We start from the raw sequence: 57,365 nt of genomic DNA, 5'->3' as shown, positions 1-57,365 counted from the left end.
CAACTACGTACGCTGTACTTAGTGAGGGTCTGGAGAAGCGCTTCGGCGCCGTGCACGCCCTGCGCGGGCTGGATCTGGCCGTGGCCGGGGGCACCGTCTGCGGGCTGCTCGGCCCCAACGGCGCCGGCAAGACGACGGCCGTGCGGCTGCTCACCACGCTGCTGCGGCCGGACGCCGGCTCGGCGCGGGTCGCCGGGCACGACCTGGTGCGGGAGGCCGCCGCCGTGCGCGGCCGCATCGCCGTCACCGGGCAGTACGCCTCGGTCGACGGCGACCTCACCGGACGCGAGAACCTGCGGCTGTTCGCCCGGCTGCACCGGGTGCGCGGTCCGGCCGCCCGGGCCGACGCGCTGCTGGAGCGCTTCGGTCTGACCGAGGCCGCGGGCCGCAGGGCCTCGACCTACTCGGGCGGCATGCGGCGCCGGCTGGACCTCGCCGCCAGCCTCATCCGCCGCCCCGACGTGCTCTTCCTCGACGAACCGACCACCGGCCTCGACCCCGTCGGCCGCTCCCACGTCCGGCAGGCGGTGTGCGACCTGAAGGCGCAGGGCACGACCGTCCTGCTGACCACCCAGTACCTCGAGGAGGCCGACCAACTCGCGGACGACATCGCCCTGCTGGACCGGGGCCGGGTCGCGCACACCGGCTCGCCCGCCGAGCTCAAGGCGGTCGTCGGGTCCTACGTCCAGGCCGTGGTCGCGGACCGGGAGGCGCTGCCGAAGGCGGCGGCCGTCCTCGACCGGCTCACCGGGCGGCAGCCCGATCTGCACCACGAGCGCAACGCCGTCGGCGCCGTCACCACCGACCCGACCCTGACCCTGCCGCGCCTGGTGCGCGAACTCGACACGGCGGGCGTGCCGTTGCTGGACGCGAGCCTGCGCCCGCCCACCCTCGACGACGTCTTCCTGCGGCTCACCGGCGAGAGCGGTCCGGGGTCCGCCGACAGCGAGGAGCTCGCGGCATGACCACGTTGGCGTCGGCGTACGACGGACTGGCGATGACCGGACGGCAGCTGCGCCGGGTCCGCAACAACCCGGGCCTGGCGATCCTCACCCAGATGATGCCGATCAACATGCTGCTGTTCTTCGGCTACGTGTTCGGCAGCGCGTTGGCGATGCCCGGCCGCGAGTACCGGTCCTTCCTGGTGCCGGGGCTGCTCGTCGCGACCGCGGCCGGCGGGCTGATGACCGGCATGTTCCAGGCCGCCGCGGACACCCACCGGGGCGTGATGGACCGCTTCCGCACCATGCCGGTGAGCCGGGCCGCCGTACCCCTCGGGCAGGCGGTCGCCGACCTCGTCGTCACGACCGTGGGGACCGTTCCCCTGCTGCTGGTCGGGCTCGCGGTGGGCTGGCGGATCGAGGGGTCCGCGCCCGCCGCGGCCGGTGCGGTGGGCCTGCTGCTGCTCTTCCGTTTCGCCTGCACCTGCGCCGGGATCTTCCTCGGGCTGCTCACCCGCAGCGAGGACGCGGCCGGGCAGCTCGGCGCCTCCTCCTTCGTGCTGCCGTTGCTGTCCAACGCCTACATCCCGACGGACAACCTGCCGCGCTGGCTGCGCGCCCTCGCCGAGTGGAACCCGATCAGCGCGGTGACGACCGCCCTGCGGGACCTCTTCGGCAACGCACCGGTCCCGCCGGGCTCCGCCTGGCCGGTGGCGCACCCGGTCGCCGGGGCGCTCGGCTGGAGCCTGGTGCTCACCGCGGTGTTCCTGCCGCTCGCCGTGCGCCGCTACGCACACGGGGAGCGCTGACCGGGTACTGACAGATCCGCCGGTCACGGGCCATGATCCGGTCATGGAACAGCGCACGGATCAGCAGCCCCTGCCCCTGGAGGGCATCACCGTCGTCGCCGTCGAACAGGCCGTGTCCGCGCCCTTCGCGACCCGGCAGCTCGCCGACCTGGGCGCCCGGGTCATCAAGGTGGAGCGGGTGGACGGCGGCGACTTCGCGCGTGGCTACGACACGGCGGCCCGGGGTCTCGCCTCGCACTTCGTCTGGTGCAACCGCGGCAAGGAGTCCCTGGCACTGGACCTGAAGGACCCGCGCGGGCTGCACGCCGTACGGCGGCTGATCGCGGACGCGGACGTGTTCGTGCAGAACCTCGCCCACGGGGCGGCGGCCCGGCTCGGCCTCGACGCGGCCACGCTGTGCGCGGCGCACCCACGGCTGATCGCGGTGGACATCTCCGGATACGGCTCCTCGGGGCCGTACGCGGACAAGCGGGCGTACGACATGCTGGTGCAGTGCGAGGCGGGGCTCGTGTCGGTGACCGGGACGCCGGAGCAGCCGGTGAAGGCGGGGGTCCCGGCGGCGGACATCGCGGCGGCCATGTACGCGTTCTCGGGCGTCCTGGCGGCGCTCGTGCGGCGGGGGACGACCGGGCGGGGCGGTCCGGTGGAGGTGTCGATGCTGGAGGCGCTCGCCGAGTGGCTGGGACATCCGCTGCACCACACGATGCATGGGGGTGAGCCCCCGGCGCGCACCGGTCTGGCGCACGCCGTCATCGCGCCGTACGACGCCTATCCGACGGCCGACGGCGGGCGGGTGCTGCTGTCCGTGCAGAACGACCGGGAGTGGCGGCGGCTGGCCGAACAGGTCATAGGGCAGCCGGAATTGGGAACGGATCCGGTGTACGCGACGAACGCGTCACGGGTCGCGAACCGGGAGAAGACGGACGAACTGGTGGCGCGGGCGCTCGGCGCACTCGACGCCGATGAAGCGCTGGCCCGGCTGGAGAAGGCGGGCATCGCCTGCGCCCGGCTGCGGGACCTGCACGAACTGGCCGGGCATCCGCAGTTGGCGGCCCGGGAGCGGTGGCGTGTGGTGGGATCGCCGGCCGGGCCGCTGCAGGCGCTGCTGCCTCCCATCACACTGCCGGGCGGGGACGAGGCGCGGATGGGTGAGGTGCCCGCGCTCGGACAGCACACCGAGGCGCTGCTGCGTGCCGTGGGGATGACGGACGACGAGATCGCAGCGATGCGCCGGGACGGTGTGGCGGCCTGAGCACGGGCACCCGGAGCGCTCCCAGGGGGCCGCCTGACCTGCGGGCGGGCTCAGTGGCCGCTCAGTGGCCGCCGAACAGCGAGCGGCGCAGCCGACGCAGCGGCGCGAAGAGGGAGACGCGGCTGACCCGCCGACCCCGGTCGCTGCGCTGGTGTGCGGTGTCACGCGCCGTCAGCTCGCGCATCAGGGAGGTCGCCTCGACCGTCTCCCGCTGCGGTATGGCGGGACCCGCCAGCACCGACAGATGGCGGTCGAGCCGCGAACTGGTCGCGCTGCTCCCGCAGGTGATCGCAGGGACCCTGGCCCTGCTGCGCACTGTTATCTGCTCCATGTCACTCCCCACCCGTACGAGTCCACCCGGCCCGGGCAGGCTAACCCTATCGCCCCACCGGGGCACGCGTGTATCGCGGCCACAGGATTCACCTTCCCTGCAAGGCTGTTGACCATGCGACTTCGACTACTCTCCGAATCCGACCGATTTCAGGGTGAGTTGGACAATGGGCTGGCTGGTGGGCTGCGCTGAGCCGCCATCAGGCTCGACGGTTACGGCGAGTGACGTCGAGGACGTGTCGAGACCCTTCGCGACCAAGGGCGTGTCGCCCGCGAAGAGCCCGAGGGAGCGCGGTTGTGCGCGCGGGCGCATGAGCCAGAGCTGGCGGACGCGGCCGCCGGCCGGGGTGCCGTATCCGCTGAGCGTGACGACGGCCTCTCGCGCCGAGGCGGAAGCGATCACTCCGATACCGCGGCCCCGGGCGTCCTTGCTGCTCGTGGCGCGGGCGTCGGGCGCGGCCAGAACGTGGGCGATCTCACGTCCCCGGGCCTGCTCCGCGTCCAGCCGGTCCTGGGTGTGGTGCGCCTGGACGGCGAAGAGGGAGGCGACCACGAGGGCCGCCGCCGCGGTGGCCGTGGCGAACGGCACGAAGAGAGGGCGTGAGCGGGGCGCACGGGTGCGTCCCGGCGGGGGCTGGGTGCCCCAGACGTGCGGCGGCAGCTGCGGCGTGCGCTCCGGCACCCGGGCCTGGTCCTGCGGGGTGGTGCGTACGGCGGCCAGCACCCGCTCGCGCAGGGCGGGGGGCGCGTGGGCCGCCGTGGACCAGGCGAGGCGCACCGCGTCCTCGCCCAGCTCCCGCACCTCGGCGGCGCACCGGTCGCAGCCCTGCAGGTGTTTCTCGAACCGGCGCCGCTCGCCCGGTTCCAGGGCGTCCAGCGCGTAGGGCGCGGCGAGCGAGTGCAGGTCCTCGCGGCGCAGCAGCCTGCCCAGGATGCTCATGCGGCCCCTCCCAGGCACTCGCGGAGCCGGGTGAGTCCGTCACGCATCCGCGTTTTGACCGTGCCGAGCGGCAGCGAGAGCCGCTCGGCCACCTCACGGTACGTGTAGCCGTCGTAGTAGGCGAGGGTCACGGACTGGCGTTGCAGGTCCGTGAGCCGGCGCAGACAGCGGCGCACCCACTCGCGTTCCATGCCGGCCTCGACCTCCTCGGCGACCTGGTCGAAGGCGGGCTCCCCGGCGCGCAGGGCCTCCCGCTGCTCGCGTTCGCCGGCCGCGCGGGCGCTGCGCACCCGGTCCACGGCGCGGCGGTGGGCGAGGGTGAGGATCCAGGACAGCGCGCTGCCCCGGCCGGGGTCGTACCGGGCGGCCGAGCGCCAGGTCTCCAGCAGCACCTCCTGGGCGACCTCCTCGGACTGGGCGGGGTCGCGCACCACCCGCCGTACGAGTCCGAACACCGGCCCCGACACCAGCGCGTACAGCTCCTCGAACGCCCGCTGGTCGCCGCCCGCGACCAGCACCAGCAGTTCGTCCGCCTGCATGCGGGCCCCCTCTCCGTGGCCGCAGCCGGCCCTTCCGCGCACTCCACGCATCCGCACGAACGCACACCTCCCGCGGTTGATACGGATCGGCGGGCCGAAAACGCGGGCCGGACCGTGCCCAAAAGTTTTTCTCCGGCCGACCAATCCGATCGGCGCGCCGGCTCCGTATACCCGTCCGTCAAAGGCAAGTCGGCACTGAGGACGGACGGCATGACACCTCTCTTCTCCAGGAGCGGCACGGGACGCACGGGCCTGGTCTCGCTCCTCTGCGGCGCGCTGGCGGCCGGGGGGCTCACCGCCGCCGGCGTGGCCGCGCTGGCACCAGGGGCGGCCTCCGCCTCCTCCCACCGGGAGGCCCCGCTGATCTCGGGGACACCGCAGTACGACAACACCGACCTGTACGCGTTCGTCAGCCCGGACAAGCCCGACACGACGACGATCGTGGCCAACTGGATCCCGTTCGAGGAGCCGGCCGGCGGACCGAACTTCTACACGTTCGCCGACGACGCCCAGTACGACATCCACGTCGACAACAACGGTGACGCGCAGGGCGAGTTGGTGTTCCGCTACACCTTCAAGACGCACACGAGGAACGGGAACACGTTCCTCTACAACACCGGCCCCGTCACCAGCCTGGACGACCCCGACCTCAACATCACGCAGACGTACGACATCGATCTGATCCGGCTGAAGAACCAGCACGTGACGTCGGACACGAAGATCGCGGACGACGTGCCGGTGGCGCCGTCCGACGTGGGCAAGGCGTCCATGCCGGACTACGGCAAGCTGCGCGCGCAGGCCGTGTACAAGACCGCGGGCGGCGCCGCGACCTTCGCCGGGCAGGCGGACGACCCGTTCTTCGCCGACCTGCGCGTCTTCGACCTGCTGTACGGCGGGAACCTGAGCGAGGTCGGCCGGGACACCCTGAAGGGCTACAACGTCAACACCATCGCCCTGCAGGTGCCGAACGACCTGATCCGCGAGTCGTCCGGGCAGCCGGTCGTGGGCATCTGGTCCACCACCCAGCGCCGGAACGCGCAGGGCTACTACAGCCAGGTCTCGCGCCTGGGCAACCCGCTGGTCAACGAGGTCGTCAACCCGCAGAAGGACAAGGACAGGTTCAACGCGTCCCAGCCGTGGTACGACGCGCAGTTCCTGAAGAACGTCACCAACCCCGAACTGCCGAAGCTCATCGAGTCGATCTACAAGATCAAGGCGCCCGCTGAACCGCGCAACGACCTGGTCGACGTGTTCCTGAAGGGCGTGAAGGGCCTCAACCAGCCGCCGAACGTGCGGCCGGCGGAGGAGCTGCGCCTGAACACCTCCATCAAGCCGGCCATGCACCCCAAGCGTCTCGGCGTCCTGGACGGCGACAACGCGGGCTTCCCGAACGGACGCCGGCTCACCGACGACGTGATCGACGAGTCCTTGCAGGTCGTCGAGGGTGAACTGGTCGGCTCCAAGAACGACTTGGGCGACGCGGTGGACAAGAACGACAAGGGCTTCGAGAAGTACTTCCCGTACGTCGCCGAGCCCACCCCCGGTTCCCGCGGCCGGCTCGCCAAGGGCACGACCGCCGGCACGGACGTGCGCAGCCAGCTGGGCGACGCGCTCCAGCCGGCCGGGTCCTCCTCCGGCGGCTCCGGCAACACGGTGCTGATCGCCGCGTCGGCGGCCTCGGGCGCGGCGGGCATCCTGCTGCTCGGCACCGCGGTCGGCTGGTGGCGCCGCCGCATCCGCCGCCCTTACTGACCCCCCACCCCAGAGCGGCGCGGCCCGTATCCCCCTCCCCCACGGCGGGCCGCGCCTTTCCGTCCCGACCACCTTGGAGAGGCCATGTCTCCCCGTACGAACGACGACGCGGCCGACGAGGCCGGCGCGCGGCAGGCGGACCCGGAGCAGGACGCGGCGGCACCGGCCGCGGTTGCCGTGACCGCCTCCGGTGCCGAGAGCATGCCCCCCGGGACCGGGGAGACCCCGGCCTCCGGAGCCGCCCGGCGCCTGCCGTCCGACAGCGCCGAAGCCGCGGCCTCCGCCCACGAGGGGCCCTCCGCCCACGAAGAGCCCTCGGCCCGCGAAGACTCCTCCGCCCACGAAGAGCCCTCGGCCGGCGGAGCCGGGGCGGTGCCGCCCGGCACCGCCGAGGCCCCGGCCCCGGGCTTCGAGGAGCCCGGCTGCGAGGAGGTCTCCGGCTCCGAGCCGCGTGTCGCCGCCCTGCGTCGGTTCGCCGCCGCGGGACGGCGCTGGCGTGCCGTGCAACTCGCCGGGTGCGCGGCGCTGCTGGCGGTCGCGCTGACCGGCGGAGCGATCGCCGTGGGTGCGGGCCGGGCGCCCGCCACCGTCCCGGCCGCCTCGGCCGCCGTGGACCCCGGTGTCCTCGGTGGCGGCAACCTGGACGCGAGCATCGCCGCGCTCCAGACGCATCTGCGGACCCAGCCCAAGGACTCGGCCAGCTGGGCCACCCTGGGCCTGGCCTATGTCGAGCAGGCGCGGACCAAGGGCGACCCCTCCCGCTACCCCCAGGCGGAGCAGGCGCTGAAGCGGTCCCTCGCGCTGGCCCCGGACAACGACCCGGCGCTGGCCGGCCGCGCCGCCCTCGCCGCCGCCCGGCACGACTTCAAGGACGCCCTGACCTACGCGGACGCGGCGCTGCGGCAGAACCCCTACAGCGAACGCGCGCTCTCCTCCCGTATCGACGCCCTGGTCGAACTCGGCCGGTACGCCGAGGCGTCGAAGGCCGCCGAGACCGCCGACGCCCGCAAGCCCGGCGTGCCGGTCTTCACGCGGTACGCCTACGTGCACGAGCTGCGCGGGGACGTGACCACGGCACACCGGGTGCTCGAACAGGCGCTCGCGGGCGCCACTTCGCCGGGCGACGTCGCCTACGTGGCCGCCCAGCTCGGCCAACTCGCCTGGAACCAGGGCGACTACAGGACCGCCCTCGGCTACTACGCCCGTGCCCTCGCCGCCGACGACACCTATCTTCCGGCGCTGGAGGGCCGTGCGCGGGCGCAGGCGGCGAGCGGCGACCGCGCGGCGGCCGTCAAGGGGATGGAGACGGTGGTGTCCCGCTATCCGCTGCCGGGTCCGCTCGTCGAACTGGGCGAGCTGTACGAGGCGCGGGATGCCGCCGGCGACCGGGCCAGGGCGCGGCAGCAGTACGCCCTCGTGGACGCCTGGATCGCACTGGCCCGGGCCAACGGCGTCAACGCCGACCTCGACACCGCGCTGGCCGCCGCCGACCACGGCGACAAGGCGGCCGCCCTGCGCGCGGCCCGCGCCGAATGGGCCCGCCGGCACACCGTGCACACCGCGGACGCGCTGGCCTGGGCGCTGCACGTCAACGGCCATGACGCCGAGGCCCTGCCGTACGCCCGCCGGGCCACCGCCACCGGGTACCGCAACGCCGCCTTCCGCTACCACCGCGGCATCATCGAGCTGGCCACGGGCCACCGCGCGGCCGGCCGTGCCTCGCTCACCTCGGCCCTGCGCCTGAACCCCGGCTTCTCCCCGCTCGGCGCGGCCGAGGCCCGCAAGGCCCTGGAGGCCACGCGGTGAAGCGACGTCTCGCGTTCCTGCTGCTCGCCACCGGCGCCCTGACGCTCCTTCCCGTCGGCTCGGCGAGCGCCCACCCGCTCGGGAACTTCACCGTCAACCGGTACGACGGCCTGGTCGCCGCTCCCGGGCAGCTCCGCGTCGACCACGTCGAGGACCTCGCCGAGATCCCGGCGACCCAGGCCGGGCCCGACCTGAGGCGGCTGGGCACGACCGGCTGGGCCCGGCAGCGGTGTGCGCGGGCCGCCGCGGACAGCAGGCTGACGGTCGACGGCCGTACGGCCCCGCTGACCGCCGTCGGCGGCACGGCGCGACTGCGTCCGGGACAGGCCGGGCTGCACACCCTGCGGCTGGAGTGCCGGCTGACGGCCCCGCTCCCCCGCGGCACCACCGTGACCGTCGGATTCCACAGCGCGGACACGGCGAGCGGACCGGGGTGGCGGGAGATCACCGCGCGTGGCGACCGTATGACGCTCACCGCGACGGACGTGCCGAAGGCGTCGGTCTCGCGCGAACTGACCACGTATCCGAAGGACTTGCTGTCCTCCCCGGCCGACACCACCGCCGCCGCCCTGCGGCTGCGCCCCGGCGGTCCGGCCCTCGCCGAGGAGCGGCAGGCGGAGCCGGGCGCCGCCGTCCTGCCGCGGGGCGCCGACCGCTGGACCCGCGCCCTCGACGACCTCGTGGCCCGCCACGACCTCACCGTCGGCTTCGCCGCGCTCGCCCTGCTCGTCTCGGTCGTCCTCGGCGCGCTGCACGCGCTCGCTCCGGGCCACGGCAAGACCCTGATGGCCGCCGCGGCGGCGGCACGCGGGGGCCGGGCCCGGCTGCGGGACGTGCTGCCGCTGGCCGCGTCGGTCACCGTGACCCACACCCTCGGCGTGGTCGCCCTGGGCCTGCTCGTCACGGCCGGCTCCGCCGCCACGCCCGCGGTGATCGCCTGGCTGGGCATCGCCGGCGGGGTGCTGGTCCTGGCGGCGGGCGCCGGCCTCGTACGCAGGGTGTGGTCCGCCCACCGTCATCACCCCCCTCACCATGTCGAGCACACCCATGGGGTACACGACCACGGCGATCCCCACGCCCATGGGGAACATAGCCATGGGGAACACAGCCACAGCCACCCTGGCCATACCCACACGCACGCCCATGGGGGCCACACCCACACCCACGGCGGACACACCCACACGCACCCCACCGCACCCACCCTTCGCGGCACGATCCTGCTCGGCTTCGCCGGTGGGCTCGTGCCCAGTCCGTCCGCCGTGGTCGTGCTGGTCGGTGCCGCCGCGCTCGGCAAGGCCTGGTTCGGGCTGCTGCTGGTCGTGGCCTACGGTGCCGGACTCGCGCTGACGCTCACAGCGGCCGGGTTCGCCGTGGTCCGGCTCGGCTCGGGGATGACGCGCGCACTGGAGCGGCGTCCGCGCTGGACCGCCCACCCGGTGGCCGCGCTGGTGCGCCGGTCCGTGCCGCTCGTGTCCGCGCTGGTCGTCATGGCCCTGGGCGCGGGTCTGGTGCTCAAGGGGGCGGCAACCGCGCTTGGCTGAGCTACTTTGGGGAGACGTCGCACGACTTGCCTGGGGGCGCCCGTGACCGAAGAATCGGGCCGCGAACGTGTGATCGCGGGCCGCTACCGTCTGCTGTCCGCGCTGGGCGAGGGCGGCATGGGCACGGTATGGCGCGCCCGGGACGAGGTGCTGCACCGCGAGGTGGCCGTCAAGGAGGTGCGGGCCCCGGCCGGACTGCCGGCCTCCGACGTGGAGCGGATGTACGCGCGCCTGGAGCGCGAGGCGTGGGCGGCGGCCCGGGTCGCCAACCGCAACGTGGTCACCGTGTACGACGTGGCCGTGGAGGGCGGGCGGCCCTGGATCGTGATGGAACTGGTGCGCGGGCTGTCGCTCGCCGACCAGCTGGAGGCGGAGGGTCCGCTGTCGCCCCAGCGGGCGGCGCACATCGGTGCCGAGGTGCTGTCCGCGCTGCGCTCCGCGCACGACGCCGGGGTGCTGCACCGGGACGTGAAGCCGGCCAATGTGCTCCTCGCGAACGACGGCCGGGTGGTGCTGACCGACTTCGGGATCGCCTCGGTCGAGGGCAGCTCCGCGCTGACCATGACCGGCGAGGTGATCGGCTCGCCCGAATTCCTCGCCCCGGAGCGGGCGTTGGGGCGCACGCCGGGTCCGGAGTCGGATCTGTGGTCGCTGGGCGTGCTGCTGTACGCGGCCGTGGAGGGCTCGTCGCCGTTCCGGTACGACACCCCGATCAGCACCCTGCGTGCCGTGGTCGACGAGGAGTTGCCGCCGCCGCGCCGGGCCGGGCCGCTGGCCGGGGTCATCGAGGGGCTGCTGCGCAAGGACCCCGCTGAGCGGCTGGACGCCGAGCGGGCGGAGCAGGAGCTGCGGATCGTGGCGGCCGGGGGTGCCCCCTCCGGGGGAGGCGCTCCCCGGGCGGCCGCGCTGCCGGTGCCGCCCTACGCCACCCACGGGCAGCCGGTGCCGGGGCCGTTCCCGGAGCCGTCCCCCACTCCTCCCCTGCCCGTGACCGGCACGACCACGTCCGAGGCGCCGGAGCGCAGCCGGCGGGCGGGTGTGGTGCTGGTGGCGGGACTGCTCGCGCTCGTGCTCGCGCTGGCCGGACTGACGTACGCCCTGCTGAACCACGACCACGGCGACGGGCAGGGGAACGCGGACGGCAACCGGGCGGGCGGCGGTGTGCGGACGCCGAGCGCGCACCACAGCACCGATCCGGGGACGACAGCGCCTCCGACGGCGAGCAGCGGCGCGCCGTCGAGCTCGCGGCCGGCACAGTCCGTGCACGTCACGCTGGCCGGCGCGCACACGACGTACGCCGGGAACTGTCCGCCGCCGGCCGGGCAGACGCCCGCGTTCACGGCGACGTTCACGGTGGGGCGGCTGCCCGCGCAGGTGGAGTACCGGTGGGTGACGACGCGTGGGTCGGTGTCGGATCCCGGCTGGCGGACGCTGTCCTTCCCGGACGGGGGCGGCACGACCCGGCAGGTGCGGGTGACCCTGACGGTGTACTCCGGCGGCGGGACGACCGAGGACCAGATCGCTGTGAAGGTGCGCGCTCCCGTGCAGACCACGTCGAACGCCGTCCCGTTCGCGGTGAGCTGTACGCCTACGGCGACGGAGACCCCGTCGGACGGGGCCTCCGCTTCGCCGTCGGGCTCGCCGGAGAGTTCACCCTGAGGGGCGAGCCCGTTCGGGTCACGCGTTGTTCGTGAACACCGGCAGATAGCCGCCCGAGTGCCCGGCGGCGGTGGGGTGGTACGACTCGCCGATGTCGAGCCAGTTGACGCTGTGCAGCCAGGAGTCGCCGGAGCAGATCTCGTGGCTGGAGAACGCGGAACGGACGTCGCCGAAGACGAAGCCGTGGGCCTGGGCGCGCTTCTGGATGGCGGCGTCGATGTAGTCGGCCGCGCCGTTGATCGCCGATCGCTTGGTGTCGGAGAGGCCGAGGCAGGTCTGGCCGAGCAGGTAGAACCGGGGGTAGCTGAGCACGACCACCCGGGCGCCCGGAGCTTTGGCGCTGATCGCGTTGTAGACGGTGTCCAGCTTGCCGGGGAGCGTGGAGTCGACGTACGCCTTGGCCGTGTTGATGCGGGAGATGCAGGCGCTGTCGGACTGGACCACACAGGTCGTCATGACGTCGGAGAAGCCGGCGTCGTTGCCGCCGATGGTGATGGACACCAGTGAGGTGGAGGAGTTCAGCGAGCCGAGCTGATTGGCCATCACGTCGTCCGTCGTGGCGCCCGAGCAGGCGTTGAAGGCGAACGAGGACGGGCTGTGGGCGGCGTTCCACAGGTACGGGTACGCCTTCGTGCTGCGGTCGCAGCTGCCGCTGGAGCTGGTGTAGCTGCCCGCGCCGACTCCGGAGGAGTAGGAGTCGCCGAGTGCCACGTAGCCGCCGGTCGCGGCCGTCGCGTGCCCGGCTCCGGTGAGTCCGAGGCCGGCGGCGAGGAGGAGCGAGGTAACGAATCCGGTAAGTCGGGAACGTCTCATGGAACCTCCCTTTAGCAGGATCTCTGCCGCAACCGTCGTAGCAACTACGCGTGTTGACGGGAAGTGTCCATGCCAAGACTTTTAGGGTCTCAACAGGATCAACGCGAAACGTTCACCGCCCACCTATTGCGTGGACATGTCATCGCTGTTGACGGTTCGACAACCACCGTCTTGACGACCCCACATGGACTGCGCCACATTGAAGCCCGGCATCCGGCGCGTCGGGGGGCAAAGTCGCCAATGCAGGCCATACGCATCAAGACATCTTCATTGCCGCTGCTCGCAGGGGCGGCGACCGCCGTCGCACTGGTCGGCGCGCTGCTCGCTCTCATCGACTCCGCTTCTTCGCTGCGCGGCCCGTCCACCCTGTTCTTCCTGCTCGCGGCGCCGGCCGTGGCGTTCGCCGCGGCGCTGCGCGGGCTGGATCCGTTCGGCCGCACGCTCTGCGCGCTTGCGGGCTCGGTCGTCGTCAACATGCTGGTTGCCCAGGGGATGCTCGCGGTCCACCGCTGGTCGGTCCGCGGCGGGGTGGTCGCGGTGACCGTGCTGAGCCTGTCGCTTCTACTCCTGGCCCTGCTCCGGGAACGAATTTCCGGAAAACGCATACAAGACCGAGCAACACCGGCCAAAGTAGAGTAACGGTCAAACCAACAAAAAGGTGAGGCAGCCTTCCAGGGCTTGCCTTTCGGGTTCAATCATCAATACCGTCATACATCTCACCCGCACCGGCACGTCGGCACACGGCTCCAGGGGAGGGCTCAGGGGCCACGGCGCCACCGGCGCGGGGCGCGGTAGGGGGGTGCCGTGCTCGGTGACCGCAACTGTGACCGAGTCGTGCCGCGCGACCGGCTGCCGTATTTCTCCGGCAGACCGGCCAGCTTTGCCAGCTCATCCGCCTGCACGGAGATCGATTCGCAGATCGATCTCCCGTGCCGAAGATGAGAACCCCCCTTTCGAACCGGACACAGAGCCGGGCTGCCCGGGGGTGGGCGGTCCACCGGACGAGAGGGAAAAAACTCATGAGTTCCGTCCTGCGCCCGCCTAGTTCAGGGCAAGATCCGTTAATCGCCACCCACTACCGGCCGATCTCCTCCCACCTGGCGATCACACCGCCGGTGAGCGTGGTGATTCCCGCCATGAATGAGGCGGAGAATCTGCCCTACGTCTTCAAGACCCTTCCGGACTGGATACACGAAGTCGTGCTGGTGGACGGCAATTCCACCGACGACACGGTCGACGTGGCCCGTTCCCTGTGGCCGGACGTCAAGGTCGTCGAACAGCACGGCAAGGGCAAGGGGGATGCCCTGATCACCGGGTTCGAGGCGTGCAGCGGCGACATCATCGTGATGGTCGACGCCGACGGCTCGGCCGACGGCGGCGAGATCGTCAGCTATGTCTCCGCGCTGGTCTCCGGCGCCGACTTCGCCAAGGGCTCCCGCTTCGCCAACGGCGGCGGCACCGACGACATGACCTTCATCCGCAAGCTCGGCAACTGGGCGCTGTGCACCGTCGTCAACCGCAAGTTCGGCGCCCGCTACACCGACCTGTGCTACGGCTACAACGCGTTCTGGCGCCACTGCCTCGACAAGATCGACCTCGACTGCACCGGCTTCGAGGTCGAGACGCTGATGAACATCAGAGTGGTCAAGGCCGGCCTGAAGGTCCAGGAGATCCCCAGCCACGAGTACCTCCGCATCCACGGCACCAGCAACCTGCGGGCCGTGCGCGACGGGCTGCGAGTGCTGAAGGTCATCCTCAAGGAGCGCTCCAACCGGCGCGAGCTGCGCCGCCAGGAACACCACTCGCCGATGCTCGACACGGTCCGGGGAGAGGTGTCTTGAGAGATCCCGGCATCTCCGTCGTGATCTGCGTGTACACCGAGGACCGCTGGGAGGACATCCTCGCGGCGGTCTCCTCGGTACGCGCGCAGTCGTACCCGGCGCTGGAGACGCTCCTGGTCGTGGACCACAACCCGGTCCTGAAGGACCGGCTGGAGCGCGAGTACAAGGAGAACGAGGGCGTCCGGGTGCTGCCCAACGCGGGCCCGCGCGGCCTGTCCGCGGGCCGCAACACCGGCATCGCCGCCTCCCACGGCGAGGTGATCGCCTTCCTGGACGACGACGCCGTGGCCGAACGCGACTGGCTGCGCCGCTTCGCCGAGGGCTACGCCGACCCGCGCGTCATGGCGGTCGGCGGCCGTACCGAGCCCGTCTGGGCGTCGGGCCGGCGGCCGGCCTGGTTCCCGGAGGAGTTCGACTGGGTGGTCGGCTGCACCTACAAGGGGCTGCCGCCGGGCCGGGTCCAAGTCCGCAATGTGCTGGGAGGAAACGCTTCCTTCCGGCGTACGGCGTTCGAGGCCGCGGGCGGCTTCGCCACCGGCATCGGCCGTGACGGCGACCGCCGCCCGCTGGGCTGCGAGGAGACGGAGTTGTGCATCCGTCTCACCCGGGCCCGCCCCGACGCCGTCCTGCTCATCGACGACCGCGCGGTGATCCACCACCGGGTGCCCGAACCGCGCGAGCACTTCGCCTACTTCCGCACCCGCACCTACGCCGAGGGGCTGTCCAAGGCACTGGTCGCCCGCAGCGTCGGCGCGGACAAGGGACTGGAGTCCGAACGCCGGTACACCACACGGGTGTTGCCCGCCGGGGTCGCTCGTGGCCTGCGGGACGCCCTGCTGGCCCGGCCGGGCGGCGCGGGACGCGCGGGCGCGATCGTCGCCGGGGTGCTGAGCGCCGCCGGCGGTTACGCGCTGGGCAGCCTGCGCGCCCGGCGGGGCGGTCCGAGGTTCTCGGTCGCGCCGGTCCAGTGGGGCGGCGAACGGCCTGCGGGCGGCGCCGCGCCGGCCGCGGCCGGCGGTGAACCGGTCCACGGCCGGGCCGAGCGGGCCGGCGGCGCCGGCCCCGCCCAGGAGGGCCGCGCACCCGGCACGGGACCGAGCGGGCGGGACCAAGGGGGCACCGATGACTGACACGCCCGTGCCGATCCTCATGTACCACTCCGTCGCCTCCGCCCCGAACGACGCCACGCGTGCCCTGTCGGTCGCGCCGGAGGCGTTCGCGGAGCAGATGGCGGTCATCGGCGACCTGGGCCTGACCCCGGTCACCACCGCCGACCTCGCGACCCGCTGGCGCACCGGCCGCCCGCTGCCCGCGCGGCCGGTGCTGATCACCTTCGACGACGGCTACGAGGGCGTGCACCGGCACGCGCTGCCCGTCCTCGCCAAGCACGGCTACCCGGCCACGCTGTTCGTCTCCACCGGCTGGATCAGGGGCGCGTACGACACCGGGGGCGGTCTCGACACCATGCTCGACTGGCCGCAGGTGTGCGAACTGGCCGCCGCCGGGGTGGAGATCGGCGGGCACAGCCACACCCATCCGCAGCTCGACCAGCTCGACGACGGCGCGCTGCGCACGGAGCTGGCCCGCTGCACGGAGATCGTCGCGGACGAACTCGGCACCCGGCCGGTGTCGTTCGCCTACCCCTACGGCTACTCCAGCCGCCGGGTCCGCCAGGCCGTGCGCGCGGACGGGTACGCCCAGGCGCTCGCCGTCGGCAACGCCCTCGCCCGCCGCCGCCAGGGACCGTACGCGCTGCAGCGGGTCACGGTCCGGCGCGGCACCGGCGCGGAGGAGTTCGAGCGGCTGCTGCACGGCCGCGCCATCGCCCGCACCTTCGCCCGGGACCGCGCCCTGACCAAGGGGTACGCCCTCGTCCGCAGAGCCCGCCAGGTCCGCCGGAAGGCCATCCGTTCCCGTGTCTGACACGACCACCACGACCGAGTCCGCGACGACCGGCGCCGAGGCGCCCGAGAGGCCCGTGCGCCGCTTCCGGCTGCCCGGCACGGGCCGGTCCGGCGACGGCAGCCCGCTGTTCCGCAACGCCTATGCGCTGATGCTCAACACGGGCATCTCCGCCGTCCTCGGACTCGGCTTCTGGCTGGCCGCGGCGCGCTACTACTCCGAGTCGGCGGTCGGACAGGGTTCGGCCGCCATCGCCGCGATGAAGTTCCTCGCCGGGCTGACCGCGGTGACCCTGACCGGCGCCCTGGCCCGCTTCATCCCGGTCGCCGGCAAACGCACCGGCATCCTCATCTTCCGTACTTACGCGGGCAGTTCCATGCTGGTGGCGCTCGCCGCCGGCGTGTTCCTGCTGAGCCTGGACAGCTGGGGGCCGTCGTACCGGTTCCTGCACGGGACGGTCAACGGCCTCGGTTTCATCCTGGCCGTCATCGCCTGGAACGTGCTCACCCTGCAGGACGGCGTGCTGACCGGACTGCGCACCGCGACCTGGGTCCCGGTCGGCAACACCGTGTTCTCGGCCGTGAAGCTGGCCCTGCTCGTCGCCTTCGCCGTCGCCATCCCGACCACCGGCGTCTTCGTCTCCTGGGTGGCCGCGATCGCCACCTCGGTCGTGCCGCTGGGCTGGCTGGTGTTCCGGCGGCTGGTGCCCCGGCACGTGAAGGCGACCGAGGGACGGGCCGACCCGCCGACGCTGAAGCAGGTCGGCAGGTTCCTGGCCGGGGACTACACCGGCTCGCTGTTCTCGCTCGCCGTGATCTACCTCGTCCCGGTGATCGTCGCCGCGCAGGTCAGCTCGGCGGAGAACGCCTACTTCTACATCGCCACCACGATCGGCGGCACGACGGACCTGCTCGCCATCAACATGGGCGCGTCGCTCACGGTCGAGGGTTCGCACGACCCGGCGCGGCTGGCCGCCAACACCCGCGCCGCGCTGAAGCGGATGGCCAGGATCATGCTGCCGATCGCGGCCCTGTGGATCATTGGGGCCCCGTGGATCCTCGGCGTGTTCGGCGAGGGCTACGCCGCCGCGGCGACCCCCCTGCTGCGCTGGCTCGCGCTCGGCTCGGTGCTGCGGGTCGTGATCGAGACGTACTTCGCGGTGCTGCGCGCCCGCAGCCGTACCGCCGGACTCGCCTGGCTCCAGGGCCTGTTGTGTCTGCTGGTGCTGAGCCTGACCCTGCTGCTCCTGCCCCGGATGGGGCTGACCGGCGCGGGTGTGGCCGAGGCCGCCAGCCTCGCGGTGATCGCGGCGATCGCCGCGCCGAAGCTCTGGAAGACCATCCGGACCGCGCCCGCCACCGTGCCCGACACCGCGGCACCCGACGGGGACCTCGCCGACCTGGGCACCGTCCCCCACTCCCGGCTCCGCTCGGGTGGGGGGACCTCCACCGTCATGGCCGGCTCCCCGGCACGCCGGACCGGCCCGGCCTGGGCGCTGGACTCCGACACCCTCGCCCTCGGTATCCACGTCGACTTCGACCACGTGGAACGCCGGCCCGACGTCCGCCCGGGCCCCGGCACACCGCCCGCCGGCACGCCGACGCCCCCGCTGGGCCTTCCCGTGGAGGAGAGGGAACCCGGCAGCGAGGCCTCACTGGGCCCGGCCGAGGCCGAACTGCTGCGGGAGGCGGAGGCGGCGGAGGTCGACGCGCCGTTCTCGCGGGAGGAACTGGAGGGAGCCTTCGGTACGTTCGACACGGGGGCCGGTTCCGCCGTGGCTGCGGCCGCCCCCGACACCGCCGTACCGGACGAGACCGCTGCCGAGGAGCCCGTGCCCGAGGAACCCCCGGCTCCCCTCCTCCCCCTCCGGCGGCGCCTGCTGCCCACCCGCTCCGGTGTCGTCCTCGGCTGTCTGCTGATCGCCGCGCTGCTGCTGTACTGGGTGCCCGCGCTGCGGCTCGGCGAGGCCGACCTGGACCGGATGGGCGGCCTCGGCCTGGTCTCGGTGCTGCCGCTGCCCACCCTCGTCGGAGCGGCCCTGCTGGTCGTCGTGTTCGCCGCGCTGCTGTGGCTGCGCCGCGAACACCGGGTGCTGCTGCTGCTCACCCTGCTCGCCACGGTCGTGTCACTGCACGCGCTGCCCGCCGTGATCGAGAGCGAGCCCCGGTTCCCGACGGCCTGGCAGCACCTGGGATTCATCGACTACATCGACCGCACCGGGTCCGCCGTGCCCGACCTGGACGCCCGCTGGAGCTGGCCGGGCTTCTTCGCGGTGGCCGCGTTCGTCGGCCGGGCCTGCGGGGTCACCGACTTCACCGAGGTGATCCGCTGGTGGCCGACGGCGATCCAGCTCGCCTACCTGGCCCCGATGTTCCTGCTCACCCGCTCGCTGCGGGCGGGCTGGCGGGCGAAGTGGACCGGCGTCTGGCTGTTCGTGCTGTGCGGCTGGGTCGGCCAGGACTACTTCTCGCCGCAGGGCTTCACGTATCTGCTGTACCTGGTGTTCGTGGCGGTCCTGCTCGTCTGGTTCCGGCCGCCGCGCGTGATCTGGACGAGGTTCCGTCCGGGCGAGACCGAGGTGGAGCCGGCCGACCGCCGCCAGCGGGCCGTCCTGCTCCTGGTGCTGATCGGTCTGTACGTGGCGAGCGTGCCCGCCCACCAGCTCACCCCGTTCATCATGCTCGGCGTGCTCGCCGCCCTGGTCCTGATCGGCCGCTGCGAACTGCGCGGACTGCCGCTGCTGTTCGCGGTGCTGGTCGCGGTCTGGGTCGGCTTCATGGCCGAGCCGTACTGGTCCGGTCACTTCAACGACCTGTTCGGCGGGGTCGGCGGCGTCGGCAGCAATGTCTCCACCTCGGTCTCCGGCCGTATCCAGGGCGGCAGTTCCACCCACAAGCTGGTGCTGTACACCCGGGTGCTGCTGGCCGGCTCGACGATGGTGTTCGCCTGCTGGGGCTGGTGGCGGAGGCGCTTCCACCGCTACCGCGAGCGCTCGCTGCTGGTGCTGACCTTCGTGCCCTTCCTGGGCTTCGGCATGCAGTCGTACGGCGGGGAGATGGCGCTGCGCGTCTTCATGTTCGCGGTGCCCGGCGCGACCCTGCTCGCCGCCCTCGCCCTCTTCCCGCGCGCGGGCGTCACCGCGAAGGAGCGCGAGAAGGACCGGGTGAGCCTCGCTCCGCTGGCCGCGCTGCTGGCCGGGCTGCTGCTGATGGGCGGCTTCCTGGTGGCCCGCTGGGGCAACGAGCCGTTCGAGCGCACCCGGCCCGGCGAGGTCGCGGCCATGAACTGGGTGTACGCCCACGACAAACCGACCGTACGGCTGCTGTGGCTGACCCAGGATCCGGTGAACGACGTGACCCCGGCGATGCCGTGGGGCGCGAAGGACATGGAGCGGGTGAACTACGTGCCGACGCTCGCGCCGACCGACCCGGTGCTGGTGTCGGGCCTGGTCAAGGCGCTCAAGGACGCCGGCCCGCACTCCTATCTGATGATCAACAAGAGTCAGGTGACCTATCTGCAGCTGGACGCGGGCTACTCCACGACCTGGGAGCCGCGGCTGGTCGAGAACCTGGACGACCGGCAGGAGCTGACGAAGGTCCTGGTCAACGACGACGTCACGGTGTTCGCCCTGCGCAAGCAGCCGGCGGGCGCGGTGCCGAAGCCGAAACCGGGGCCGATCGGGCCGCAGGTGACCTGGACCCCGTGGTCGGTGGTCGGCGCGCTGGCCGCCGTCGTCCTGGTCCTGCTGCTGGCCGCACGCGAGGTGGCCCGGGTCGCGATCCGGCCCGGTGTGCGCCGGCTGCGGCTGCTCCAGGGCACGTTCTGGTTCGCGCTGCCCCTGCTGGCGGTGGTGCTGGCCTCGCTGGTGCAGCGGTTCCTGACCATGAAGTGAGGGGGGTGGCCCGGCCGGATCAGCGGTCGAGCCACTTCACCTCGTACGGCCGCATGTCGAACCGTTTGCCGTCCACCTGCGCGCTGATCGTCCGGTTCTGCGTGTTGACCACGAGGACGGTCCTGGCACTGGCCAGGACCCGGACGTTGGGCACGTCGTCCGCCGCGACGGACACGGTCCGGTACGCCGTACCCGGCGGGAACGCCTTGGCGAACCGGGACACCAGGTCGTACATCGGCAGGGCCCTGCCGCCGTCGGCGCCGTCGGTGGGCGTCCACAGACAGCCGGCGCAGCCGGTGCCCGTCTTCTCCTCCGGGTTCCAGTAGAAGCCGGAGTCGGCGCCGCCCTTGACCATGGCGATCATCCCGGTGGCCTGCACGGCCACGCGGTGCGGCTCGGACCAGCCCTTGCGGTCGTCGTTGCCGTCGCCGGGCTCCACGTAGTACTCGGCCCACCACAGCGGCAGGTCGTGGGTCTGCCGCCGTACCCACTCGCTGACCGCCGTGAGCTTGTCGGTGGCCGCGAACTCGTTGGGCAGCAGGTCGTCGTCGCGGGTGTAGCTGGAGCCGTCGACCACGGTGAAGTCGGCGCCGGCCTTGTGCGTGTTCCAGTACGTGAAGGCGTCGAGCACCCGCTGGTCCATGGCGCCCCACGGCCCCTTCAGCGTGCCGGAGGCGTCCTGGTCGCGTGGGTCGACGCTGTCCATCACCAGGTAGGGGCCGCCGACCATGATGTCCGTGTCGACCTTCTTCAGCGCCCGGTAGACGAGGTTGTACAGCTTCGTGTAACCCTCGTAGTCCCAGCGGGACTTGGCGTCGTTCCAGAAGCCCTTGAACTCGTTCCAGACGACGAAGTGCCGCACGTCCGGGTAACGCCGGGCCACGGTGGCGGCCAGGTCGGCGAAGTCCTGGTAGTGGCCGGGGGTGGGCGCCGTCTCCAGGGCGGCCTGGCTCCAGTTCGTGTTGTCGACGCCGGCCTTGCCGCCCTTCATCCAGTCCGGGGAGCAGCACAGGGTGATGACCGGGGTGCCGCCGGAGGCGCGCATGAAGTCGACGCGGCGGTCGAGGGCGCCGAAGTCGTAGTGCCCCTCGACCGGTTCGGGGTTGTCCGCGCCCCAGCCCATGATGTGCTGGTTCTGCGCCAGCCCGCGGTTGCCCGTGAGCAGCTGCTCCACCCGTGCGGTGGCCCCGGCGGCTCCCTCGTCGGCGCTGTACTGGGTGTGCGTGAAGCCCCAGCCGACGTACGGTTCCGGCTTCGCGCTCGGGCTCGCGGGGGTGCCGTGCACCTTGTCGCCGTCGCGTGTGGTGCCGGTGGTGCCGGGGCCGCCGGACAACGTGCCGAACAGGGTCACCGCCAGGGCCAGCGCGGCCGCGCCCACACCGAGCAGAGCGGTGAGCCGCCACCGCCGAGTATCCGAATCCCACCCATGACGTCCCATCGAGGACAACAGTAACGGCGGAACCGATGGCTCGGGCAGGTCTTGGAAAGACGCGGGAGACACGGCCCGCGTCCGACGAACGACCCTCCACCGGAGCGAAATGCCGTGCGCGGAGCGCACCGGTGCCGGATCATGGCCGCATGTCTGCGAACCCACACGACGCTCTGCCGATCCGGCTCCACGTCGACGACTCCGACTCGCCGTCCGACGTCGTCGACGCGCTGTTCCTCGGCCGCTTCGCGACGGGCGAGCAGCCGTACTCGCACGCGGCCAACATCGACCGCGTCCGCTCCGGCGCGACCCTGCTGCCGGAGGGCGCCCGCGTGCTCAGGGTCGCGCGTGACGACGACCGCAGCGCCACCCTCGCCGAGGGCGACGGCTGGACCCTGCTGGTCTCCCGCTGGAACCGCGGCGCGGACGTCACGGTGACGGCGACCAGCGCCGAGCTGGCGAAGTCGGTCCTCGACCGGGCCACCGACGGCGCGGCCGACGAACCGGAGCCGCAGCCGGAGAACGTGACCATGGGCTTCTGGTACGTCTCCCCGCGGCGCGGCCCGCACCGCACCACCCGCCAGATCTCCGCGGGCACCTGGGACGAGGTCCGGGCCAACTACACGGCACCGGTGGCGGAGGCGATGGACCGCCTGATGAAGACGACCCCGGAGGACATCGCCGGCCGGCTGCTCCTGCTGCACGGCCCGCCCGGCACCGGCAAGACCTCCGCCCTGCGCACCCTGGCCCGCTCCTGGCGCGACTGGTGCCAGGTCGACTGCGTCCTGGACCCGGAGCGGCTCTTCTCCGACGTCGGCTATCTGATGGACATCGCGATCGGCGAGGAGGACGGCGCGGGCAAGGGCCGCTGGCGGCTTCTGCTGCTGGAGGACTGCGACGAGCTGATCCGCGGCGAGGCCAAGCACACGGCGGGCCAGGCCCTGTCCCGGCTGCTGAACCTCACCGACGGCCTGCTCGGCCAGGGCCGCAACGTCCTGGTCGGCGTCACCACCAACGAGGACCTGGAGCGCCTGCACCCCGCCGTGGTCCGCCCCGGCCGCTGTCTGGCCCGTATCGAAGTGGGCCCGCTGACCCGCCGCGAGGCGGTGAACTGGCTCGGCACCGAGGAGGGCGTCGGCCGTGAGGGAGCCACCCTGGCCGAGCTGTACGCCCTGCGCCGGGGCACGACGCCGACCTCGGTGCCGGGGGCGCGGGACGGCGCGGACGCGGGCCTGTACCTGTAGTGCTTTGATGGTGCTGTGACCTTGTTCGTCGGCACCTCGGGGTGGCAGTACAAGGACTGGCGGGACCTCGTCTATCCGGCCGGGGTCCCGGCGCGGCTGTGGCTGGAGGAGTACACGCGCCTGTTCGCGACGGTGGAGATCAACAACGCGTTCTACCGTCTCCCCTCCCGGGAGAACTTCGAGGCGTGGCGGGAGCGGGTCCCGGAGGACTTCGTGGTCGCGGTCAAGGCCAGCCGCTATCTCACCCACATCAAGCGTCTGAAGGAGCCGGAGGAACCGGTCCACCGCCTGATGAGCCACGCGGCGGGCCTCGGCGACCGGCTGGGCCCGGTCCTGCTCCAGCTTCCCCCGACCCTGCGCGCGGACCCGGCGCTGCTGGACGCCTGTCTGGCCTGCTTCCCGTCCGGCACGCGGGTCGCGGTGGAACCCCGCCACGACTCCTGGTGGACGCCCGAGGTGCGCGAGGTCCTCGCGGCCCGGGGCGCCAGCCTGTGCTGGGCGGACGTCCAGGCCCGACCGGTCACCCCGCTGTGGCGCACCACCGACTGGGGCTACGTCCGCTTCCACCAGGGCCGCGCGCGGCCCTGGCCCCACTACGGCCGCCGCTCCCTGGAGACCTGGGTGGACCGCATCGCGACGACGTGGCGGCAGCGGGAGGACGTGTACGCGTACTTCAACAACGATCCGGGGGGTGCGGCGGTGCGGGACGCGGTGACGTTCGGAAGAGCGGCGGGACGGGCGGGGTTGCCGGTGACCCGGATCCCGGAGCCCGCGCAACGCCGGTAGTCGCCGGGCCCCTACTCCCCGTAAGCCGCCCGCAGCGCATCCCGCACCGCGGCCAGCGCCTGGGACTCCCCCAGTCCCAACCGCCGCACCCGCTCCACGTACGCCTGTGCGGCCAGGGAAGCCTCACGTTCCGCGGCCGAGCCGGCGGCAGCGACGAACGTTCCGTTGCGCCCCCGCGTCTCGATCACCCCGTCGCTCTCCAGCGCCCGGTAGGCCTTGGCGACCGTGTTCACCGCGAGGCCGAGGGCCTCGGCCAGCCCCCGCACGGTCGGCAGCCGGTATCCCACCGGCAGTGCCCCGGACCGGGCCTGCTCGGAAATCTGCGCTCGCACCTGCTCGTACGGGGGCGCGCTGTCGTCGATGCGGATCTTCAGGCTCACGGGCCGATTGTCCCGCACCCGCCGGAAAATGAGAGGCATCCCCGGCACGCCTGCGCCTACCGTGCCTGCCCATGACAGTGATCGTGCGCGACCTGCGCCCCGATGACCGATCCGATGTCGCGGCCTTCGTCCGGGTACGGCATCTCGCCCTGCCCTACATCCTGTGGACCCCGGACGCCGTCCTCCACCACCTGACCCGCACCCCGCCCGAGGCCGCGTTCAGGTCCCTGGTCGCGGAGGAGGACGGCGAGGTGATCGGCACCGCCCAGGTGTCGCTCGTCCACGACAGCCCGGAACCGGGCCAGGGAATGCTCAACATCTACGTGCACCCGGAGCGGACGCGGCGCGGCGCGGGCGGGCTGCTGGTCCGTGCGGCCGAGGAGCACCTGGCCGCGCACGGGGCGAGGAAGCTGTTCGCCTGGCTCCTGGACGAGCCGGCCAACCGGGCCTTCGCCGAACGGCGCGGCTACGGCGTCGGACGCTCCGCCCACTTCCTGCGTCTGGACCTGGGCCGGGCCGCTCTGCCGCCGCTGCCGTCTTCCCCGGCCGGCGTCGAAGTGCGCACGGCCGCCGACTTCTCGGCCGACCCCCGCCCGTTGTTCGAGCTGGACGCGGAGACGATGGCGGACGAACCGAGCGATGTGGACTCCGAGTTCACCGACTACGAGGCCTGGATCGAGGAGACCTGGAAGCACCCGCTGCTCAACCGGGAGCTGACCACCGTCGTGATGGCCGACGGGCGGCCCGCCGCCTTCAGCGTGGCCTACACCGACGGCGGTTCCCGGTACACCACGGCCATGACCGGTACCGCGCGCGCGTACCGCGGCCGGGGCCTGGCCAAGCTCGCCAAGGTCCACGCTCTGCACCGCGCCCGCGCCGCCGGCTGCGCGGAGGCGCTGACGGGCAACGACACCGGCAACGGCCCGATGCTCGCGATCAACAAGTGGCTCGGGTACGAGATCTGCGCGACGGAGGTGCGCTATGTCCGAGAACTCGGCTGACAGGCCGACCCGGTTGGAGGTCGTCCTGGTCAAGGCGGGCCGGACGAAGATCCGTTATCCGGCGGAGCTGCTCCAGGACGACGGCACCCGCCTCGCCGTACGCGCCCCCTGGGCGGGCGCCGGCGTGCGTGACTTCGGCTTCGTTCGCTTCGAGCCCGGCGATCTCTTCACCGAGTACTACTGGCGGAACCGCTGGTACTCGGTGAAGGAGGTCCGCGCGGCGGACGGCACCGTGAAGGGCTGGTACTGCGACATCACCCGCCCGGCGGTCCGCACCGGCGGCGAACTGGTCGTGGAGGACCTCGACCTGGACCTGTGGCGCTCCGCCGACGGCACGGACGTACGGCGTCTGGACGAGGACGAGTTCGCCGGGAGCGGGCTGACGGAGTCGGACCCCGAGGCCGCGTCCGCCGCCGTGGCGGCCCTCGACGAACTGGAGGCGCTGGCCCGCACCGGCGGCTTCGCACGGTTGCTGACCTGACACGCTCGGCGCCCCCTGCCCGACCGGGCTCCCGCTCACACCGTCGCCACCACCGCGTACCGCTCGTCCTCCACCACCTTCCCCCACAACAGGGAGTCGTCGGACAGTCGCTCCACGCGCACGTCCGCGCTCAGCGGCGCGAGCAGCCCGGCGAGCCGGGCGGCGGGGACGCCCACGGGGTGCACGGTGCCCCAGACGCCCTCGACCAGCACGAAACGGCCTGACGGCCGCAGCAGGTCCCGCCAGCGCCGCAGCGCCCGGCCCGGTTCCGGCAGCGCCCAGAGCACATGCCGCACGAGGACCACGTCGAAGCGCTGCTCCCCCACCGGCGGGGCCGCCGCATCCCCGAGCAGGACCACCGCGTCCCGCCCGGCGAGCTTGGCGCGGGCCCGTCCGACCATCTCCGGGGACGAGTCGACGCCCGTCACCCGGTGTCCCCGCTCGGCCGCGAGGAGCGACAGGCTGCCGGTGCCGCAGCCGAGGTCGAGGACGTCGGCGGGGTGGCCGGGCAGCCAGTCGCGGAGCCGGCCTGCCCAGGCGGCGCGGACCTCCGGGTCGCGCAGGCCGTGGTCCGGCTCGTCGTCGAAGGCCGTGGCCTCGGCGTCCCAGTCCACTTCCGGGGCCCCCGCCGCAACCGTGTCGTGGTTCACGTTCGTCATGTCCCAAGAGTGACACCCGCCACTGACAACCCGGCTCCGATGAGGAACTCTCCCCAAAAGCGTCTATCTCCGTGACAACACGGAAACTCGGTAGGCGCTGAAGGAGGCAGCCATGCGCCGCGTAAACGTGCACAAGCCCCTGAAGAAGACGGACAGCCGCCGGATCCGCGAAGAGGCGGAGGAGCGCCCCACAGGGCGCCCCGAAGTGCGCAAGGACATCGCGCGCACCTGGTGGCCCGACGGTTGAACCGCCGGGGCCTTCAGTCCAGCAGCTTGCGGTAGTGAATCCGGTCGTAGGGCCCGTCGACGCGGCGTTCCACGACCTCGTACCCGTACTTCGGATAGATCTTCTGGTTCTCCCACATCAACGCGTTCGTGTAGAGCCGGATCTCGCCGAGGCCGAGCTCACGCGCGCGTGCGTCGACGAACCGCAGCAACCGCCGCCCGACGCCCCTGCCATGGGCATCGGGGTGCACGGCGACGCTGTCCAGGAAGAGATGCCCGGCGAACGCCTCGACCACGACCAGCCCGTCGACGGGCTCCCCGGTGACGAACACCCTGCCCGCGGCCACGTTCGCGGCGTGGTCCGCCTCCATGGGCTGCGGCACCACACCGATCCGCTCGATGTAGGGGCGGTAGGCCGCGTCCGTCACGGCCTGGACGGCCGGCACGTCACCGGCGACGGCCGGCCGGACGCGCTCCGGGTTCACGCCGCTCATGACCGGTCGTCCGAGCCCGTGGCCGACGGCGGTACCTCGACGACGAAGAACAGGAAGCAGGCCTTGGTCGAAAGGTCGTGGAAGCCGTCGGGGAACAACTCACGGGCGGCCGAGTCGGGCTGCGGCTCGCTGATGGCCGAAAGACGGAAGCCGGCGGTGGTGAAGGCGTCGACCATCGCCTGCAACGACCTGCGCCAGAACCTCATCGGGAAGGAGCGCCCGTCGAAGGTCCAGTCGAAGGAGTAGCTGGTGGTCGCGAAATAGTCGGGCCGGGGATCCTCGATCGTGTAGGCCACGAAAGGGTGGTCCACGGACGCGATCAGCCGGCCGCCGGGCCTGAGCACCCGCCGCATCTCGGCCAGCGTCGGCCCCCAGTCCTCCAGGTAGTGCAGGACCAGCGACGCGACCACGTCGTCGAACACGCCGTCGCCGAACGGCAGGCGCTCGCCCAGGTCGGCCAGGTGCAGGGCCACGTCGTCACCGAGCCGTCGCCTGGCCAGCGCCAGCATCGCGGGGCTGGCGTCGATGCCGGTGACCACGGCACCGCGGTCGCGCAGCGCGGCGGACAGGGGTCCCGAGCCGCAGCCGGCGTCCAGGATCCGGCGGCCGGCGACGTCTCCGGCGAGGGCCACCATCGCGGGCCGCGCGTAGTACGCGTTCACGAGGTTGTCCTCGTTCTCCACCGAGTACGCCTCGGCGAAGCTGTCGTAGTCGTTCGCCCGGGCCGGATCCGCGGACTGGGCGAAGGCCTCGGGCACGTCGGTCACGCGTTCCATCGTCGCAGCCTAGCCAGTCCCCGGGGATCTTGTCCTGCTCGCCGGCTCGACCGATCAAGTACCCTGAAGGTACGGCTGGTTGAGAGGGGGCTCAATGGTGCCGGAAGCGATCACGGCGCTGGCGGGTACGGGCGCCGGGGCACTTGTGTCGGCCATGGCCTCGGATGCGTGGCAGACGGGCCGCGACGGTGCGGTCCGGCTGTTCCGGCGCAGGGCGGACGCGCAGCGGGCGTTGCTGGAAGGGCAGTTGGACCACCACGCGACGCTGGTCGAGCGGGCGGACGATCCCGACGGGGCCAGGCAACTGATCGTAGGTCAGTGGCAGTTGGAGCTCGTCCAGCTGCTGACCGAGCATCCGGATGCCGAGCCGGAGCTCCGCCGCCTCGTCGAGGAGGTGCAGAGCGAGCTCCCCCGCGGCGGGAAGAACTGGGTGATGACCAACATCGCCCGTGATCACGGAACGGCGTACGGGGTGATGGGCGGCAACGTCATTCACTACCACCAGGGAATGCCCCCGGAACCTCCCACCGGTGAGGACCCGCGGCCGTGAGACCGGGTGCGGATGACGCGGCCTGGAATGCCCTGCAGGAGATCAGGGTCGAGTCCGGATACGCCTATGGCACGATCGGCGCCGACATCCACGTCTTCGGTGACGGTACGCCCGTGTACCGCCTCTTCGAGCATCAGCCGGTCACCACCGTGGACACCGAGTGGCTGCGGGCCCAGCCCTCCCGCATGCTCGATTCACGCGCCGCGGTGGTCGACTTCACGGGACGCGACGAAGAGTTACGGGCACTGACCGCGTGGCGTGACACCGGGCCACGTCTCGCCGTCCGCTGGCTGCACGGCGAAGGCGGACAGGGCAAGACCCGGCTCGCCCTCCAACTGGCCTCCGATGCCGGCGCCAGGGGCTGGAAGGTCGTGGACGCGGTCCACGGCACCGACACCCACCCCCCTGCGGACCTCGAGCAGGACCTGCGTCCGGACGGACACGCGGGGGTGCTCGTCCTCGTCGACTACGCGGACCGCTGGCCCGTCTCCCATCTGAGCTGGCTGTTCCACAACCAGCTGCTGCGGAAGGACGTTCCCGCCCGTGTCCTGCTCCTGGCCCGGTCGGTCGACCAGTGGCCGGCGGTCCGCGGGAGGCTGAACCGGCTGAGGACGAACGCCGACTCCTCCGACCAGTACCTGGCTCCGGTCCCGGAGGCCGGAGAACAGCGCGAGCATCTGTTCCGCGTCGCACGTGACAGCTTCGCCCGGCATTACCCGCAGATCACCGGGCCGAAGAGGATCAGTCCCCCGGACGCGCTGAACGACGCGGAGTTCGGGCTGACCCTGGCCGTGCTGACGGCCGCCCTCGTGGCCGTGGACGCCGCGGCCCACGGCCGGCGCGCCCCGGCCGGGATGACCGGACTCACCGCCTACCTGCTCGACCGCGAGTACGAGAACTGGGAGCAGCTCTACGAGACTTCCGGGGCGGGGTCCGGCTACCGCACGCCTCCGGCGGTGATGGCCCGCATGGTGTTCCTGGCCGGCCTCATCGGCCTGAGCCACCGAAGCCATGTGGAACGGCTGCTCTCCGTGGTGAGCGACGAGATCCCGCCCGAGGTGCTCCTCGCCGACCACTCCGTCTGTTACCCGGCCACGGAACTGTTCCGGGAAGGGGTGCTCCAGCCTCTGCTTCCGGACCGCCTCGCCGAGGACTTCCTGGCATTCACCTTGCCCGGCAGCCCCGTCACCGCCTATCCCACGGACCGTTGGGCCGCCGCCGTCTGCACCACCTTCCTGCAGCCCCTCCCCGACGCCCTCCCGCGGCACTGGATCATGCGTGCGGTCACCTTCCTCGCCGCCGCGGCCGCCCGATGGCCGCATGTCGGCACCGGTTACCTCTATCCGATGCTCGCAGCGCACCCCGAGGTCGCCACTCACGCGGGCAGCACCGCTCTTCTGCAGCTGGCTTCCGTGGAGGACGTGGACCTGGACATGCTGACCGCGGTCGACGACACGATCGAGGACCTCAGCGGAGAGCTGGCACGGCTCGACCTGGCCACCGGGGCCGTGGCCACGTGTGATCGGGTCACCCCCCGGCGGCTGGAGGCCACCTCCGCCCCGGACGAGCGGATGCGGCTGCTGAACCGGCTGGGGCTGCGGATGCTGCACGCCGGGCGGCCGTTCGACGCGGTCAAGCCGCTGGGAGACGCGGTGGACCTCGGGCGGCAGAGCATGGCGGAGGCCGACCCTTCCGTCCTTCCCCTCCAGGTCAAAGCCCTGATCCGGCTGAGCCGGGCGCTGACGGACACCGGGGGCCTGCTCGTGATGGCGTTCGCCCTGTGCGTCGAGGCCAGTCAGGTCGCGCGGGCGCTTGTCGACGACGGCTCGGACAGGCAACTGCTCCTCCTCGCGGAATGCCTCTCGACCGCCAGCGACAACGCCCATGCCCTGGGGCGGGGTGAGACGGCACTGGAATTCATCGACGAGGCCGTCTCCATCTACGAGTACCTCCGGGAGACCTCGCACGACTCCGTCCTGCCGCAGCTCGCTTCGGCACTGAGCGCGCAGGGCAGGCGGCTGCGTGCACTGGGCCGGATCCAGGAGTCGGCGCGTCCGACCTTCGATGCGGCCGAGATCCGCAACAAGCTCACCGACGCCGACTTTCCGACCCACTTCGCCGACAACCTTCGCTCCGTCATCGAGGTCGGCATCTGTACGGGTGAGATGGGCCTGACGGACCGAGCTCTCGGTTTCTTCGAGATGGCAACCGATCACCTGCGGCGGTTGATTGCGGTCCACCCGGCTCTCCTTCCCGATCTGGCCGACGGACTGGAGTGGACCGGACGGCAACTCGCCGAGGCGGGACGGACGGACGAAGCGCTCGCCGTCACCGAGGAGGCGGTGGCCATCCGGCGGAAGGAGTGGGACGCCGACTCGGCCAACGCGAAAGCGCTGGCGAACTCGCTGCATCTGCTCGCACTCCGGCTCGACGCGTGCGGACGCACGGACGAGGCGGCCGATGCCGCTGGGCGGGCGTTCCAGCTCCGCTGGGCCTTGGCGAACAGCTCACCGGAGGTGGACGTCTTCGGCGCCATCGCCCTCGACCTGGGCCTACGGGGGCGCCTCCTGCGACGACTGGGCCGGCTGGACGAGGCGGAGAGCGACCTCAAGAACGCTCGCGAGTCCATGCGGCACTTGACGGCCCAGCACATGACTCCGCGGTTGCCGGAACGCCTTGCCGGCGTTCTCGACGAGTTGGCCGGTGTGCTTCACGAACTCGGCCGGGCCCACGAAGCACGGGACGTCGCCGCGGAGGCCGCGACGATGCGGCGGCGTACCCCGCCGGCGCCCTCGCCACGCCGTCGACGGGTGTACTCGCGGGCGAGGGCGTTCCAGCGGCCGGACGAAGCAGGGACCGAGGAGTTGGCGACCCGTCTCACCCTGGAAGCCGCGGTCCTCGTGCACCGCCCGTTGGCGGAGAAGGAGCCGGAGCGCTATCTGCCCCCACTCGCCGTAGCCCTGCACAACCTCGGACGACATCAGCTCCGCGACGGCGGGAGACCGGACGATGCCGTCGCATCGCTCCAGGAGTCATGCGCCGTCTTCCGGGAGCTCGCCAGGAACAACGTCTTCTTCGTGCCACAACTGGCCCTCACCTTGAACAATCTCGGGTCCGCCCTGTACCGACTGGACCGCAGGCGGGATGCTCTTGTCCCGTTCGAGGAAGCCGCCGGCCACTACCGGGCCCTCGCCCGCACGGACGCCTCCTATGGGGAGCTCCTGGTATCGGCGTTGAACAAGGTGGGCCTGGTGCTGCACGAGCTGGGCAGGCCCGAGAAGGCGAGGGAGGTCTTCTCGCAGGCGGTGACGATCCGCGACGCGGGCTCTGCCGGGGGCTCTTCCTGAGCCCCCGGTTAGTCCGGCCTTAACGGCACCATAAGGATCTCCTCCACCCGCCTCCAGCAGGCGATTCCGCGGTTTCTTGGGGCTAGCTTCGGATCACCCCCCACGGGTTCCCGCCCCGCCGAAGGGCCGTCTGCCGAGGAGTTCCGCATGCCCGCTCGCGTCCGCCGTACGGCCGCCGTCGTCGCCGTACTCGGTCTGCCGGCCGCCCTGACCGCGCTCGCCGCCGCCCCGGCGTCGGCGCACGGCTCGATGGGTGATCCGGTCAGCCGGGTCTCGCAGTGCTACGCGGAGGGGCCGGAGAGCCCGAAGTCGGCCGCGTGCAGGGCGGCGGTGGCGGCCGGGGGCACGCAGGCGCTGTACGACTGGAACGGCATCCGGATCGGCGACGCCGCCGGGCAGCACCGGAAGCTGATCCCGGACGGCAAGCTGTGCAGCGCGAACAACGAGGAGTTCAAGGGCCTGGACCTGGCCCGCGCCGACTGGCCGGCGACGAGCGTGCACGGCGGCTCGTACACCTTCAGGTACCGGGTGACGGCCCAGCACAAGGGCACCTTCAAGGTCTATCTCACCAAGCCGGGTTACGACCCCGCCAAGCCGCTGGCCTGGTCCGAGCTGGATCTGGAGCATCCGGTGGCGACGGCCACCGATCCGGTGGCCTCGGGCGGCTTCTACGCCTTCTCCGGCACGCTTCCCGAGCGGTCCGGCCGGCAGTTGCTGTACGCGATCTGGCAGCGCTCGGACAGCCCGGAGGCCTTCTACTCCTGCTCGGACGTGGACTTCGGCGGCGCCGGTGTGGGAAGCGCGGGCGCGAGCCCCGCTCCGGCCGCCTCCGCGCCCTCCGACCGGCAGGTCGCGGTCGGTGCCGACAAGTCGACGATGCGGCACCACGGTCACGGCGGTGACGGAACACCCGCCCCCGCGCGGCAGCCCGCCGGAGCGCCCGGCACGCCCCCCGCGCCCAACGCGCCGAAGGCGGCCGGTACGTCGGAGAACCTCGCGGAGACCGGCGCCTCCACCGGCACCACGTACGTCGCCCTCGGCGGTGCGGCGGCGCTGGCGCTCGGTTCGGCCGCGCTGTTCCTGTCGGTGCGGCGGCGGGCGACGGGTGGCGCCCACCGCCGGTGAGGGTTCCGGGGCCTGTCCGGCGGCTCAGGCCGGACGGGCCCCGGCGGCACGTCAGCTGAAGGCGGACGCGCAGGTGGTGTCGGTGGCGTGGGCCGGGTCGAGCGCGTTGGCCACCTCGTGGAAGGCGATGCGGTCGAACAGGCCGATGGCGACGTGCTCGGAGAGGTCGAGCGGGCACAGGTCCTGGAGCAGGACGTTGTGGACGTCGGAGCCGCTCAGGTACTGGCTCCGCCACGGCGTGGCGACCTCGTCGTACTTGGTGGCGATGACCGTGTAGTGCACTCCGGGGTCGGTGTCGCCGCCCGCGTTGAGCTTGGTGAGGAAGTCGGAGCCGGGCAGCTGGTCGGCGAGGCCGGGGGTGGTGGCCTTGATCAGGCCAGCGGCGCCGGGGAAGTACGGCAGCAGGTTGGTCAGGCCGCTCAGGGTGGCGCCGTGGTTGTCGGGGGCCAGGCCGACGAGGGCGTTCACCTTGGCGTCTCCGCCGAGGAACCTCAGGTAGTAGCGGGGCATCATGCCGCCCTGGGAGTGCCCGACGAGGTCGGCCTTGGCGGCTCCGGTCGCGGCGAGCACCTTGTCCACGAAGGCCGACAGCTGTTCGGCCGACTTGTCGATGGGACCGAGGCCGTAGAAGAGGGGGACGCCCGGCAGTTGGCCGTAGTCGAGGGAGTAGACGCAGTAGCCGCGGTCCTTCAGGTACGGGGCGAGGGAGAGCCAGTTGTCGACCGAGTTGCCCAGGGTGCCGTGCACCAGGACGACCGGGCGGGGATGGGCGGCGGAGGGCTTGCAGGAGTAGTCGTTCCAGCCTCCCCCGCTCTCGGCTTCGCTCGAGCGGGGGGACGCCGAGCTCGGAGCGGCGTCGGTGGCGTGCGCGGTGGCGGCGGGAACGGTGGCGACGGCGGCGGTGAGGAGCAGCGCGGCGAGGGGTCTGAGCGCTCGCTTCCAGGGCAGCATCGTGTGATCTCCTTGCGGCTCAAGGGAGGTGGGGGCCTTACCCTGTGATCCGGATCACGAGGATGCTGTTCACTCGTCAAGTTACGGGCGAGTAGCACACGTGTGAAGTTACGCGTCAGTAAAAACTTCCAGTGATAACCAGAGCGTCACCGAACGCTGACGGAACATCACCAGGCAGGCCGGATCGGACCATAGGGAGCGATCCGCGCCAAACGCTCGCCCAACACGCGCACTTCACCCTCGCCCAGCAGTTCGGCCCATCCCCCCACGACCTCGGCCGCCGCCGCCTCCGCCGCCCGGGTGCAGGCCCGGCCGCGGTCGGTCAGCACGACCAGCCGGGCCCGCGCGTCCTGCGGATGCGGCCGCCGCTCGCCGTACCCCTTGCGTACGATCTCGTCGACGAGCTGACTCGCGGCCTGCTTGGTCACCCCGAGGTGCGCCGCGAGCTCGGTGACGGTGGCACCGTCCGGAGCGAGTCGCGCGAAGGCGAAGCCGTGCGCCGGCCGCAGATCGGTGAACCCGCGCGCCACCACCCCGTCGTGGATGCGTTGCGTGAGGTCGCCCGCGACGGCGAGCAGGGCGGCGGACAGGGCCATGGCTTCGGAGTTCTGCACGGGGGCATTGAAACACCCTTGACGGATTGGTCAAGCAGCTTGACCATATAGACAAGCCGCTTGACCACTTGAACGGAGATCACCGTCATGCCCGTCATCCGCTCCTCCGAGGCCACGACCCATGAGATCCACGGCGCCCGCTTCGTCTCGTACGCCACCCCGCTCACCGGCAGCAAGGAGCTGTGCGCCTGGCGCGGGGAGATACCGGCGGGCACCAAGGCGCCCGCCCACACCGTCAACCGGGAGGAGATCTTCCATCTACTGGTGGGCGAACTGCTGATCACCCTCGACGGCCGCACCGAGCGCATCGGCGCGGGCGACACCGTGATCGTCAATCCCGGCACGACCCTCGCCGTGGAGAACCCGACCGATCACACCGCCCTGTCCTGGGGAACCACCTCCGTCGGCCTGGAGGCGGAGCTGGCCGACGGCACCCTGATCACGCCGCCCTGGGCCAATTGACAGACGTGGAACCGCCGCCACCCCCGAGCGCGCCCGGCATCACCGCCCTGGGCCCGAACTTCGCCCGCGCGCGGTCCGCGACCTCCTCGATGCGGCGGACCTTCTCGTCCACGGGATCGAAGGTGAGCTGGCAGGAGGCCTGGTCGGCGGGGGCCAGGCCCTCCGCACGCAGGGCGAGCGCGCGGACCCGGGCACGCTGCAGGCCGAGCGCCTCGTACATGCCGTAGGCCGCCCTCGTCAGGGCCGCCGAGTGCGCGGTCGGCTCCTTCAGGGTGCGGCTGCGGGTGGTCGAGGAACGGTCGGCGTAGCGGACGGTGAGGGTCAGGGTGCGGCAGACCTTCCGCACCGCGCGCAGCCGGGCACCGAGCTCCTCGGTGGCGGACAGCAGTGCCCTGCGGTGCCGGTCGGGGTCCAACTCGTCGATCTCGAAGGCGCGTTCCGCCGCCAGTGCCCGCGAGACGGTGTTCGGCACGACCCGGCCCCGGTCGATGCCGCTCGCCTTCTCGCGCAGTTCGCGGCCCGCCTTCGCGCCGATCAGCCGCTGGAGCGTGGACAGCGGTGCGCCGGCGACCAGGCCCAGGGTGTCCAGGCCGTACTCGCCCAGGGTGCGGGCGGTCGCCGCGCCGACGCCGGGCAGCGCGGACACGGGCCGCTCGGCGAGGAAACCGGCGATGCCGTCCGGGTCCTCGGGCACGGCACACGTCGCCCCGGGCCGGGCGTCCAGCAGCGCCACGCGGGCCAGCATGGGGCCCGGACCGGCTCCGATCACGCAGTCGACGCCGTACCGCGCGAGGGCCCGCACCCGGATCACCGAGGCCAGCTCCACCGCGTCGCGCCCGAAGTACCGCTCGGCGCCGCGCAGATCGGCCAGTGCCCCGTCCGGCGGCAGAGCCTGAACGACCGGGGTGAGGTCCTCCAGCAACCCGAGCAGTCCCGGCAGGGCCGCCTCGTACATCGGCGGCAGCTGGAAACGTACGCAGAGAATGGTCATCCCGCACTCCCCGGACTCTGGTGCCACAACTTCCGTACGGCAGCGGGCCCTTGTGAGGCCTCCTGCCCCGCGGGCCGCAGATCGGCCCACGGATGCATCTGGTATCCGGTCGGCAGCTGGATCCGCCGCCCACCGGTCGGGTCGCCGCCCGCGCCCTCGGCCACGGGCTCCGCGAGCCGCGCCGCGACCTCGTCGAGGCCGCCCTCGGCACGCAGTTCCACCAGCTCGGCGAGGTTCCAGGCGGCGGAACCCACCACGCTCAGGCTCCGCGGGCCACGCCGCTGCACCACTCCGCGCACCAGCAGCAGCCACGAGTGGAAGACGGTGTGCGCGCAGGCGTCGTGCGAGTCGTCGAAGAACGCCAGGTCGACCAGTCCCGTGCCGTCGTCCAGCGTGGAGAAGATGACCCGCTTGCCGGACCGGATCGGCGGCGTCTGGGTGGCCGCCTTGGCGCCCGCGACCAGCACGGTCTCCCCGTGCCGCGCCTCCCGCAGCCGACGCGCGGAGACCACGCCCAGCTCCTTGAGGAACTCCCGGTGGTCGTCCATCAGATTGCGCGAGGCGTCCATGGACAGCACGCCCAGCTCGGCGCTGAGCCGTTCCGCCGACGTCAGATCCGGCAGCCCCGCCGGCGCGGTCTTCCGCCCGCCGGCCAACGGGAGTTGACCGCCACCGCCGCCCCGGGCGCCCCGGTGCAGCTCGGTCAGGTGCAGTTGCAGATCGCGCCGGTTGGCACCGAAGGCGTCCAACGCGCCCACCTGCGCCAGCCGCCCGGCGAGGGGGCGGCTCGGGCGGGCCCGCTCCCAGAAGTCCAGCAGGGAGGCGTACGGCTGTCCGTCCGCGATCCGCTTCGCCTCCGCCTCGCTGATGCCGTGCACGTCGGAGAGAGCCAGCCGGAGGCCCCATACGGCAGGTGATTCAGACACCAGTTCGATCCTGTGTGCGACACCGGACACGTTCACGTCCAACGGCAGGATCGGCACCCCGCGCCGCCGCGCGTCCGCCAGCAGCAGCCGCTTCGGATACATCCCCGGATCGTGCGTGAGCAGTCCGGCGTAGAAGGCGGCCGGGTGATGGGCCTTCAGCCAGGCCGACTGATAGGTCGGCACGGCGAACGCGACAGCATGCGCCTTGCAGAACCCGTAGGACCCGAACGCCTCGACGATCTCCCAGGTCCGCTGAATCGTTTCCGCCCCATATCCCCTGGCCGCGGCCTGCTGCGCGAACCACACCTTGATCCGCCCCTGCGACTCCGGGTCGGACAGGCCACGCCGCACCCGGTCGGCCTCGCCCCGCCCGCACCCGGTCATGACGGCGACGATGTCGATGACCTGCTCATGGAAGACGACGACGCCGTACGTCCCCTTCAGCGCCTCTTCCAGATCCGGGTGCGGACAGCGCACCGGCGCCCGCCCGTGCCGTGCCTCGATGAACGGCCGCACCATGTCGGCGGCGACGGGTCCGGGCCGGAACAGCGAGATGTCGACGACCAGATCATGAAAGGTACTCGGCTGCAGCCGCCCCACCAGGTCCCGCTGCCCCGGCGACTCGATCTGGAAGCACCCCAGCGTCTCGGTCGAACGGATCAGCCGATACGTCTTCGGATCTCCCGCCGGCACCGCGTCCAGATCGATCCGCTCCCCCGTCACCCGCTCCACCTCGGCGACCGCGTGCGCCATCGCCGACTGCATCCGCACACCCAGCACATCGAGCTTGAGCAGGCCGAGGTCCTCCACGTCCTCCTTGTCGAACTGCGACATGGGCAGCCCCTCACCGCTGGTCGGCACCACCGGCGTACGGGCGAGAAGCGAGGCGTCGGACAGCAGCACCCCGCACGGATGCATGGCGACCCCGCGCGGCAGGGCGTCGAGCGCCTCGACCAGCTCCCACAGCCTGCCGTACCGCTCCTTCTCCCCCGCGAGTTCCTTCAGCTCGGGCAGCTCCTCCAGCGCGGCACGCGCATCCCGGGCCCGGATGTGCGGAAAGGACTTGGCCACCCGGTCGATCTCGGCCGGATCCATGGACAGGGCGGCACCCACATCCCGGATGGCATGCCGCACCCGGTAGGTCTCCGGCATGGACACGGTCGCGACCCGCTCCTCACCGAACCGCCCGATGATCGCCCGGTACACCTCCAGCCGCCGCGCGGACTCCACATCGATGTCGATGTCCGGCAGCACCACCCGCTCCTTGGACAGGAAGCGCTCCATCAGCAGCCCGTGCTCGACCGGGTCCGCGTGCGCGATCCCCAGCAGGTGATTGACGAGCGACCCGGCCCCGGACCCCCGGGCGGCCACCCGGATCCCCATCTCCCGTACGTCGTCGACGACCTGGGCCACCGTCAAGAAGTAGGAGGCGAACCCGTGATGGCCGATGATGTCCAGCTCGTGGTGCATCCGCTCCCAGTACGCACGCCTGCCGCCGTACCCGAGCCGCACCATCCCCGCCACCGCCCGCGAGGCGAGCGCCCGCTGGGCGGTGCGCCGCCCGGCCCCCACCAGATGCGCCTCGGGAAAGTGAACGGTCCCGATGCCGAGGTCGTCCTCGGGGTCGACCCGGCACTCCTCGGCCGTGGCCAGGGTCTGCTCCAGCAGCCGACGGGCGGTGTCCCGCCGGTATCCGGCGGCCTCCACGACCCGCTCGGCAACCCCCGCCATCGCCTGCGCGTCCTTCAGCCACGCCTCTCCGGAGTCCAGCTCCCCGCGCGGGTCGACCGGCACCAGCCGGCGCGCGGCGTCCAGCACGTCGGCGACCGGCCCCGCCCCGGGATCGGCGTACCGTACGGCGTTGCTGAGCACCGGCCGCACCCGCTGCTCGGCGGCGAACCCGACGGTGCGGGCGGCCAGCCGCAGGGAGCCGGTCCCGGTACCCGTACGGCCGTGCCAGAAGGCCTCCAGCCGCACCGCGTCGCCGTAGACCTCACGCCACGCTCCGAGCAGCTTCGCGGCCCGGTCGGGACGCCCCGCCGCAAGAGCCCGCCCCACATCCGACCCGGGCCCGAGCAGGACCACGAGCCCGTCCCCGTGATTCGCGGACCAGGGAAGCAGCGGAGCCCCCTCTCCCGCATGCGCCGCGGTGACGATCCGGCACAGGTCGGCCCACCCCCGGGCCCCGTCCCGGGCAAGAAAGGTCACACGCGGAGCCGACTCGTCGACGAAGGCACCACCGCGCACCGGCACCCGCCGCCGCTCGCTCCGCACGGCCTCGGCCGCACCCACCGCCAGGTCCACGCCGAAGAGCGGCCGCACCCCCACCCCGGCACAGGCCTTGGCGAAGCGCACCGCACCGGCGACGGTGTCCCGATCGGTAAGGGCGAGGGCGTCCATCCCCCGCTCCGAGGCACGCCCGGCCAGCCGCTCCGGGTGGGATGCCCCGTACCTCAGGGAGAACCCGGAGACGGTGTGCAGATGCGCGAAGCCCGGCACACGCACCTCCCGCACTCGCACGGCTCTCGAACATCAGTTCCCTACTTCCACCCCCACCATACCTCCATTCTCGAACGTACGTACGACATCCGTTCGACACCCCGCCACCTGCACAAACGCCACCCCACTGCCCTGCGGGGACATGACACGGACAAACACCCCGCACACCACGAAGCCCCGCCCCCAGGCCACCCAGGGACGGGACTCCACGGATCGAACCGGACGGAACGAATCAGCCGATCTGCGCCCCCGTGGCGGACAGCGCGGCGGTGACCGGCTGGAAGAACGTCTCCCCGCCGGAGGTGCAGTCACCGCTGCCACCGGACGTCAGCCCGATCGCGTTGCTCCCCGAGAACAGCGAGCCACCACTGTCCCCCGGCTCGGCGCACACGTTCGTCTGGATGAGCCCGCTGACGGTGCCCTCCTGGTAGTTCACCGTGGCGTTCAGGCCGGTGACCGTACCGTCGTGCACATGGGTCGTCGACCCGCTGCGCGTCACCTTCATCCCCACCGTCGCCTCGGCGGCGCCGGTGATCTTCTGGGTGGAGCCGTTGTACAGGTCCACCTCGCTCGGGTGGTCGACCTGCGCCGTGTACTTCACGAGCCCGAAGTCGGTCCCCGGGAAGTGGGACTCCGCGTTCTGCCCGATCTCCTTGCCGCTGGAGTCCGACCAGCTGGAGATCGCCGCGGTGCAGTGCCCGGCGGTCAGGAAGTACGGCTGCCCGTCCTTGACCACGTTGAAGCCGAGCGAGCACCGCCCGCCGGACCCGCTGATCGCGTCACCGCCGGCGACGAAGGGCTTGAACTGCCCCTTCGACCGCTTCAGTTCGGCCTTCGCGCCCAGCCCGTCGACCACCTTGCTCAGCTTGGTCCACTGCGCGCCGGAGACCGTCCTGTCGGCGGTGACGACGACCTTGTTGCTCACCGGGTCGGTCGACCACGACGTCCCCGGTATGGTCGCGTCCTTCTTCAGGGTCGTCCGTGCGCCGTCCAGCGCGGCGAGCGAGTTGGCGACGAGTCTCGCCTTGGCCCCGGCCGCCTCGACGGTCTTCACGGCGCCCTGGTCGAGCACGTTGACGACGAGGCTCCTGGCCTGGGCGTCGTAGTAGCCGCCGGCCGCGTCGGAGCCGAGGCTCTTCAGCAGCGTCGAGGCGAGATTTCCGGCCGCCGGAGCGGACAGAACCTTCGGCGCAGGAGCCGACTTCGCGGGCTCGCTGGCGTTCGCACTCTGCAAGGTGACACCCGCGGCGACCAGTGCGGCGATTCCCGCACCGGCCACGGCGGCCCGCCGCCCGGATATGCGTCGGTGCTTCAACTCACGTCCTCCTGTGGGGGGATGGCCCGCGGGTTGTGGGGACCCGTCGGACCGGAAGGCTGGTTGACGAGCGCCCACTCTTCCGAACGGCACAGGGAGCACACAAGGTTGACTTCAGGACGCGCGTAGAGAGGGCTTCCACCACCCCACCGGCTTGACCGGCCACGGACCCACCAGGGAATTCGCACTGCAAACACGACACGCAAGGAGCCCTCAGCGGAACGTGACGACACCGCATGGCTTGTTCTCGCCCCTTGCCGGGCAACGGAAAAGCCTCCGCGCACCCACGGCACGCGGAGGCTCACCAAGGCGGAAACCGGACCGTCAGGGCAGCGTGACCCCGTAGTAGCTCAGCGCCTCGGTCACCGGCTGGAAGAAGGTCGTACCACCGGAGGTGCAGTCACCGCTGCCACCGGACGTCAGCCCGTACGCCACGCTTCCGCCGTACAGCGGACCGCCGCTGTCGCCGCCCTCGGCGCACACCGTGGTCTGGATCAGCCCGTAGACGATGTCGCCGCTGCCGTAGTTGACGGTGGCGTTCAGCGCGGTGACCCGCCCGCTGTGCGTACCGGTGGTGGAACCACGCCGGTACACGGTCGTGCCCACGGACGGCGTGGCCGCGCTGGTGATGGACTGGCCGCCCACGGAACTCGGATGCGAGATCGAGGAGTTGGTGTACCGCACCAGCGCGAAGTCGTTGCCCGGGAAGCTGTAGCCGACGTTGGTGCCGAGCACCGTGCTGTGGCTGGAGTTGCTGTACCAGGTGGAGGCCACCTGGCCGCAGTGGCCGGCGGTGAGGAAGTAGTAGGTGCTGCCGCTGTGCACGTTGAAGCCGAGCGAGCAGCGGTACTGACCGCCGTAGATGGCGTCGCCGCCGCTGATCAGCTTGCTGAACCTGCCGCGGGTGTGCTTGATGGTGAGTGCGCCCGCCTCGGCGCCGGCCTGCTTCTTGATCTCGGTGATCTGGGCCTTGGAGACCCTGCTGTCGACGGTGAGGACGACACGGTTGGTCTTGCTGTCCACGGCCCAGGCGGTACCGGGCACGTTTGCCTTCAGGATGGAGTCACTGGCCTTGGCGAGCTGGGTGGCGCTGAACGTGCCGTCGTCGCTGGCGTTCGCGGTGGGGGCGGCGAACGCGGCCGCGGCCAGGAAGCCGGTGGCCACGGCGATCAGCCGGGTCCGTCTCGCAGTGCCGTTGCGGGGAGTGGTGCGCTTGATCCTCACTTTTCGTTCCCTCCCAGGGGAAGTCGGGGGCCCGCGTGGGGTCGGGGCCCGTGAGTCGCAGCCAGGGGGGCCGCCGGATTCCGAACACGCATGCCCCCTGGCAAGCGCTGAGGGGGAGTATTCGGCCGAACGACCGGTCGCCACAAGGGTGCCTTTCGGCCGTCGGACTTTGAACCACTCTTACGCGGCAGCTCTTGACATCCGCTCAGCACACGCTGACGCCACCCCAGCGCATTCCGACAATCAGCCAAACGCACGCTGACGACGGCTCAGCGCCCGCTCCCCCGCCTCGATCGCCAGGTCCAGCGTGTTGCCGGGCGGCGGAAAAGGGCAGATGAAGTGGTCGGCGAAGGCGCACGGTGGCAGCTGGGCACGGTTGAAGTCGACGGTCGTACGTCCCTCGGGATCCGGCGCGGCCGGATGGAGGAAACGGAACCGGAAGCTGGTGTCGCCGCTGGTGGCGTCGGCGAACACCGCCCACAGCAGTCCGTCGCCCTGCTGCGCGACCTGAAGCGTCAGCTCCCGTCCCGCCAGAACGAAGGCGAGTTCGCCGGCGAGGGCGAGCCCCCGCTCCCGCCCGTCCGCGTTGCCGACCCGCACGGTGCGGGTGTCGTCGTACGGCGTGAAACGCCCCGGCACCGACCAGCGGGGGTCGTACGGGGTGGCCTCGATGCCCTGGAAGGCACGCCTGGTGCTGGACCCCGGGTCGTAGACCCGCACCCCCCACGCTCCCTCGCGCACCAGCACGATCAGCCGTTGTTCCCCCCGCGCGACCCGCGCGCGCTCCTGTGGCCCGAGGTCGGCGGCGAGCCGGACCTCACCCGTGAAGGGCCGGCCGTCCACGGTCAGACCGTCGACGCCGGTGGCGGTCAGCACGATCCCGTCGGCGTCCGCCACCCAGGTCCCGGGAATGTCCGGAAGTCGACCGTCCGGATGGTCCTCGACCCAGTGGGTGGTGGTCAGCGCGAGCGGCCCGTAGGGCGCGGAGACCTTCTCGACGCGCTTCTCGTGCCACTGCTTCCACGCGTCGGCCGCGTCCGTCGTCATGTCGTCTCTCCTTTTCCCTGCGATCGGTCTTCGCCCGCCGGACGGGGCAGCCCGAGATGGGAGCGGAGGGTGCCGCCCCGGTATTCCGTGCGGAACGCGCCACGTTCCTGGAGCAGCGGCACCACCCGGTCCACGAACTCCTCCAGCCCGTCGGCCGCGAGCAGGAAGCCGTCGGCCGCTCCCTCGCGGACCCGGGCGTGCAGTTCACCGGCGACCGAGTCGGGCGTGCCCACGAAGGACTGCCTGCCCGTGGTCTCGAGCACGGCCTCCCGGCTGGAGAGCCCCTTCTCCTCCGCCAGCGCCCGCAACCTCGCCACACGCGCCAGGGTTTCGCCGTCCCTGCTCCGAGGGGCGATCGCGGGCAGCGGGCCGTCGGGGTCGTGCCCGGCGAGGTCCACGCCCCAGAGCCGCTCCAGTGTGTACAGCGCGTACTGCGGGGTGACCCGTCGCCGTCTGATCCCGGCGGCCCGCTCCTGCGCCTCGGCGGCGGTGTCCCCGAGCACGACGGTGACGCCGGGCATGATCCTCAGCTCCTCCGGTGCGCGGCCGTAGGCGGCGAGCCGCCGCCCGACGTCGGCGTGGCGGACGCGGGCCGCCTCCGGCGGGCCGTGCCGGGTCAGGAGCACGTCGGCCGTGGCCGCGGCCAGCTCCCGCGCCGCCTCGGACTCGTCCGCCGCGATCACCACGGGCCGCCCCTGCGGTGAGCGCGGCAGCCCGAACTCCCCGGCGACGTCGAAGTGCCGGCCCCGGTGCGCGAACGGCCGGGGTGTCCCGTCGGGCGTCCAGGACTCCCACAGCAGCCTGGCCACGGTGACGAACTCGGCGGTCCTCGTGGCGCGCGGGGCACGCTCCGGGCGGGCGCCCGGGCGGAAGTTCTCGGCGGCCTCCGGGGTGGCCGCCACCCGCCAGGCCGCCCGGCCCCCGCTCAGGTGGTCCAAGGTGGCGATGCTGCGGGCGAGTTCGTACGGCTCGCCGAAGGCGGTGTCCGCCGTGGCGGCGAGCCCGAGCCGCGCGGTGCCTGCGGCGAGCGCGTTCAGCAGGGCGACCGGTTCGGGCCGTGCCGCCGGTTCGAGGTCGTGGATGCGGCCCTTGTGCTCGGGCAGCCGCATTCCCTCGTCGAGCAGCAGGAAGTCGAACAGCCCGCGCTCGGCGATCCGGGCCAGGTCCTCGAAGGCGGCGAACCCGGTCCACGCGTCCGTGCCGGGATCCGTCCCCTCGGTGGTGTCACCGCCGCCCGGAACGCGGGCCGCGAGATGCATCCGCCGCCGTACGGTCATGACGTTCCCCCTGTCATGACGTTGCCCCCGGTCGCGGCGTACCGGTTGGCGGGCCGGGCGAGGCCCAGGTGCTCGCGCAGGGTGCTGCCCGGATAGAAGGTGCGGAACAGGCCGCGGTGCTGGAGCAGCGCCACCGTGCCGTTGACCAGCCGCTCCAGGTCACGGCGCGGTTCGACGGGCACGAGGTGGAAGCCGTCGGTGACACCGTCGGCGTGCCAGCCGGCGACCAGGTCGGCGAGGTCGACCGGGCCGCCCCGGTACAGCGGCCCCCGAGCGGTGGGCCGCGGGCCCCCGCCGCCGTGTCCGGGTGCGGCGGCGTGCTCTCCGTCGCCGAGGTCGACCAGCAGGCTCACCAGGACCCGCACGGTGTCCGGGTCCCGGCCGGACTCGGCGGCGCCGGCGCGCAGTTCGTCCCGCATCGCGGCGGCCTGCGCCGGGGTCGCGGCATGGACCAGGGCCACGTCGGCGTGCCGGGCGGCGACGGCACGGGCCGGGCTCCCGGTGGCGTCGACGACGCGGACGGGGTGGCCCTGCGGCGGCCGGGGCACGGTCGAGGGGCCCCGGACCGCGAAGCCGGTGCCGTTGAAGTCGACGTGGTGCAGCCTGTCCCGGTCCAGGAAGCGGCCCGTGGGCACGTCCCGGATCCCGGCGCCGTCCTCCCAGCTGTCCCACAACCGCGCGGCCGCGTCGGCGACTTCGCCCGCCTCCTGCCACCGCGCCGTGAACGGCGCCGGGGGACGGAGGCCGAAGAGCCGGGCCTCGTCCTCACCGGCGGACACGTCGATCCGCCAGCCGGCCCGGCCGCGGCTGACCCAGTCCAGCGTCGCCACGGCGGCCTGCACCCGGAAGGGCTCGGTGTGGGTGGTGGTGACGGTCGGGACCAGGCCGATGCGCCGGGTCGCGGGCGCCACCCGGGACAGCACACCGAGGGCATCGGGCCCGGGCCGGGCGAAGGAGTCGCCCAGCGTCACGAAGTCCAGGCCACCGCGTTCGGCGAGCCGCACCAGCTCGGCGTACGGTCCGGCGCCGAAACAGCCCGGCAGGTCGACGCCGGCGGCGAGATGGGGCAGCCCTCGGCCGTACCGCGCGCTCACCCCGGCACCCCCCGCCGTCCGGCTCCGCTGCGCACGCTCACAGCACCTTCGCCAGGAACGCCCGGGTCCGCTCGTGCCGCGGCCGGTCCAGCACCTCACCCGGCGGTCCCTGTTCGACGATCCTGCCGTCGGCCATGAACACCACCGTGTCGGCGACCTCGCGGGCGAACGCGATCTCGTGCGTGACGACGATCATCGTCGTGCCCTGCGCGGCCAAGTCCCGGATGACGTCCAGGACTTCACCGACCAGCTCGGGATCGAGCGCCGAGGTCGGCTCGTCGAACAGCAGCAGCTTCGGCTCCAGCGCGAGCGCCCGCGCGATGGCCACGCGCTGCTGCTGCCCGCCCGACAGCTGCCGTGGATAGGCGTCGGCCTTGTCGCCGAGCCCCACCCGCTCCAGCAGCCGGCGCGCCGCCTCCACCGCCTCCTTCCGCGGCCGCTTCAGGGCGGACACCGGTGCCTCGACGACGTTGTCGAGGACCGTGAGGTGCGCGAAGAGGTGGAAGTTCTGGAAGACGAACCCGATCCGGGTGCGCTGCCGGAGCACCTCGCGCTCGGGCAGCTCGTACAGCTTGTCCCCGGCGCGCCGGTACCCCATGAGCGAGCCGTCGACGCGGATCTCTCCCCGGTCGACCTTCTCCAGATGGTTGACGGTGCGCAGCAGCGTGGACTTGCCGGAGCCGGAGGGGCCGAGCACGACGGTGACCTCACCGGCGCGCACCTGGAGGTCGATGCCCCTGAGGACGTCGAGCGAGCCGAAGCGTTTGTGGACCGACCTGATGTCGACCATGTGGCTCATCGCGTGAGTTCCTTTGCGTGTGACGTGCTCAGAAAGGCCAGCACCGCCCGCGCGGTGGCGTCGTTCTGCCGGAACGCGGCCCCGCCGGTGCGCGGCCGGGTGAAGGCGCCGGGGGTACGGGCGTCGGTGTAGGGGCCGAGCGCGAAGCGCCGGGGGTGCGGGCGGCCGGCGCCGTCGAGGATCCGGCCGTCGCCGGGGTCGACCCGGAGCAGTCCGTCGGGGGTCTCGGCGGCGCCGTCGGCGTGCAGGTCGCGCAGCAGGCGGTCGCGGGCCCGCCCGACGGTGGGCTCGGGCAGCCGCGCCTCGACCAGCGCCCGGGCCTCGACGTGGAAGCCCGGCACGGTGGGGCTGGTGGCCCGGAACACCCCGTCCCCGGCGGTGACGGTCATGCCGGCGCCGACGAACCTGAGCACGCCGGCCCGGGACAGCGCGAGCATCTGCCGCAGCCGGGGTCCGGGCGGTCCGGAGGCCAGGTAGCTGAAGAACCCGTGCCACCAGGGGCCGATGTTCCCGAGCCGGACGAGCTGGCCGTAGACGGAGAGCAACCCGAGGAAGACGCCGAGGTCCGCGCTGTGGGAGGGGTCGTGCCGGCGGCTCAGGTCCGCCTCGACGTACCTGCGCAGGTCCTCCTGGAAGTCCTCGTGCGAGGCATGGCGCACCCCCTCCAACGGATGATCGAGTGCGGCGAGGTCGAGCCGGTCGGCGGGATCCGGCACGGCCGCGGCGACCAGCGCCTCGACCTCGTCGGGGGCGCTCGCGGCCGCGTACTTCTCCTCGAAGTCGGCCCAGCTCATCGCCGTACGCCCGGCGTGGGCGGTGAACAGCCGGTGGTAGTGGGCGAAGCCCAGTTCCTTCTCGACCAGCGGCCACACGTCGCGCCGGAAGTCGAGGCCTCCCGGCCGGGCCCGCAGCCCTTCGACCTGGGCCGGCCCGAGGAAGCGGGGCAGCGGGGGCCGGTCGCCGGTCCAGTCGTAGCCGATCTTCGAGTGGTACGGCACTCCGCGCCGGGAGCCGACGTGGAGCACCGGTTCCCGTCCCGAGGGTACGTAGGTGTCGCCCTCGTACCGGCCGCCGCGCCCCTCGGTGAGCAGCACCATCAGGTCGACGAAGGCCAGTCCGAAGCCGCGCACGAGGACGGGTTCGCCGGGCTTGAGCGGGGACAGGTCGCTGTCGGCGGTGAAGTCGGGCGGCAGGTGCACCAGGCCGTGCTCGCGGGCGTAGGCGGCCAGCGCGGCCTGTTCCGCGTCGGGTTCGGCGTCGAGGTGGCCGATCGCGAGGACCACCAGGTCGGCGAGGAGGGGGCGGGGCAGGCCCTCCAGCCACACCTGCTGGCGGCCCGCGCGCGGGCCGCTGATCCGCAGGGCGCGGTGGGGGTGGTGGTGGACGGTGACGCCCTCGGGCAGTTCGGCCCGCGCGCGCTCGTACACCCAGCGCAGATAGCGGCCCTGCAGCTGCCGGTCGGCGAAGGTGCTGCCGTGGAGGCCCGCCCACTCGTGCAGGGTGGGGCCCTCGCGCACCGGGCCGTCCATGGTCACCGTCTCGTCGGTGAACATGGTGACGTCCTCGGCGTGCGAGTTCATCCACAGCAGCGGTGACTGCGCCTGGCGCCAGATTCGGCCGCCGCCCGGCGGATGCGGATCGACCAGGTGGATGTCGAGGCCCTGACCCGGGTACAGCTCGGGGGCGTTGGCGGCGATGCGTTCCAGGATTCCGGTCCCCCGCGGCCCGGCTCCCACGATCACCAGCTGCGGCCTCATCGGGCGTTCTCCGTGCCGCGGGCGTAGTACTTCTCGATGTAGTGCTGGCCGAGGCCGAGAACGGAGGTGACGACCGCGTACCAGAGGGTCGCGACCATCAGCAGCGGGATGACCTGGTAGGTGCGGTGGTAGACCAACTGGGCGGAGAACAGCAGGTCGTTGACGGCGATGACGCTGACGATCGAGGTGCCCTTGAGGGTGCCGACGAGCATGTTGCCGGCGGGCGGCACGATGGCGCGCATGGCCTGTGGCAGCACGATCCGCCACCAGCGCCGCGACCGGCTCAGGCCCAGTGCCTGGGCGGCCTCGATCTGCCCGCGGTCCACGGAGAGGATGCCGGCCCGGACGACCTCGGCGGCGAAGGCGGCCTCGTGCAGGGTGAGGCCGACGATCGCGACGGCGACCGGCGTGAGCAGGTTGACGGTGCGCACGCCGAACACGTGCGGGTACAGCGCCCCGATGTTGAACCACAGCAGCAGCTGCACCAGGATCGGGATCGACCGGAACAGCCAGACGTAGCCCCAGCCGACCGCTCTCAGCACCGGGTTGGCGGAGAGCCGGAACCCGGCGAGCAGGGTGCCGAGAGCGAAGCCGAGGACCATCACCACGGCGGTCAGCCACAGCGTGAGCCACAGTCCGCGCAGGATGGCGGCGGACGTGAAGTAGTCGGCGACGACGTCCCACTGGAACGCGCGGTTGCGCAGGACGGAGTTGACGGCGAACCCGAGCAGCACGAGGACGACGACGGCCGCGGTCCACTGGCCGTAGCGGCGCTGCGGGACGATCCGCGGGAGGTCCGCGGGCTCGGGTATGTCCGGCGCGGTGGGGACTTTGGCGAGGGTGTCGGATGACATGCGAAGGCTCCGTGACGCAGGGAGAACACGGGTGATGCCTTCACACGGACGCGCCGTGCGGCGCGGGTACGGCCGAGCCCCTCAGCAGGGCCGTTCGTCGAGAGTACGCGGACGTTTCGGTGCACTGTCAAGGCTGTCCGAACTGTGAGCCGTACGTCTCAGGTCAGTTGACGCGGAACCGGATGCCTGTTCCACTTGGCCCATGCATCCACAGCAGTGGCTGGTCACCCGCTCCCACATCGACTTCGGTCGCGTGTGGTCCTGTTCCTGTTGAGCTGACCCCCTGCACGCGCCTGCCCTTCGGGCGGGCGTCCTCGCGTTCTCCCCTTTCTCCTCGCCTTCACACGCGCACCCCTCCCCTCGCGTTCTGCACCCTCATCTGCATCTGCTCCCAGGAGACCGCAACCGATGCGCACGCGTTATTTCGCACCTTTTGTCGGCATTACGTCCGCCGCTCTGCTCCTCACCGCCTGCGGCTCCGGCTCGGGCGGGACGGATGCCTCGGGAGTGGCCGCGAAGTCCGATGCGGTGCCCACCACGGACGTCGTGTCCGCGGAGAAGAAGGACGAGGCTGCGGCGAAACTGCTGCCCGCCGGCACCACCCACCTCACCGTCGCCATCAGCGTCGGCGGCACCCCGCCCGGCACCACGTACCTCTCCGACGGCAAGACACTGACCGGCCAGGACGTCGACTTCACCAAGGCCGTCGCCAAGGTGCTCGGCATCCGGCTGACGGTGGCCCAGGCGAGCTTCGAGGCGATCCTGCCCGCGCTGGACAGCGGCAAGTACGACTTCGGCGCGAGCAACTTCGGTGTCACGGACGAGCGCCGCAGGACCATCGACTTCGTCACCTACGTCAACGACGGCCAGGGCTTCGCCACCCGCGAGGACAGCAAGCTGACGAGGATCACCGACCTGAGGCAGCTGTGCGGACTGAACGTGGCGACCGGCGCCGGCACGACCTTCGAGGCCACGCTGGAGGAGGGCAAGCACCTGTGCGCCGATGCGGGCAAGAAGCCGTACCAGGTGCAGACGTACTCCGAGCCGAGCGCGATCTGGTCGTCGGTGCAGCAGGGCCGCAGCGACGTGGTGATGTCCACGATCAACGGCCTGCGCTACGCCGTGGCCCACCAGCCGGGTCTGAAGTTCCTGAACGAGTACCACCGCCTGGACGTGGGCTTCGCCTTCAAGAAGGGCACCGAACTGGCGCCCGCCTTCCAGGCGGCGGTGAACAGGCTGCTGGCCGACGGCACGTACGACAGGATCCTGAAGAAGTGGGGGACCACGGGCTCGGCGATCGACCGGTCGAGGATCTCCCCGCCCGAGCTGAAGAACTGAGCGACCGCCTCACAGCCCGCAGTCACAGCACGAGCAGCATTCACAGCACTCGCAGCACTCGAAGGCCTCGCAGCACGACCAGTCGCAGGTGCAGTCGCAGGAGGCGCAGCAGCCCTCCCGTTTCTTCCGGGACCAGGGCCCCTCGAACTCGTCGGCGCAGCACACCTTGCAGGTGCAGCACAGGCCGAGGGCCGCCGCGCAGCCGGCCCACAAGCCCCGCTTGTCCGGGCGCGGCGGCTCCCCGCCGAAAGGACTGCCGTACGGGTGGCCCGGCACCTTCGGCGCGTGGTGGCCCGGCGGCGGTCCGAACGACGCCTCGGGCCCGTGTCCGCACGAGCGGGTGCCGAACGCGCGGTCCACGGAGCGCCGCAGCTCGTGCACGAGGAGCAGATGGGCGAGCCGGCCGTCGGTGAACTCCGCCTCCCGCAGGGCGAGCCGGATGCCGTGCAGCGCGTCGTCGGCGAGCCTGCGGGCCTCGGCCCGCGACGTCCCCGTGGCGGTGAGCGGGTTCCAGGCGCCCGACGCGGCGTCGGCGTCCTGGTCCTCCACGGCGTCCAGCAGATGCGCGAGCCGGCCGAAGAGCCGTCCGGTCTCAGCGAGCGGCGTCGCGTTGCCCGGCCGTCCGGCCAGCACCGCGGTGTGGGCGAAGGCGGCGGCGGTCGCGGTCTCGGTCGGCTCGGTGACGGTCAGGACCGGGGTGCCGTGCCCGGCGAGGGTCTCCAGGCCCGGCTGCCGGTCGACAGCCTCGACGAGGACGCCGGTGTCGAAGCCGACCGCTGCGCCGCTGTGCGCTCCGGCCCTGCCCCAGCGGGCGGCGACCCGGCGCGCGGCGGCGGCCACGGGCCGGCGGGCCAGCAGCCCGTCCCGGTCCGCGACATGGTCGCGCACCTTCGCCGCGGCGAGCACCAGCGAGACGGCGGCGGCGAGCCGCGCGCCCTCGCCCTGGGCGACGGACGCGGTGCGCATCCCGCGCAACGCGCACGGACCGGCCGTACGGCGGCCGGCTTCGGACCGTCCGGACTGAGCCTCCGTCAGGACCGAGATGAGAAGACCGTCATAGTTCGTTACGATCCGCGCGAGCTGGCCGTGGTCGCGGCGCAGGGCGAGACAGAGCCCGCACAGATGCGCCATCCACTCGGCCTTGAAGCCTTCCCCGAGCCGATGAGAGCACGGTCTGACGATTCCGAACACGACGATCCCCCGTGATGTGGTACGACGTTGAGGTTCACCCGTACGCAGTGATGATCACCCATCCGCCGACGACAATCATATTTCACTCTCAGTCAGCAGCCGTATGAGTCAGGACCCTTGGGGCACAAGGACTCTCGACGGATCGGCTGTGCACCAGTACCGTCACAAACCCCCCGCGCGGCGTCTATCCACTTGGCGCGCCGTCCGCATCATGGATGACCATAGAGACGCGGAAAGCAAGAAAGACCGCTGTGAGAGGAGGCGTCCATGGGATCGGTACGCAAGGCGAGTGCGTGGCTCGGCCTCGTCGACGACAACGATGACGAGCGTTACTACGACGACGAGTACTCCGAGGGCACCGAGTCCGAGGGCGCCTGGGTCACGGACCCCCGGGTGAAGGTGGCCACGGACACGGCCGAGGAGAAGGGCCGCCGGATCGGCACGGTCACCCCGGACAGCTTCCGGGACGCCCGCGCCATCGGCGAGCTGTTCCGGGAGGGCGTCCCGGTCATCATGAACCTCACCGCGATGGAGCCCGCCGACGCCAAGCGCGTGGTGGACTTCGCGGCGGGGCTCATCTTCGGTCTGCGCGGCTCGATCGACCGCGTGTCCAACCGGGTGTTCCTGCTGACGCCGGCCGACACGCAGATCATCAGCGGGGAGGCGTCCGGCCACCGCGAGGACGGCTTCTTCAACCAGAGCTGAGGCAGGGCCGCTCACCGGCCCTGCCTCCCTACGGGGCTCACCGGAAGGCGTCGAGCCCGGTGAGCGCCTTGCCCAGCACGAGCTGGTGCATCTCGACGGTGCCCTCGTAGGTGAGCACCGACTCGAGGTTGGTCGCGTGCCGCATCACGGGGTATTCGAGAGAGATGCCGTTGGCACCGAGGATCGTCCGCGCCGTACGGCAGATCTCGATGGCCTCGCGGACGTTGTTGAGCTTGCCGAAGCTGACCTGCTCGGGGCGCAGGCGGCCGGCGTCCATCCGCCGCCCGAGATGGTGGGCGAGCAGGATCCCCTTGTGCAGTTCGACCGCCATGTCGGCGAGCTTGGCCTGGGTGAGCTGGAAGCCGCCGATGGGCCGCCCGAACTGCTCCCTGGACTTCGCGTAGTCGAGGGCCGCCTCGAAGCTGCTGCGCGCGGCGCCCATCGCGCCCCAGACGATGCCGTACCGGGCGTGGGACAGACAGCTGAGCGGGCCGCGCAGTCCGGTGACCTCCGGAAGTACGGCGTTCGCCGGCAGTCGTACGTCGTCCATGACCAGTTCGCTGGTGACCGAGGCACGCAGGGACCACTTGTGCTTGATCTCCGGTGCGGAGAAGCCGGAGGTGTCGGTCGGGACGACGAAACCGCGGATGCCGTCCTCGGTCTGCGCCCAGACGACGGCCACCCCGGCGACCGACCCGTTGGTGATCCACATCTTGCGCCCGTTGAGCACCCAGTCGTCGCCGTCGCGCTTGGCGTGGGTACGCATGGCGGCGGGGTCGGAGCCGTGGTCCGGCTCGGTCAGCCCGAAGCAGCCGATCACCTCGCCGGCCGCCATGCGCGGCAGCCACTGGAGCTTCTGCTCCTCGCTGCCGAACCGGTGGATCGCGTACATGGCGAGTGAGCCCTGCACGGACACCAGGGACCGGATGCCGGAGTCCGCCGCCTCCAGCTCGAGGCAGGCCAGGCCGTACTGCACGGCACTGGCGCCCGCACAGCCGTACCCGCTGAGCGACATCCCGAGCGCCCCGATCCCGCCGAGCTCCTTCGCGAGCTCACGGATGCCGGGCAGCTCCCCCTTCTCGTACCACTCGGCGACGTGCGGCAGCACCCGGTCCGCCGCCCAGGCCCGCACGGTGTCCCGCACGGCCAGGTCTTCCGACTCCAGCAGGTCGTCGATCCCGAGCGGGTCGGCGGGATCGAAGGGGGGCAACTTCGAGGACGCGGACATGGGACACCCTCCGGCACGCAAGAAAACTAGCACCGCTAGTCATGTGGGGACCGACGTTACGGTGCGGTGCCGCGCGCGTCCAGTGCCTCAGGCCGTGACGCGGTGGTCCGCCACTTCCCTCGGCGCGGGCAGCTCCACCGCCGCCGGGGGCTCCGCGCACTGCATGATCCGCGGCAGCCGCAGCGCGATCACCGCGCCCAGCAGCAACAGGCCCGCGCTCACCAGCAGCGTGACGTGCAGCCCGTGCACGAAGGAGTCCCGCGCGGCCCGGCGCAGCGCCGCCCCGGCGGATCCGCCAAGCCCGCCGGCGACGTCGTAGGCCTCGCCGAGCGAGTGTCCCGCCCGGTCCGAGGCGTGCTGCGGGACGCCCGGCACCGAGCGCAGTCCGGGAGAGTAGGCCGCGTTCATCACGCTGCCGAGCAACGCGATGCCGATGCCGGCGCCGAGCTGGTACGACGTCTCGCCGATCGCCGCCGCGCCGCCGGCCTGGTCGGCCGGGGCCTCGCTGAGCATCGACTCGTACGCCCCGAAGAGCGTGGTCTCCAGGCCGAAGCCGAGCAGCACGAAACCGGACAGCAGCAGCGGCGCGTTGTCGGCGCCGCCCATCGCGGTGAGCGTCAGCACCGCGGCGGCGGTGAGGCCGAAACCGAAGCAGACCATCCGGCGCGGGCCGAAGCGGCGCAGCATCCGCGCGCCCGCCAGGCCCGCCGCCATGGCCGCGAGGGTCAGCGGCAGCAGCCTGAGGCCGGTCTGCAGCGGCGAGAGCCCGAGCACCAGTTGCAGGTACTGGGCGGCGATCAGCTCCAGGCCGACCAGCGCCAGCATCGCCAGCACGATGCAGCCCACCGAGGTGCTGAACGCGGGCCGGCGGAACATCCGCAGGTCCACCAGCGGATGCGCGAGGCGCCGCTGCCGGCGTACGAAGAAGAAGAGGAGGGCCGCGCCGACCAGCAGCGGCAGCACGGTGAAGGGGCTCGCCGGTGCCCCGCCGCCCAGTTGCTTCACGCCGAGGACGACACCGAAGAGGCCGCCGGCCGCCATCAGAGCGCCGAGGATGTCCCAGGGGCCGTCGCGGTCACCGCGGGACTCGGGCAGCAGGATCCGGCCGACCGGCAGACTGACCAGCATCAGCGGGATGTTGACGAGGAAGACCGCGCCCCACCAGAAGTGCTCCAGCAGGAAGCCGCCGAGCAGCGGGCCGACGGCCGCGCCGACGGCGGCCACCGCGCTCCAGATGCCGATCGCGAGCGCGCGTTCGCGCCGGTCGGGGAAGACCTGACGGAGGATCGACAGGGTCGCCGGCATGATCATCGCGCCGCCGACGCCGAGCAGCGCGCGGGCGAGGATGAGCATCTCGGCGGTCTGCGCGAGGGAGGCCACGGCGGAGGCGACGCCGAACAGGCCGTAGCCGAGCAGCAGGACACGTCTGCGGCCGACCCGGTCGCCGAGCGTGCCGAACAGGATCAGCAACGAGGCGCAGACCAGCGGGTAGACGTCGACGATCCAGAGCAGTTCTATGGCGCCGGGCCTGAGGTCCTCGGTGACGGCGGGGACCGCCACGTGCAGCACGGTCGCGTCCAGGGCGACGAGCAGCAGGCTGACGCAGAGGACGACGAGGACGACCCAGCGGCCCGCACCGTCCCCGGCCGCCCGACGGCGCGGCGGTGCGGCGGCCGTGGTCGTCCCGGACATGTACGTACCTCCCAGATGTGCCTCGCGGGGGGCGGACCGACGGGGGTGGGGACTCCCTGTCGTACGGCCGGAGAGGAGCGGGGTCTCCGGCCCGCGCAAACCCACGCGGGTGACTCGTCAGCGTACGCGAGTTCCCCACGGGGGCACGTGGCGGACCTCTCACACGCATGACGGAACCCGTGTGGCGTACGCCACGTCGTTCTCCCTTGACCACGCCCCGGGGGCGGGTCCGGTTCCACCGCCGGTCGATAATCGAGTCCGTGACCGATCTTGACACGCGCGTGGCCCCACCCCACGCCCCCTTCCTACGCCGGGCGGTCCCGGCCCTTCTGGGCTATGCGGCGGTCCGCGCCCTGGGGCTGGTCGTGCTGGCGCTGTGGAGCGCCGCGCGCGGCAAGAGCGCGTACACCCTGCTGACCGCGCGCTGGGACTCGCTGTGGTACACGCGGGTCGCCGAGCTGGGGTACGGCTACGAGGTGCGGCTGCCGAACGGCGACGTCCACTCCAACCTGGCGTTCTTTCCGCTGCTGCCGTGGCTGGAGCGGCTGCTGCACGCGGCCCTTCCGCTGTCGTACGCGGACGCCGGTCTCGTCGTCAGCCTGCTCGCCTCGCTCGCCGCGGCCTGCGGGATCTTCGCCGTGGCCGAGCGGGTGTACGGCCCCCGGGTGGGGGTCTGCGCGGTCCTGCTGTGGGCGGTGCTGCCGGTCGGCGTCGTGCAGTCGATGGCGTACAGCGAGTCGCTGTTCACGGCGCTGGCGGCCTGGTCGCTGTACGCGCTGCTGACGGGCCGCTGGCTCACGGCCGGTGTGCTGGCGGCGCTGGCGGGGCTGACGCGGCCGGTGGGGGCGGCGGTGGTCGCGGCGGTGTGGGTGGCGGGCGTGATCTCGTTCGTGCGGGGCCGGAGGGCGATGCGTACGCCCGGCGCGGAGACGACATCGCACGCCCCGGCGCACACGCCAGGCGCATCCGACGACGTACAAGCCCCGGCGCTCGCTCCCAGCGCGGAGGCCCCTTTCGCACCATCGGTCCCACCGGCCCCCGCCTGGCGCCGCGTCCTGGGCATGCTCATCGCCCCCCTGGGAGCCGCCGGTTATGTGCTCTGGGTCGGCCACCGCACCGGCAAGGGCCCGCTCGGATACCTGGACGTCCAGGCCGGATGGCGCAATGGGTTCGACGGCGGCTACGCATTCGCGCGCTTCGTGGGCGACAAGTTCACGTCATTTCCGTCCGCGCTCGCCGGCGTCGGCCTGATCGTCGGGGTCGCGCTGCTGCTGTGGCTCTACGTGGCCGGCGTCCGCCGGCGCCAGCCCGTCGAACTGCTGGTGTACACCGGTGTCGTCCTCGCGCTCGCCCTGTGCGCGTCAAGCTACTTCGGTTCCAAGCCGCGGCTGCTGCTGCCCGCCTTCCCGGTGCTGCTGCCGCTCGCCGGCGCCCTCACCCGGCTGCGCACGTCCCGATCGGTGCTGGTCACGGCCGTGTTGGCGGTCGCCTCGGCGATCTACGGCGCGTTCTGGCTGAACGGCTCCGGTCCCCCGTGATCGGCACCGACGGGCCGATGACGCTCCGGAGAATTCCTTGCCAGGACCGGGTTAACGCATTCATAAGCGCCATATAAACAACACCCGGCATGATCAAAGGAATTGAAGGGAAACCGCCTCACGGGATTGCGGAATCCCGTGAATTCGGAGGACCCTTGAGAGGTTTGCCACATCACATCGTCATCACAAAGCCACTGTTTCGACAGGGTTCACAGCTCACTCGCTGTAACGTCGATTGGGTGCGTACCGAACGAAACCTCACCCGGCGTCTGGACCGGGTGTTCGCCAGACTCGACCGTGAGCCGGAACGACCGGCCCACATCGATGTGCCAAGGATGAGCCGGCACAGGGTCGTTCTGTTCACCGCGACCCTGGCTTTCTACCTGGCGATCGTGTGGGCCGTGATGATCACGTCCTGGCTGGTCCGGCTCGACTGGCAGGTCATGTTCTTCCGGCCGTACCAGCAGTGGCCGCAGATCCACGCCTTCCTCGACTACTACGTGGTGCTCGGCCAGCGCGGCCCCACCGCGGTGATGGTCGCGGCCTGGCTCGGCTGGCGCTCCTGGCGGCAGCACACGCTGCGCCCGCTGCTGACCCTGGCCACCTCGCTGCTGCTGCTGAACATCACGGTCGGCGCCGCCAAGTACGGGATGGGGCGCCTCGGTCCGCACTACGCGACCGTGATCGGCTCGAACGAGATGGGTCTGGGCGGCGATATATTTCCCAGCGGCCACACCGCCAACGCGGTCGTGACCTGGGGCATCCTGGCCTATCTGGCCTCCACCCCGAGAGCGCGCCGCTGGCTGTCCGCACTGTCCGCGATCACCTCGCTCGGCGTCGGCCTCACCACCGTCTACCTGGGTACGCACTGGCTGAGCGACGTGCTGCTGGGCTGGGCCGCGGGCCTGCTGATCCTGCTCGCCCTGCCCTGGTTCGAGCCGCTGATCGCCAGGGCCGAGACCGCGCTGTTCGATCTGCGCGACCGCTGGCGCGCCCGCCGCGGCCGCCCCGTGCCCGAGCCGGTCGTCCCGGTCACCCCGGTGGTGCTCAGGCCGCGCGGCGCACCGGCCGAGCAGCCGGCCCCGGCCCGCGAACCGGTCGCCATGACCCGCGCCTCCAGAGGGCCGGCGCATCTGGCTCCAGGGCCGCACATGACCCGTTCGGAACGCACCCCGGTCACCCCGGTGGGCAGCCGCCGCCCGCCGCACGCCGACCGCCTGCCCCGCGGCACCTCCCAGCCGGCCCGGCCTGTGACGGGCGCCTGACGACCGGTACGGCAACGGGGTCCGGTACGCACGAGCACCCCGCGCACGAACGAGGCCCCCCGCCCCCATACCGGGGGGGGGGCG

At 72.1% G+C, this 57,365-nt stretch carries 49 protein-coding genes (1 of these 49 running past the window's edge); 25 read left to right on the top strand and 24 right to left on the bottom strand.

Features of this window, described 5'->3' with window-relative positions; translation table 11 throughout:
* The 3 genes in view from AB0D93_RS21685 to AB0D93_RS21675 are tightly spaced (at most 43 nt apart) and all read left to right on the top strand, a layout consistent with a single transcriptional unit that may run on beyond the window.
* A protein-coding gene (locus AB0D93_RS21685; RefSeq protein WP_362121623.1) for an ATP-binding cassette domain-containing protein crosses the window boundary here: on the top strand, positions 1-965 show its 3' portion. It extends 4 nt beyond the left edge of the window; the window shows 965 of its 969 coding nt (coding positions 5-969); its start codon lies off the left edge, out of view; it ends in the stop codon at positions 963-965.
* Positions 962-1,750 carry an ABC transporter permease gene (locus AB0D93_RS21680; RefSeq protein WP_362121621.1) on the top strand — a complete coding sequence of 263 codons (789 nt, stop codon included), beginning with the start codon at positions 962-964 and terminating at the stop codon, positions 1,748-1,750. Before AB0D93_RS21685 ends, AB0D93_RS21680 begins: the two co-directional genes overlap by 4 nt.
* A 43-nt stretch (positions 1,751-1,793) precedes the next feature.
* A complete protein-coding gene (locus tag AB0D93_RS21675) occupies positions 1,794-3,002 on the top strand; it encodes a CaiB/BaiF CoA-transferase family protein (protein WP_362121619.1) in 1,209 nt (402 codons plus the stop codon).
* A gap of 61 nt (positions 3,003-3,063) precedes the next feature.
* Here AB0D93_RS21675 and AB0D93_RS21670 read toward each other — a convergent pair whose 3' ends face one another.
* From AB0D93_RS21670 to AB0D93_RS21660, 3 genes are all read right to left on the bottom strand, one after another.
* Positions 3,064-3,333, bottom strand: coding sequence for a hypothetical protein (locus AB0D93_RS21670; protein ID WP_079161579.1), 270 nt, complete (start codon positions 3,331-3,333; stop codon positions 3,064-3,066).
* A gap of 126 nt (positions 3,334-3,459) precedes the next feature.
* A complete protein-coding gene (locus tag AB0D93_RS21665) occupies positions 3,460-4,272 on the bottom strand; it encodes an anti-sigma factor (protein ID WP_362121617.1) in 813 nt (270 codons plus the stop codon).
* Positions 4,269-4,811 carry a sigma-70 family RNA polymerase sigma factor gene (locus AB0D93_RS21660; RefSeq protein ID WP_362121615.1) on the bottom strand — a complete coding sequence of 181 codons (543 nt, stop codon included), beginning with the start codon at positions 4,809-4,811 and terminating at the stop codon, positions 4,269-4,271. The genes AB0D93_RS21665 and AB0D93_RS21660 overlap by 4 nt, the downstream gene beginning before the upstream one ends.
* Positions 4,812-5,021: 210 nt before the next feature.
* Here AB0D93_RS21660 and AB0D93_RS21655 point away from each other — a divergent pair, with 210 nt between their 5' ends.
* The 4 genes from AB0D93_RS21655 (at position 5,022) to AB0D93_RS21640 (ending at position 11,569) form a co-directional block, all read left to right on the top strand.
* Positions 5,022-6,563 (top strand): DUF4331 domain-containing protein, encoded by a 1,542-nt coding sequence (locus tag AB0D93_RS21655; protein WP_362121613.1) that lies wholly within the window; start codon positions 5,022-5,024, stop codon positions 6,561-6,563.
* Positions 6,564-6,647: 84 nt separating this feature from the next.
* Positions 6,648-8,369: a hypothetical protein gene (locus AB0D93_RS21650; protein ID WP_362121611.1), complete on the top strand. Its 1,722-nt coding sequence runs from the start codon at positions 6,648-6,650 to the stop codon at positions 8,367-8,369.
* Positions 8,366-9,910, top strand: coding sequence for a nickel transporter (locus AB0D93_RS21645; protein ID WP_362121609.1), 1,545 nt, complete (start codon positions 8,366-8,368; stop codon positions 9,908-9,910). Before AB0D93_RS21650 ends, AB0D93_RS21645 begins: the two co-directional genes overlap by 4 nt.
* 42 nt (positions 9,911-9,952) lie before the next feature.
* A complete protein-coding gene (locus AB0D93_RS21640; RefSeq protein ID WP_362121607.1) occupies positions 9,953-11,569 on the top strand; it encodes a serine/threonine-protein kinase in 1,617 nt (538 codons plus the stop codon).
* A gap of 18 nt (positions 11,570-11,587) precedes the next feature.
* On the opposite strand, the gene AB0D93_RS21635 is transcribed toward AB0D93_RS21640, so the two are convergent.
* Positions 11,588-12,382, bottom strand: coding sequence for an SGNH/GDSL hydrolase family protein (locus tag AB0D93_RS21635; RefSeq protein ID WP_362121605.1), 795 nt, complete (start codon positions 12,380-12,382; stop codon positions 11,588-11,590).
* A 240-nt stretch (positions 12,383-12,622) separates the two neighbouring features.
* Here AB0D93_RS21635 and AB0D93_RS21630 point away from each other — a divergent pair, with 240 nt between their 5' ends.
* From AB0D93_RS21630 to AB0D93_RS21610, 5 genes are all read left to right on the top strand, one after another.
* Positions 12,623-13,021, top strand: coding sequence for a hypothetical protein (locus tag AB0D93_RS21630; RefSeq protein ID WP_362121603.1), 399 nt, complete (start codon positions 12,623-12,625; stop codon positions 13,019-13,021).
* Positions 13,022-13,401: 380 nt separating this feature from the next.
* The gene (locus AB0D93_RS21625) at positions 13,402-14,223 is read left to right on the top strand and encodes a glycosyltransferase family 2 protein (protein WP_362121601.1); all 822 of its coding nucleotides are present in this window, start codon (positions 13,402-13,404) and stop codon (positions 14,221-14,223) included.
* The gene (locus tag AB0D93_RS21620; protein ID WP_362121599.1) at positions 14,220-15,353 is read left to right on the top strand and encodes a glycosyltransferase family 2 protein; all 1,134 of its coding nucleotides are present in this window, start codon (positions 14,220-14,222) and stop codon (positions 15,351-15,353) included. The genes AB0D93_RS21625 and AB0D93_RS21620 overlap by 4 nt, the downstream gene beginning before the upstream one ends.
* Positions 15,346-16,146: a polysaccharide deacetylase family protein gene (locus AB0D93_RS21615; protein ID WP_362121597.1), complete on the top strand. Its 801-nt coding sequence runs from the start codon at positions 15,346-15,348 to the stop codon at positions 16,144-16,146. The genes AB0D93_RS21620 and AB0D93_RS21615 overlap by 8 nt, the downstream gene beginning before the upstream one ends.
* Positions 16,139-20,017 carry a lipopolysaccharide biosynthesis protein gene (locus AB0D93_RS21610; RefSeq protein ID WP_362121595.1) on the top strand — a complete coding sequence of 1,293 codons (3,879 nt, stop codon included), beginning with the start codon at positions 16,139-16,141 and terminating at the stop codon, positions 20,015-20,017. Before AB0D93_RS21615 ends, AB0D93_RS21610 begins: the two co-directional genes overlap by 8 nt.
* A gap of 19 nt (positions 20,018-20,036) precedes the next feature.
* On the opposite strand, the gene AB0D93_RS21605 is transcribed toward AB0D93_RS21610, so the two are convergent.
* Entirely contained in the window at positions 20,037-21,455 is a 1,419-nt protein-coding gene (locus tag AB0D93_RS21605; RefSeq protein WP_362121593.1) for a xylan 1,4-beta-xylosidase, read from the bottom strand.
* 140 nt (positions 21,456-21,595) lie between these two features.
* Here AB0D93_RS21605 and AB0D93_RS21600 point away from each other — a divergent pair, with 140 nt between their 5' ends.
* Together AB0D93_RS21600 and AB0D93_RS21595 are read left to right on the top strand one after the other, a co-directional pair.
* Positions 21,596-22,690, top strand: a complete 1,095-nt coding sequence (locus tag AB0D93_RS21600) for a DUF5925 domain-containing protein (protein WP_362121591.1) — start codon at positions 21,596-21,598, stop codon at positions 22,688-22,690.
* Between the two features lie 15 nt (positions 22,691-22,705).
* On the top strand, positions 22,706-23,476 hold the full coding sequence (locus tag AB0D93_RS21595) for a DUF72 domain-containing protein (protein WP_362121589.1): 771 nt from the start codon (positions 22,706-22,708) through the stop codon (positions 23,474-23,476).
* An 11-nt stretch (positions 23,477-23,487) separates the two neighbouring features.
* Here AB0D93_RS21595 and AB0D93_RS21590 read toward each other — a convergent pair whose 3' ends face one another.
* Positions 23,488-23,856: a GntR family transcriptional regulator gene (locus AB0D93_RS21590; RefSeq protein ID WP_362121587.1), complete on the bottom strand. Its 369-nt coding sequence runs from the start codon at positions 23,854-23,856 to the stop codon at positions 23,488-23,490.
* A 71-nt stretch (positions 23,857-23,927) separates the two neighbouring features.
* Between AB0D93_RS21590 and AB0D93_RS21585 the strand changes: the two genes are divergently transcribed.
* Together AB0D93_RS21585 and AB0D93_RS21580 are read left to right on the top strand one after the other, a co-directional pair.
* On the top strand, positions 23,928-24,857 hold the full coding sequence (locus AB0D93_RS21585; protein ID WP_362121585.1) for a GNAT family N-acetyltransferase: 930 nt from the start codon (positions 23,928-23,930) through the stop codon (positions 24,855-24,857).
* A complete protein-coding gene (locus tag AB0D93_RS21580; RefSeq protein WP_362121583.1) occupies positions 24,838-25,338 on the top strand; it encodes a DUF402 domain-containing protein in 501 nt (166 codons plus the stop codon). The genes AB0D93_RS21585 and AB0D93_RS21580 overlap by 20 nt, the downstream gene beginning before the upstream one ends.
* A gap of 35 nt (positions 25,339-25,373) precedes the next feature.
* On the opposite strand, the gene AB0D93_RS21575 is transcribed toward AB0D93_RS21580, so the two are convergent.
* Positions 25,374-25,997, bottom strand: a complete 624-nt coding sequence (locus AB0D93_RS21575; protein ID WP_362121581.1) for a class I SAM-dependent methyltransferase — start codon at positions 25,995-25,997, stop codon at positions 25,374-25,376.
* A 112-nt stretch (positions 25,998-26,109) separates the two neighbouring features.
* On the opposite strand from AB0D93_RS21575, the gene AB0D93_RS21570 reads away from it, so the two are divergent.
* A complete protein-coding gene (locus tag AB0D93_RS21570; protein ID WP_362121579.1) occupies positions 26,110-26,244 on the top strand; it encodes a hypothetical protein in 135 nt (44 codons plus the stop codon).
* Between the two features lie 13 nt (positions 26,245-26,257).
* Here the strand turns inward: AB0D93_RS21570 and AB0D93_RS21565 are convergent, their stop codons facing one another.
* The gene (locus AB0D93_RS21565; RefSeq protein ID WP_362121577.1) at positions 26,258-26,716 is read right to left on the bottom strand and encodes a GNAT family N-acetyltransferase; all 459 of its coding nucleotides are present in this window, start codon (positions 26,714-26,716) and stop codon (positions 26,258-26,260) included.
* Positions 26,713-27,492 carry a class I SAM-dependent methyltransferase gene (locus tag AB0D93_RS21560; RefSeq protein ID WP_362121575.1) on the bottom strand — a complete coding sequence of 260 codons (780 nt, stop codon included), beginning with the start codon at positions 27,490-27,492 and terminating at the stop codon, positions 26,713-26,715. The genes AB0D93_RS21565 and AB0D93_RS21560 overlap by 4 nt, the downstream gene beginning before the upstream one ends.
* Positions 27,493-27,586: 94 nt before the next feature.
* Between AB0D93_RS21560 and AB0D93_RS21555 the strand changes: the two genes are divergently transcribed.
* The 3 genes from AB0D93_RS21555 (at position 27,587) to AB0D93_RS21545 (ending at position 32,514) form a co-directional block, all read left to right on the top strand.
* Entirely contained in the window at positions 27,587-28,042 is a 456-nt protein-coding gene (locus tag AB0D93_RS21555) for a hypothetical protein (protein ID WP_362121573.1), read from the top strand.
* The gene (locus AB0D93_RS21550) at positions 28,039-31,389 is read left to right on the top strand and encodes a tetratricopeptide repeat protein (protein WP_362121571.1); all 3,351 of its coding nucleotides are present in this window, start codon (positions 28,039-28,041) and stop codon (positions 31,387-31,389) included. The genes AB0D93_RS21555 and AB0D93_RS21550 overlap by 4 nt, the downstream gene beginning before the upstream one ends.
* A 147-nt stretch (positions 31,390-31,536) precedes the next feature.
* A complete protein-coding gene (locus AB0D93_RS21545) occupies positions 31,537-32,514 on the top strand; it encodes a lytic polysaccharide monooxygenase (protein ID WP_362121569.1) in 978 nt (325 codons plus the stop codon).
* A gap of 51 nt (positions 32,515-32,565) precedes the next feature.
* Here AB0D93_RS21545 and AB0D93_RS21540 read toward each other — a convergent pair whose 3' ends face one another.
* A complete protein-coding gene (locus tag AB0D93_RS21540) occupies positions 32,566-33,465 on the bottom strand; it encodes an alpha/beta fold hydrolase (RefSeq protein WP_362121567.1) in 900 nt (299 codons plus the stop codon).
* Between the two features lie 167 nt (positions 33,466-33,632).
* Entirely contained in the window at positions 33,633-34,079 is a 447-nt protein-coding gene (locus AB0D93_RS21535) for a MarR family winged helix-turn-helix transcriptional regulator (RefSeq protein WP_362121565.1), read from the bottom strand.
* 87 nt (positions 34,080-34,166) lie between these two features.
* On the opposite strand from AB0D93_RS21535, the gene AB0D93_RS21530 reads away from it, so the two are divergent.
* The gene (locus tag AB0D93_RS21530) at positions 34,167-34,541 is read left to right on the top strand and encodes a cupin domain-containing protein (RefSeq protein WP_362121563.1); all 375 of its coding nucleotides are present in this window, start codon (positions 34,167-34,169) and stop codon (positions 34,539-34,541) included.
* On the opposite strand, the gene AB0D93_RS21525 is transcribed toward AB0D93_RS21530, so the two are convergent.
* The 10 genes from AB0D93_RS21525 to AB0D93_RS21480 form a co-directional block, all read right to left on the bottom strand.
* Positions 34,519-35,532 carry a hypothetical protein gene (locus tag AB0D93_RS21525; RefSeq protein WP_362121562.1) on the bottom strand — a complete coding sequence of 338 codons (1,014 nt, stop codon included), beginning with the start codon at positions 35,530-35,532 and terminating at the stop codon, positions 34,519-34,521. The two genes, AB0D93_RS21530 and AB0D93_RS21525, sit on opposite strands and share 23 nt — an antisense overlap.
* The gene (locus tag AB0D93_RS21520; RefSeq protein WP_362121560.1) at positions 35,529-38,957 is read right to left on the bottom strand and encodes a DNA polymerase III subunit alpha; all 3,429 of its coding nucleotides are present in this window, start codon (positions 38,955-38,957) and stop codon (positions 35,529-35,531) included. The genes AB0D93_RS21525 and AB0D93_RS21520 overlap by 4 nt, the downstream gene beginning before the upstream one ends.
* 232 nt (positions 38,958-39,189) lie before the next feature.
* On the bottom strand, positions 39,190-40,272 hold the full coding sequence (locus tag AB0D93_RS21515) for a S1 family peptidase (protein ID WP_362121558.1): 1,083 nt from the start codon (positions 40,270-40,272) through the stop codon (positions 39,190-39,192).
* 324 nt (positions 40,273-40,596) lie between these two features.
* A complete protein-coding gene (locus AB0D93_RS21510) occupies positions 40,597-41,496 on the bottom strand; it encodes a S1 family peptidase (protein ID WP_362121557.1) in 900 nt (299 codons plus the stop codon).
* Between the two features lie 243 nt (positions 41,497-41,739).
* Positions 41,740-42,543, bottom strand: coding sequence for a DUF1684 domain-containing protein (locus tag AB0D93_RS21505; protein WP_362121555.1), 804 nt, complete (start codon positions 42,541-42,543; stop codon positions 41,740-41,742).
* Positions 42,540-43,820, bottom strand: a complete 1,281-nt coding sequence (locus AB0D93_RS21500; RefSeq protein WP_362121553.1) for an NtaA/DmoA family FMN-dependent monooxygenase — start codon at positions 43,818-43,820, stop codon at positions 42,540-42,542. Before AB0D93_RS21500 ends, AB0D93_RS21505 begins: the two co-directional genes overlap by 4 nt.
* Entirely contained in the window at positions 43,817-44,914 is a 1,098-nt protein-coding gene (locus AB0D93_RS21495) for an LLM class flavin-dependent oxidoreductase (RefSeq protein ID WP_362121551.1), read from the bottom strand. The genes AB0D93_RS21500 and AB0D93_RS21495 overlap by 4 nt, the downstream gene beginning before the upstream one ends.
* A gap of 37 nt (positions 44,915-44,951) precedes the next feature.
* Complete coding sequence (locus AB0D93_RS21490) at positions 44,952-45,713, bottom strand: amino acid ABC transporter ATP-binding protein (RefSeq protein ID WP_362121549.1); 762 nt, start codon at positions 45,711-45,713, stop codon at positions 44,952-44,954.
* Positions 45,710-47,470: an FAD/NAD(P)-binding protein gene (locus AB0D93_RS21485; RefSeq protein WP_362121547.1), complete on the bottom strand. Its 1,761-nt coding sequence runs from the start codon at positions 47,468-47,470 to the stop codon at positions 45,710-45,712. The genes AB0D93_RS21490 and AB0D93_RS21485 overlap by 4 nt, the downstream gene beginning before the upstream one ends.
* Entirely contained in the window at positions 47,467-48,324 is an 858-nt protein-coding gene (locus AB0D93_RS21480) for an amino acid ABC transporter permease (protein WP_362121545.1), read from the bottom strand. The genes AB0D93_RS21485 and AB0D93_RS21480 overlap by 4 nt, the downstream gene beginning before the upstream one ends.
* A gap of 408 nt (positions 48,325-48,732) precedes the next feature.
* Between AB0D93_RS21480 and AB0D93_RS21475 the strand changes: the two genes are divergently transcribed.
* On the top strand, positions 48,733-49,662 hold the full coding sequence (locus AB0D93_RS21475) for an ABC transporter substrate-binding protein (RefSeq protein ID WP_362121543.1): 930 nt from the start codon (positions 48,733-48,735) through the stop codon (positions 49,660-49,662).
* A 9-nt stretch (positions 49,663-49,671) separates the two neighbouring features.
* Here AB0D93_RS21475 and AB0D93_RS21470 read toward each other — a convergent pair whose 3' ends face one another.
* Complete coding sequence (locus AB0D93_RS21470; RefSeq protein WP_362121541.1) at positions 49,672-50,853, bottom strand: DUF5685 family protein; 1,182 nt, start codon at positions 50,851-50,853, stop codon at positions 49,672-49,674.
* Positions 50,854-51,120: 267 nt separating this feature from the next.
* On the opposite strand from AB0D93_RS21470, the gene AB0D93_RS21465 reads away from it, so the two are divergent.
* Positions 51,121-51,558, top strand: coding sequence for a cell division protein SepF (locus tag AB0D93_RS21465; RefSeq protein ID WP_362121539.1), 438 nt, complete (start codon positions 51,121-51,123; stop codon positions 51,556-51,558).
* Positions 51,559-51,595: 37 nt separating this feature from the next.
* Here AB0D93_RS21465 and AB0D93_RS21460 read toward each other — a convergent pair whose 3' ends face one another.
* Positions 51,596-52,786 (bottom strand): acyl-CoA dehydrogenase family protein, encoded by a 1,191-nt coding sequence (locus tag AB0D93_RS21460; RefSeq protein WP_362121537.1) that lies wholly within the window; start codon positions 52,784-52,786, stop codon positions 51,596-51,598.
* An 87-nt stretch (positions 52,787-52,873) separates the two neighbouring features.
* A complete protein-coding gene (locus AB0D93_RS21455; RefSeq protein ID WP_362121535.1) occupies positions 52,874-54,478 on the bottom strand; it encodes an MFS transporter in 1,605 nt (534 codons plus the stop codon).
* Between the two features lie 260 nt (positions 54,479-54,738).
* Between AB0D93_RS21455 and AB0D93_RS21450 the strand changes: the two genes are divergently transcribed.
* Entirely contained in the window at positions 54,739-56,016 is a 1,278-nt protein-coding gene (locus AB0D93_RS21450; RefSeq protein WP_362121533.1) for a glycosyltransferase family 39 protein, read from the top strand.
* Between the two features lie 239 nt (positions 56,017-56,255).
* Entirely contained in the window at positions 56,256-57,281 is a 1,026-nt protein-coding gene (locus tag AB0D93_RS21445; protein ID WP_362121531.1) for a phosphatase PAP2 family protein, read from the top strand.
* Positions 57,282-57,365: the final 84 nt, after the last annotated feature.

The organism is Streptomyces sp. NPDC048191, from assembly GCF_040652655.1.
Classification (GTDB): Bacteria; Actinomycetota; Actinomycetes; order Streptomycetales; family Streptomycetaceae; genus Streptomyces.
This window is presented reverse-complemented; position numbering and strand designations above follow the sequence as displayed.

Coding starts and splice junctions, on each gene's coding strand:
- AB0D93_RS21615 (WP_362121597.1), top strand. CDS start 15,346: ATGACTGACACGCCCGTGCCGATCCTCATGTACCACTCCGTCGCCTCC.
- AB0D93_RS21660 (WP_362121615.1), bottom strand. CDS start 4,811: ATGCAGGCGGACGAACTGCTGGTGCTGGTCGCGGGCGGCGACCAGCGG.
- AB0D93_RS21560 (WP_362121575.1), bottom strand. CDS start 27,492: ATGGAACGCGTGACCGACGTGCCCGAGGCCTTCGCCCAGTCCGCGGAT.
- AB0D93_RS21675 (WP_362121619.1), top strand. CDS start 1,794: ATGGAACAGCGCACGGATCAGCAGCCCCTGCCCCTGGAGGGCATCACC.
- AB0D93_RS21490 (WP_362121549.1), bottom strand. CDS start 45,713: ATGAGCCACATGGTCGACATCAGGTCGGTCCACAAACGCTTCGGCTCG.
- AB0D93_RS21545 (WP_362121569.1), top strand. CDS start 31,537: ATGCCCGCTCGCGTCCGCCGTACGGCCGCCGTCGTCGCCGTACTCGGT.
- AB0D93_RS21525 (WP_362121562.1), bottom strand. CDS start 35,532: ATGACCATTCTCTGCGTACGTTTCCAGCTGCCGCCGATGTACGAGGCG.
- AB0D93_RS21465 (WP_362121539.1), top strand. CDS start 51,121: ATGGGATCGGTACGCAAGGCGAGTGCGTGGCTCGGCCTCGTCGACGAC.
- AB0D93_RS21500 (WP_362121553.1), bottom strand. CDS start 43,820: ATGACCGTACGGCGGCGGATGCATCTCGCGGCCCGCGTTCCGGGCGGC.
- AB0D93_RS21570 (WP_362121579.1), top strand. CDS start 26,110: ATGCGCCGCGTAAACGTGCACAAGCCCCTGAAGAAGACGGACAGCCGC.
- AB0D93_RS21580 (WP_362121583.1), top strand. CDS start 24,838: ATGTCCGAGAACTCGGCTGACAGGCCGACCCGGTTGGAGGTCGTCCTG.
- AB0D93_RS21585 (WP_362121585.1), top strand. CDS start 23,928: ATGACAGTGATCGTGCGCGACCTGCGCCCCGATGACCGATCCGATGTC.
- AB0D93_RS21575 (WP_362121581.1), bottom strand. CDS start 25,997: ATGACGAACGTGAACCACGACACGGTTGCGGCGGGGGCCCCGGAAGTG.
- AB0D93_RS21625 (WP_362121601.1), top strand. CDS start 13,402: ATGAGTTCCGTCCTGCGCCCGCCTAGTTCAGGGCAAGATCCGTTAATC.
- AB0D93_RS21635 (WP_362121605.1), bottom strand. CDS start 12,382: ATGAGACGTTCCCGACTTACCGGATTCGTTACCTCGCTCCTCCTCGCC.
- AB0D93_RS21665 (WP_362121617.1), bottom strand. CDS start 4,272: ATGAGCATCCTGGGCAGGCTGCTGCGCCGCGAGGACCTGCACTCGCTC.
- AB0D93_RS21680 (WP_362121621.1), top strand. CDS start 962: ATGACCACGTTGGCGTCGGCGTACGACGGACTGGCGATGACCGGACGG.
- AB0D93_RS21600 (WP_362121591.1), top strand. CDS start 21,596: ATGTCTGCGAACCCACACGACGCTCTGCCGATCCGGCTCCACGTCGAC.
- AB0D93_RS21540 (WP_362121567.1), bottom strand. CDS start 33,465: ATGCTGCCCTGGAAGCGAGCGCTCAGACCCCTCGCCGCGCTGCTCCTC.
- AB0D93_RS21605 (WP_362121593.1), bottom strand. CDS start 21,455: ATGGGACGTCATGGGTGGGATTCGGATACTCGGCGGTGGCGGCTCACC.
- AB0D93_RS21455 (WP_362121535.1), bottom strand. CDS start 54,478: ATGTCCGGGACGACCACGGCCGCCGCACCGCCGCGCCGTCGGGCGGCC.
- AB0D93_RS21460 (WP_362121537.1), bottom strand. CDS start 52,786: ATGTCCGCGTCCTCGAAGTTGCCCCCCTTCGATCCCGCCGACCCGCTC.
- AB0D93_RS21630 (WP_362121603.1), top strand. CDS start 12,623: ATGCAGGCCATACGCATCAAGACATCTTCATTGCCGCTGCTCGCAGGG.
- AB0D93_RS21475 (WP_362121543.1), top strand. CDS start 48,733: ATGCGCACGCGTTATTTCGCACCTTTTGTCGGCATTACGTCCGCCGCT.
- AB0D93_RS21480 (WP_362121545.1), bottom strand. CDS start 48,324: ATGTCATCCGACACCCTCGCCAAAGTCCCCACCGCGCCGGACATACCC.
- AB0D93_RS21485 (WP_362121547.1), bottom strand. CDS start 47,470: ATGAGGCCGCAGCTGGTGATCGTGGGAGCCGGGCCGCGGGGGACCGGA.
- AB0D93_RS21670 (WP_079161579.1), bottom strand. CDS start 3,333: ATGGAGCAGATAACAGTGCGCAGCAGGGCCAGGGTCCCTGCGATCACC.
- AB0D93_RS21650 (WP_362121611.1), top strand. CDS start 6,648: ATGTCTCCCCGTACGAACGACGACGCGGCCGACGAGGCCGGCGCGCGG.
- AB0D93_RS21655 (WP_362121613.1), top strand. CDS start 5,022: ATGACACCTCTCTTCTCCAGGAGCGGCACGGGACGCACGGGCCTGGTC.
- AB0D93_RS21505 (WP_362121555.1), bottom strand. CDS start 42,543: ATGACGACGGACGCGGCCGACGCGTGGAAGCAGTGGCACGAGAAGCGC.
- AB0D93_RS21565 (WP_362121577.1), bottom strand. CDS start 26,716: ATGAGCGGCGTGAACCCGGAGCGCGTCCGGCCGGCCGTCGCCGGTGAC.
- AB0D93_RS21530 (WP_362121563.1), top strand. CDS start 34,167: ATGCCCGTCATCCGCTCCTCCGAGGCCACGACCCATGAGATCCACGGC.
- AB0D93_RS21555 (WP_362121573.1), top strand. CDS start 27,587: ATGGTGCCGGAAGCGATCACGGCGCTGGCGGGTACGGGCGCCGGGGCA.